Genomic DNA, 56,093 nt, shown 5'->3' with positions numbered 1-56,093 from the left:
GGGCCCACGCTGGGCGCGATCATCTCCGTGGCCGCCGGCACCGAAGGTATCACTGCCGCCCGCGGCGTGATCCTGATCGTGGCCTACTGCCTGGGCCTGGGGCTGCCATTCATCCTGGTGGCGCTGGGGTCCTCGAAGATCCTGACGGGCGTGTCCTGGCTGCGCACGCACTCCCGCACCATCCAGATGATTGGCGGCGCTCTGCTGGTGATCGTGGGACTGCTGCTGCTGACCGGCCAGTGGAACATTCTGGTGGAGTGGATCCGCCAGGTTTTCATTTCTGATGTTGTCCTGCCAATCTAGAGGGTGACGCTTTAGTTCCCGACCGCGCCGAGACGTCGGCGACCACCGACCACACTGCGAAAGGCATTTCCATGCAGCTCACGCCGAAGAGCATCCTGGGACTTCCCAAGAAGGGTTGGCAGTGGCTGACCAAAATGAAGACCGCGCTGGTTCTTTTGTTCTTGGTCGCGATCGCCGCTGTCCCCGGTGCCTTGTTGCCGCAGCGTTCGCTGAACGCCGGCAAGGTGGAGGAGTACATCCAGGCTAACGGCAAAACGGCGGAGGTGTTCGACAAGATCGGCCTGTTCGACGTGTTCAGCTCCCCGTGGTTCACCGCCGTGTACGTCCTGCTGTTCGTTTCCCTAGTGGGCTGCATCATTCCGCGTTCCTGGGATCACTACAAGGCCCTGCGCACCAACCCGCCGGCCGCGCCGAAGGTGCTTCGCCGCATGCCTCGGCATGTTGAGGGCACGGTGGCGGTCGCACCGCAGGCTCTGCAGGAGCAGCTGCGGAAGCGGTTCAAGGGCTGGAATGTCTCGGAGACTCCCGCCGAGGAGGATAAGCAGGGCAAGTGGTCCCTGTCCGCGGAGAAGGGGTATCTGCGCGAGTTCGCGAACCTTGTGTTCCACCTTTCCCTGGTGGGCGTGCTGGTGGCTGTGGCCGTGGGGCGCCTGACCTACTACGAGGGCCAGGTCATTGTTGTCGCCGGCACGGACGGGGAACAGTCCCAGTTCTGTAATGGCGCCGTGTCTAACTTTGACTCCTTCCGCCACGGCGCCCTGTTCGATGGCACGGGCTTGTCCCCGTTCTGCGTGGATGTGCGCGATTTCAAGGCGGAGTACACTCCGAATGGCCAGGCTGTGGACTTCGAGTCCGATATCCGCCACGCCAACGGCCAGCAGGTGTTCCAGGATTCGGACACCTGGGAGGCCGCGACCCTCAAGGTGAACCACCCGCTGCGCATGTATGGCGACCGCGTGTACCTGCAGGGCCACGGCTATGCGCCCACGTTCACCATCGAGTGGCCGAATGGGGAGAAGCGCACGGATACTGTCCAGTTCCGTCCGGATGATTTGGTGAACTTCCTGTCCTCCGGTGCAGTGCGGTGGGATCCGCCGGCGGGCATGTACCCGGATCTGTTTGAGCGGCGTCAGAAGCAGATTTCCATTCAGGGTCTGTTCGCCCCGACCGCGGCGTTTTCGGGGGATAACGGCAGCATCCTGTCCTCTTCCTATCCTGCGATGACGGATCCTGCGGTGGCGATTGACGTCTACCGCGGTGATACCGGCTTGGACGCGGGCGTGGCCCAGAGCATTTTCAGCTTGGATCCGCGCAGCATGCACAACGGTTCCCTGTCGAAGCTAGATCGCGTGAACCTGTCCCAGGGCGAGTCCGTGACCTTGGACGATGGCACGAAAATCACCTTCGATGGTGCGAAGGAGTTCGTGAACCTGCAGATTTCGCATGATCCGACCACCACCTGGGTGCTGTTTTTCTCCATCCTGATGGTGCTGAGTCTGGTGGGATCGTTGATGGTGAAACGACGCCGAATCTGGGTGCGCATCGCCCCCGCCGACGAACGTGCGGAATCCTCCCATGTGGAGATCGCCGGCCTGGCCCGCACCGATTCTGCGGGTTGGGGTGCGGAGTTTAATCGCCGCGCAGAGGAGATCCTGGGCTTGGATGAGGAAGACTTGGATGAGGCCGATGGCTCGGCGGTGACCGATTGGGAGACCCGCTACGACGATGGCTTGGATGATCGCCTGTCCGACCGGCTGTAGCCGGCTGCGGCTGGCGCCGGCGCACGCCACCGCCCGCTGCCGCCACCGATGGCCGCCCCGAGCCGTCGCCGTACACCCGCCGTGGTTGTGTTCCCGCGATCGGCGGACTAGGTTCAAATACGACTCATTTCACCACCGTATATAGGGGTTCTGCTGCTCATGATGGTTAACCAAAACTTGGCTGATTTCTCGGACTTGGCCTTCAAGACCACTATCGGCGTGTACCTTCTGGCGCTCGTCTTTTCTTTGGTTTATTACGGACTGTTCAATATTGTGGCGGAGCTGCGTCGGGATCGTGCGGCGGCGTTGAGGGGAGAAGCGGCGTCGAACTCCCAGGTGAAGCAGAAGGTTGCGGTGGGCGCGTCCGGAACGGCCGAGGCAGCAGGCGCGGGCGACGGCGCACGCGTGGGGGAGCAGGATCTCCCGGAGCGGCTGAAGGACGAGTACATCCTGCGGCGCGCACGCCGCACGGACCAGTTCGGCGGCATTGCGCAGGCGCTGGTGTGGCTGGGCGTGGCGGTGCACCTGGTGCACTCGGTGACTCGAGGCCTTGCGAACAGCCGCTTCCCGTGGGGCAACCTGTTCGAGTACATCATGACCGTCACCCTGGCTGCGATGCTGATTTCTGTGGTGATGATCAGCCGCAAGTCCATGCGCGTGATGTGGCCGTGGATCCTCACTCCGGTGGTGGGGCTGATGTTCTACGGCGGCACGAAGCTGTACGCGGAGTCCGGCCCGCTGGTGCCGGCGCTGAATAGTTACTGGTATTCCATCCACGTGTCCACGGTGTCCATTGGTGGTTCCATCGGTTTGATCTCTGGTGTGTTTTCCATCATGTACCTGGTGCGCCGTACCCAGCCGAAGGGGCAGGAGCGCGGTGTGCTGGGCAAGATCGTGGCGCCGTTGCCGGCCGCGGATAAGTTGGACGCGTTGGCGTACCGGACGTGTGTGTGGGCGCTGCCGATCTTCGGCCTGGGCGTGATTTTCGGCGCGATCTGGGCCGATGGTGCGTGGGGCCGTTTCTGGGGATGGGACCCGAAGGAGACGGTGTCCCTGATCACGTGGCTGCTGTATGCAGCGTATCTGCACGCGCGCGCCACCCCGGGCTGGCGTAACTGGTCCTCCTGGATCAACGTGGTGGCCTTTGGTGCGATGGTGTTCAACCTGTTCTTCATCAACATGGTTGTGTCCGGTCTGCACTCCTACGCGGGCCTGAGCTAACGATGCGCACATTCCGCTATCTGCTGGTCACGGGCGGCGCGGGCTTCATTGGCTCGAACTTTGTGCACCGGACGCTGGAGACGCGCCCTGACGTGTGCGTGCACGTGCTCGATGCGATGACGTATGCGGCGAATCCGGATAATCTGATTGTCCCCGACGCCCAGCGTGCCCGCCTCCAGTTCACCCGAGGGTCTGTGGTGGATGTGGAGACGGTCTCTCGCGTGCTGTCTGGGCTGGTCGCGCAGGCTGAGGCCGATGGCTATGATGCGTCCAGCGTGGCGATTGTGCATTTCGCGGCGGAGTCCCACAACGATAATTCCCTTCTGGATCCGGGGTTGTTTGCGCGGACGAATGTGGAGGGCACGGTGGTGCTGGCGGAGGCCGCGGTGCGTTGTGGGGTGCATCTGCACCACATTTCCACCGATGAGGTGTTTGGGGATTTAGCGTTGGATGATCCGGCGCGTTTTACGGTGGAGACGCCGTATGCTCCGAGTTCACCGTATTCCGCGTCTAAGGCGGCGGCGGATCATTTTGTGCGGGCGTGTGTGCGTTCCCGGGGGCTGAGTGCCACGATCAGTAATTGTTCCAATAATTATGGGCCGCGGCAGCATCCGGAGAAGTTTATTCCGCGGCAGATTACTGGGTTATTGGGTGGCGAGAAGCCGCGTTTATATGGGGCCGGGGATAATGTGCGTGACTGGATTCATGTGGACGACCACAATGATGCGGTGTGGACGATTCTGGAGCGCGGTGAGGTGGGGCAGACCTATTTGATCGGTGCCGATGGCGAGCGGTCGAATAGGGAAGTAGTGGGGGATTTGTTGGCTCTTTTTGAGAAGCCCTCGGACTGGTTCGTGCATGTGACGGACCGGCCGGGGCACGATCGCAGGTATGCGATCGACCCCTCCAGTACGGAGTCTTTGGGCTGGTCACCGCGCTACACCAGTTTTGCTGAGGGGCTGGCCGCCACGGTGGAGTGGTACCGGTCCCATCCGGAGTGGTGGGGCGCTACGCGCGCTGAGGCGGAGGAGAAGTATAGCGCCACGGAGAAAGTGCTATAGGTTGCGAAACATTTAGTATGTAGGTAGCATCTGTGGTGAACGCTCGCTGTTGTGCGTTCAATGACTGAAGCGATATGACTGAAGCCGACCTTTATGGAGGTGTTGTCGGTGACAAACTCGCAGGTGCTTCTGCCGCATACTTCGACGAAACGTTTATTTTTAACCGCGGTAGCGTTGATCATCATAGGATGTGCTAACGCGCTATTCTTTACGTGGTTGGGAGATAGCAGCCAGTTGGATTTATATAACCCTATCTCCATCGCAGCTTTTATCTCAGCACTCTTCTTGTTTGCCGTTGCGATGAAGCGGATTCGGGACAAGTAGCCACGAGCTTTCCGGCTAGCGCTTATCGCGTATAGCGCCACCAGGTACACGCCGACGGGCAGCGTGCCCCGAGGCGCTGTAACTACATAGTTTTCGTGCTAGTGCGGCCCCAGGCTTTGGGGCCCATGAGTGCTAGCGCTGACGGCAGTAGCATGGGGCGGACAATAAGCGCATCCAAAGCCACGGCCATAGCTAACCCCAATCCGAGTTCTCGCACAATACTGATTTCGGCGACCATGAAGGATAGGAATACCCCGATCATGATGATCGCTGCGGAGATCACAAGCCCTGATGTTTTTGTTACGCCCAACGCTATGGCGCGCGTATGGTCAGCGCCGTTGCTAAACTCTTCCTTCATTCGTGACGCCATGAGCACCATGTAGTCCATGGAGAGTCCGAAGACAATGGCGAAAATGACAATGGGAGTGACGGAGTTGATCGACTCTCCGGTGAACAACCTCCACAGCAGTGACAATAATCCCATGGCCGCGGAAACCACTAAACCATTAAGAACGACAGCGAGAATGGGCAGAAGCAATGATCGGAATGCCCACCCGAGCAGAACTAGTGAAATGAGTAGGACTGCTCCGATGATCCATGGAATGGATTGTTCTACAAGGCGGTCAAAATCGCTGCCTTGCGCGGTCGCTCCAGAAATATAGACTCCAGCTTGGTCTTGTGTGAGCTTGCGGATCTCTTCAATCATGGAATGAGCCTCAGCCGAGTCAGGTAGCCCGGTGGACGTGAGCATGACTCGGGCATAATTCATACCATTGCTGGATCCCGTCAACGGATACGGTGACTCCAGCTCTGTACTGGTGCCAGGAGCGAAGACGTGATCGACGGTGGCAAGCGGCTCTAGCCGTTCCGCCAACGCCATGGCGCGCTGCTGAACATCCTTGATCGATTCACTTTCTGCTCCTTCGAATGTGATACTCGTGGGAAAGAGCTCATGAGCATTGAGTTCGGTCTGGATCGTCTCAATGCCTGCCCGTGAATCCTTCCCTTCGGGAAGAATTGACGCGCTGGCAACTGGGACCTGCAAAGTGATGCTGGCCAGGGGGCTGGCGAAGAGCGCAAGAGGGATCGTGATTGAGAGAGCGACGAGTGCGGGTTTCGCTAGCGCAAGCCGGAGGGTAGGGGAGAGCTGTGCTTTCGTGGTGATCGATGCTCTGTGGAATCCGGGAAGCTTGCCGAAGAACAGTCTGTCACCCGCCAAGCTTATGAGTGCAGGCACGAGTGTGGCGAGAGCTAGCAGAGCAATAGCAGTGACAATGATTCCTGCCCAGGCGATGGACGAAAAGACCATGTTACGTGCGATAAACAGAGCACACAGCGCGGCGATGACAGACAGGCCGCCAAAGCGAATGGCATGTCCAGCGGTTCTTGTTGCTGCTGTCAACGCTTCTGCTGTGGATAGCCCCTCGAGGAGATTCTCCCGATAGCGAGCGATGAGGAATAGGCAATAATCCACGGAGACTGCGAGGCCAATGAGAGATGCGCCAGTGATATACATGTTGGACACATCCATAAAGTGTGACAGCAGTGTTCCCGCACCTTGTGTTCCCATAAGGCACACACCCGCGATGATGAGGGTAAGGATTGTTGGGCCGATGGCTCGGTAGATGACGAGTAGCACAAGGATTAACAGCGGAAAAGCGATCATTTCTGCGTGGAGTGCGTCCTGCTGTGATTGGATGTTGAGGTCGTAGTCAAGAGCTGCGGCTCCAGTGACGTGGCTTCCTACTGCTGTGTCAGCAAGCGCTTCGGATACCTTTTCTCGAAGCATTGGCACCATGTTTTGGGTGGTGGTGTTGTCCGCCTTCACTCCAACCTGAACAATGTGGGTGTGCCCAGAGTCTGAGGCCAATTGCGGAGCCTGCCGACCATCTGTCACTGCACCGATATTCGGCAAGGTTTTAACGGACTCCTCCACCTTGTCCACAACCGATGCATCGATCTGCTTATCGGACGTCAGGACAACCGATAGTTCGTTTTCGGGATCGTTGAAAGCGTGGCGATTAGCCTCCTGACCGGCAAATGATTGGCCGTTCTGGTCATTAAATCCGCCAGCTTTCACGACGTCATTGAGCTGTAAAGCGCCAAAGCCTCCTAGCGCGCAGAGCACAATCCATGCTGCGACCACTAATGTAGCGTGACGTTGAACGAAAGAAGCAATCATGGCTTATAGCTCTCCCTCATGCGCGCTTGTGAGCGCGGCGATGGCGTTCTTAATTTTCCTTTTTCGGACTGATCCCCGAGGATCTGTCTCCGCAATGCTTGATGCTGCGTGTTGATACGCTTGGAGTGCAGCCGGGGTATTCCCCGAGATGGCTAAGGATTCAGCTAAACCAACGTATGCCTGGGAGGCCACATTGCCTTCGCGTTCAGTAGCGCGCTGAAAGTGAATTCGAGCTCGTTCCGCACCTCCTCCAAACCATTGAGGGAGCATGAGAGCACTACGCCCAGCTAGATACGCTGCAAAGTCATTAGAAGAATGTAGATCGGACAATTTTGATGCTTTACGATGCACCAAAGCCGTGCGGATGAAGGCTCCCGTTGCGGTGGGAGCATTCATTGCTCGGAATCCATCAAGTCGAGCTTGCTGCACTCGAAGGTCGAGGCGCCGTTGAGACGTTTTATCGGCGATCTTCAGGAGCAGCTCAACTCGGTGGATTACCTCGGCAGATAGTGTGCCCTCGGGAGTAAGGTTCTCACTTACAATCTGCTGCGCTAGCTCCACGATTGTCTCGAGAGCATGGCCACAGTCGCTCGGAGTGGCATGGCGTGCACGATCCTTTAGTGTACCTATTGCGTCATAGGCATCATCGCGCATACTTCGGGCAATCGATCGTGTATCTCCACTGCTGGCCCTTTCCAAGGGTTTACCAATCGCTACCGAGAGAAGGTGACGACGAGGCAGACGTGCTCCTTTGGGAAGTACTTCGGCTAAGCCTGTCAGTCCAATCGGCACCACCGGGACTTTGTTTTCCAGTGCGATGCGGAAGGCGCCGGTTTTAAAGGGAAGTAAACCCTTTCCTGTATTTCTGGTTCCTTCCGGGTAGAGAACCAAAGCGTCGTCGCGGAGGAGTGCTTCATGAGCTCGTTGGAACACCTCCTTTCCGGGAGCGTTGCGGTTTACTGGGTAGCAGTCCATTGATTCGTGCCAGACCCTGGAGAGAAAGCTTTCAAAGGCTTCAGATTTGGTAGGAAAAGATACCCGTCCGGCACGGACACTCTCACTGAGCGTTTTAGTGACGAAGTGGTCCATGTAAGAAGCGTGATTAGCTACAAGGATTACAGGTCCGGTGCGGGGAATGTTTTCCAGGCCCTCGACATAGGCCAGATGGCGTAACACCAATTCATGGATGGCAGGAGTGGAAGCTTTTCGCGTGAGCTGACCAGTTTTTGTGTTGTTGTAGTTGACCACGTTTAAGCCTCCTTCGCAGACACGGGGAGGCCTGCCAATGCCGAGCCGTCTGGCCGTTGCGTGATGTCTACTCCGGCTTCCACTTGGGCCTGGCGATATGTACGCAAACGTTCAATGGTTGACAGAGATATGTTGTGTTTGCCGCACCAGTCCACCAGTTCAGGAAGGCGAAGCATTTCGCCGTCATCGCCAATAATCTCGATGATGGCAGCTACTGGTGAAAAACCGGCCATAGCGGCGAGATCACTTCCAGCTTCGGTGTGCCCGATTCGAGCTAAAACACCGCCATGGCGTGCAATGAGTGGGAAAACGTGGCCTGGGCGGTGAAAACTCGATGCGGTTCCGCCTGAAGCGAGTAGGCTAATGGTCGTTGCCCGATCGGCAGCGGAGATGCCTGTAGTGACGCCAAAGTCAGCGGTGGCATCACAAGAGACAGTAAAAGCTGTGCCGAAGTCGTCTTCGTTGCTGTGAACCATAGGGGCGAAGTTCAGCTGCGCGGCGTGTTCAGCCGTCATTGGCGCACACAGTAGTCCTTTGCCGTGAGTGATCATGAAATTAACCGACTCAGGAGTCATGGCTTCTGCAGCCATGATGAGATCGCCTTCATTTTCGCGATCTTCGTCATCAACAAGAACGACCATTTTTCCTGCGGCGATGTCCGCCACAATGTCCTCGATGGGTGAGAGTAGAGTTTCTGCATTCCGACGCGCATCGGTTTTGAGGTGCTCAGCCTGTGGGGTGTTAGCCAAGGCAGAAGGCATGAGTAATCCTTTCATTTATTTACATGACACAACATGTATGAAGTGTCATGTAAATAGATACAGTATGGACAGTGGGGCGTGAAGGGGTGTAGGGCAACCTCCCCCTAAGTGGGTGGATTGACGGTGGTAACAAGGCTGAAAACCTGCCATTAGTACCCATGCTTATCCTGGTGAAGCTATAGTAAGTGTTGTGTCATTTAAATCTGTACATACCGCAGTGCAGGCAATTGATCACGATCCAGCGTTGATCGAGCGTGTGTTGCACGATGCTGAGAACTTTCCCGAGTGGAACCCCGCCATGAGTCATGTCGAACCGCTAGATAAGGAGGGCGAATATGCCGTCACCGTGCATGGTGTCTTACGAGGGACAATGACTCAGGTGCCGACAGATGCACGTGCCATCAAGTACCGCATCGTTATCCCTGGTCTGGTCGAAGAATCCACCTTCGCCATTGATCCACAAGGTAGGGGTGCGGAGGTTACCCATACGGTTGCGCAGAAAGGGATCCTCGCAAGAGTCATTGGTGATCAGGAATCTTCTCGAGTTCCGCACAAGCGTCTCGCTCGTTTAGCGCATACCCTCGATACTGTCCTGACATGAAAGAAGGCACGCGTTATGGCCCGTAGCATTGCTGAGTATCCAGAGGAGTTTCGATACCTCATTTTGGCTCTCCAGAGGCAAGGTAATCGCCAATTGAATAACCTCTTTGGGAAGCTTGACCTGACGACGTCGCAGGCAGAGGCGATAGAAATTGTCGGGATGCATGGACCTCTGAGTACGCGTGAGGTGGGCAGCCACCTGATCTGTGAGTCCGGAAGTCCGAGCCGTCTCCTTGCCACCTTGGCCGCCAAGGGGCTCACTATAAGTTCGCAATCCACTGTGGATAAAAGAGCAACGCTTCATGCCCTGACCCCCAAAGGGCGAGATCTCCTTATTCGAATTAAGGATCTCAAAAGTGCATTCCACAATGAGTTAAGGGGCGCACTTCAGACAATGTCTGAAGCACACCCCTCAGATGTACTCTCTCAGCTTGCTCACTTGCTGACGGATCGTGAGCTTACTGCTGCGATGAAGAAGCGCTATCCCCACATCTTCACAGATTTGGAGCGTTAGAGCGTGCGCTTGTGCAGGTCGCGCGGAGTGAACCACAGGGCGATAAGTGCAATCGCGTACAGCACCACCAGGTACACGCCGATGGACAGCGTGCTGCCCGTGCGGCCCAGAAGCATCTGAGCGATCATCGGCGCGAAAGCGCCACCCAGGATCGCGCCGATGGCGTAGGAAATGGACACGCCAGAGTAGCGGATCTCACGCGGGAACAGTTCCGCGTACAGCGCGGACTGAGGGCCGTAGCTCAACGCCAGACCCGGCGTGAGGATCAGCAGGGCAGTGGCAAACAGCCAGATATTCGCCGCATCGACCAGCAGCCACGCAGGGAAAATGGCAGCGACCAGCAGGACATAGCCGATGGTGAACGTCTGCGTGCGGCCAATGCGGTCAGACAGGGAACCACTCAGGAGGGTGAAGACCGTCCATGCGATTGCGGCAACAATCACTGCGCAGAACACCTGTGCCTGATCCATTTCCAGCTTCTTCGTGGCATAGGAACCCATGAACGTCATCAGGATGTAGCCCGTTGCATTGTTTGCAGCGAAAATCAGAGCAGCCTTCAGGGTCAGTGGGAAGTGGTTCTTCAACAGCACGGCAACGGGAGCGGATGCTTCCGCGGCGCGCTCACGAACCTCCTCAAAGACGGGAGACTCTGCCACGCGAGAACGAACAATGGCGCCCACAAAGATCAGCACGATGGAGAACAGGAAAGGCACGCGCCATGCCCACTCCTTGTACGCGTCAATGCCCACTACTAGCGTCATGAACAGCAGGACGGCGGTAGCCAAGGACAGGCCCAGGGGAACGCCGATCTGCGGGTAGGTTCCAAAGCGTCCGCGCTTGTTCGCGGGAGCGTGCTCCACAGCCAGAAGGGCCGCGCCGCCCCATTCGCCACCGGCGGAAAAGCCCTGGATAACACGCAAAACCACCAGCAGGATCGGTGCTGCCACGCCGATGGATTCATAGGTCGGGAGCAGACCGATGAGGAACGTTGCCGCACCCATCAGAATGAGCGTGGTGGCCAGCATGACCTTGCGGCCCAGGCGGTCGCCCAAGTGGCCGGCAATGACCGCGCCCAGAGGGCGGAAGAGGAAGCTGATGCCCAAGGAGGCCCAGGACAGGATCTGGGCTAGGGTGGCGTTGTCGCTGCCGGCAGGGGTGAAGAACTGGCTTGCGAATACCAGACCTGCAGCTTGAGCGTAAATGAAAAAGTCATACCACTCGATGGTGGTTCCAACCAGGGTGGCGCCAAGAACGCGGCGTTCTTCCTGTCGATTCACGTGTGTATCTGTGGACATGCTGAACAAAGATAGCAGCAAAAATAAGAGAATTATATTTTTTCTTAGACTCCGTAGCAGCTCTTAATCCCCCAGGAAAACACCCCCGCCATATTTCGACACAGTCATGTTGCTATAAGTGTTAAGTAACATAGGCAAGCCTATGCAGCTTTGGGTAAGTGTGCCCTTAGCCTGAGTGATTATCGACTTGACAATCACTCAGACTATCGACTCAAAGGAGAACCACACCATGACCAACCTACGAACCCGCACCCGAGTAAAGCTCGTCGCCACCCTGGCAATGGCCGGCCTCACCCTCGCCGCCTGCGGAAGCAACGACAGCGGAAACAACACCTCGCAGTCCGCATCTGACAACGACAAAGCAACCACCATCACCGTCCAGGACAACTCTGGCGACGTGACCGTCCCACACCCACCCAAGGCAGTAGCCTCCACCGACAACCGCACCTTCGAGGTCCTGGAGAAGTGGGGCGTGGATCTGGTAGCCGCTCCTAAGCGCCTTGTTCCAAACACCATCCCTGGCTACAAGAACAACGACAAGATCACCGACCTCGGAACTCACCGCGAGCCGGACCTCGAGGCACTTGTTGCATCTCAGCCGGACCTGATCATCGCCGGACAGCGCTTCACCCAGCACGAGGATGAAATCAAGAAGCTCAACCCGGACACCCCTGTGATCGACTTCGAGCCACGTGAAGGCGAGAACATGGCTGACGAGCTCAAGCGCCAGGTCACCGAGCTGGGCAAGATCTTCGACAAGGAAGAGGACGCCCAGAAGCTCGTCGATGACTTCGACGCCGCCCTCAAGCGCGCCAAGGATGCCTACGACGGCAAGAGCACCGTCGAGGCAGTCAACGTCTCCGGTGGCGAGATCGGCTACATCGCCCCAACCGTGGGTCGTTTCTACGGACCGGTCTTCGACTGGGTAGGCCTGAAGCCAGCCCTGAAGATCGAGGGTGCTACCAACAACCACGAGGGTGATGACGTCTCCGTGGAGACCCTGGCACAGGCTAACCCTGACTTCATCATCGTCATGGACCGCGATGGCGCTATCAAGTCCAAGGAAGACGGCTACAAGCCAGCCGAGGAGATCCTGAAGGGCAACGAGGCTCTGAAGAACGTGAAGGCTATGAAGGAGGGACACGTGTACGTTGCTCCTCAGGACACCTACACCAACGAGTCCATCATCACCTACACCGAGGTGCTGAACGCTCTGGCCGACCAGTTCGAGGCTGCTAAGAAGTAGCCGGTTTGCCCCGACGCCGATCCGATCCGACGCCGGCTCGCCCTGGTGCCGACGCTGACTCGCTCCAGTGCTGACCCACGCCGACGTCGATGTGATCCGACGCCGGCGTTGTGTCCTACCGGCGCCGGCCAGACAGCCAGCGTCGGCCAGACAACCTGCGCCGGCCAGACAGCCGGCGCCGACTCCAACCGGTTCTTGCACGGCGCCCCACGTCGCCTGACAACATAAGAAAACATAAGAAAGTGACAGAGATGTCCACCTCACTGGACCGCTCCGCCCGCCCGCGGCTTTTCACCTGGAAGTTCGCCATCGCAGCGCTGATCGTAGCAGCGCTGCTGGTCGCGAGCCTTTTCACCGGCCAATACGACATCTTCAATCAAGAAGACGGGGCCGAAATGTTCGCCATCACGCGCGTGCCTCGCACGCTGGCACTGATCCTTGCCGGCGCCGCCATGGCCATGTGCGGATTGGTGATGCAAATGCTGACCCAAAACCGCTTCGTGTCACCCAGCACCACCGGAGTCACCGAGTGGGCTGGGCTTGGCCTGCTGGTTGTGATGATTATCGCACCCGCAGCTCCCATCCTCACGAAGATGGTGTCCGCCTGCATCTTCTCCTTCATTGGAGCGATGGTGTTCTTCCTCTTCATGCGGCGCGTATCCCTACGCTCGTCGCTGGTGGTGCCCATCATCGGCATCATGCTCGGCGCCGTGGTCGGTGCTGTCTCCACCTTCCTGGCCCTGCAGTTTGATCTGCTGCAGTCCCTGGGAATCTGGTTCGCCGGAAGCTTCACCTCTGTGTACAAGGGTCAGTACGAGGTGCTGTGGATCGTCCTGATCGTCGGCATCATCGTGTTTCTTTTCGCCGACCGTCTCACTGTCGTGGGGCTCGGCGAAGACATCGCCACCTCCGTGGGGCTGAACTACCAGCGCATGCTGCTCATCGGAACGGCTCTCGTGGCACTCGCCACCGGAGTGGTGACCGTGGTGGTGGGCAACCTCCCCTTCCTGGGACTGATCGTCCCGAACCTCGTCTCCATGATCCGTGGCGATGACCTGCGTAGTAACCTCCCCTGGGTCTGCCTCGTGGGAATCGCCGTGGTCGCGGTGTGCGACCTGCTGGCCCGCACGCTGATCGCGCCCTTCGAGATCCCTGTCTCCCTGATTCTCGGCATGGTCGGCGCGACCGTGTTCGTGGTCATGATCGCAAGGAATAGGGGATAGCCATGACCGAAGCCAACACACCACGCACTTCCCACGACGCGCCACAAGACACGTCTCAGTCCAAGCCCCACGGCGCGACTCAGGACAAGCCTCAAACCAAGAAGACACCAACCCGGAAGCACAGCGCCGGCGCGTTCGCCACCCCGCACGACTCCCGCAAATACTGGCTCGTCCTCACCATTCTTATCGCGGTCGGCGCACTGTGCGCCTTCGGCCTGCTGGCCTACAAAAACCCCATGCCCGTCGGCACGCCACAATTCTGGCTGCTGGCGGAACGCCGCATGCATGCGGTGATCGCCATGGCCGTGGTGGCCATCTGCCAGGGCATGGCCACCGTCGCTTTCCAAACCGTGACCAACAACCGGATCATCACCCCATCCATCATGGGTTTTGAATCGCTCTACGCGGCCATCCACACCACCACCGTCTTCCTCGGCGGAGTGGCGGGACTCGCCGCTGCCCGCAGCCTGCCCATGTTCCTCCTCCAGATCATCCTGATGGTCGGCATGGCCGTGCTGCTCTACGGCTGGCTCCTTACCGGCCGGAAGGCGGACATGCACGCCACTCTGCTGGTTGGCGTGGTCATCGGCGCCGGGCTCGGCTCCGTCTCCAGCTTCATGCAACGCCTCCTCACCCCGTCCGAATTCGACGTGCTCACCGCACGCCTCTTCGGCTCCGTCAACAACTCCAAACCCGAGTACTACCCCGTCGCCATCCCGATGCTCATCGGCGCGGCAGTGCTGCTGTACCTCGCGTCCCGCAAGCTCAACGTCATGAGCCTCGGCCGCGACGTCACCACCAACCTCGGCCTCAACCACAAGGCCCTCAACATCTACATCCTGGTGCTGGTCACCATCCTCATGGCTGTGTCCACCGCACTGGTTGGCCCCATGACCTTCCTCGGTTTCCTGGTCGCCACCCTCACCTACCAATTCGCCAACACCTACGACCACCGCTTCCTCTTCCCCATGGCAGCCCTCATGGCCTTCGCCGTGCTCACCTGCGCCTACTTCGTGATGAACCACATCTTCTACGCTCAAGGAGCCGTGTCCATCATCATCGAACTGGTCGGTGGCCTTGTATTCCTCACCGTTCTACTACGAAAGGGACGCCTGTGATTACCCTCAACAACGTCAAAAAGGACTACAACGACGAAGTACGCATCGGTCCGGCCAACCTCGAGATCCCAGCCGGCGGCATCACCGCCCTCGTGGGGCCCAACGGCGCCGGAAAATCCACGCTGCTGACCATGGTCGGCCGACTGCTGGACATTGACGAAGGCACCATCGAAGTTGCCGGATACGACGTCTCCAGCACCAAGTCCAAAGACCTCGCAAAAATCCTGTCCATCCTGCGCCAGGAAAATCACTTCATCACCAAACTCACGGTCCGCCAGCTCGTTGGCTTCGGCCGCTTCCCCTACTCCCACGGGCGACTGACGAAAAAAGATGAAGAGATCATCTCCACCTACATCGACTTCTTCGGGCTCCGTGAGCTCGAAAACCGATTCCTCGACCAGCTCTCCGGAGGCCAGCGCCAACGCGCTTACGTGGCCATGGTGTTGTGCCAAGAAACGGACTACGTGCTGCTGGACGAGCCGCTGAACAACCTGGACATCGCGCACTCCGTGCAGATGATGCAGCACCTTCAGCGCGCCGCCGCTGAGTTCGGCCGCACCATCATCGTGGTGCTGCACGACATCAACTTCGCCTCCAAGTACGCAGACAACATCTGTGCCGTCAAAGACGGACAGATCTGCGCCTTCGGCCCCGCGGAGGAGATCATGCACGCCGAGACCCTGTCCGAGATTTTCAACACCCCCGTGCAGATCGTGGACGGCCCCGACGGTCCGTTGGCGTGCTACTTCTAACTGAGCTACTCCCAGCAGCGCTCTTTCTCACAGCGGTATTTCTCACAACCCGGCACCCCGCGCCGCTAAAGTGGTGGGCATGACTCACGCCGACGGACAGCCCACCACCAGCACCAGCACCAGCGCCAGCGCCAGCAACACCGCCACCCGCACCGGCAGCGCCACCACCACCAACACCACCAACACTTCGCTGGACGTGAGCGCCCTCCTCGACCGCATAAACACCGACAACACCCTCCCCGGCACCATCGTCGACCTCCCCATCCCCGGCGCTTGGGTGTACGTCCCCCGCACCTTCAGCGACGACCGCGGCAGCTTCCACGAATGGTTCCGCGGCGACCAATTCATGGAACGCCTCGGCTACCCATTCACCATCGCCCAAGCAAACCTCTCCCGCTCCACCCGCAACGTGATCCGCGGCATCCACCTCGCCGACGTCCCCCCAGGCCAAGCGAAACTCGTCACGTGCGTCGCCGGCTCCATCACCGACGTTCTCGTGGACCTGCGCACCGGGTCGCCCACCTTCGGCAAGCACGTCTCCCTGCCTATATCCGACGCCCAGCCTCTCATCGTCCACATCCCACTCGGAGTAGGCCACGCATTCCACGCCGTCTCCGAGACCGCCGTGGTCAACTACCTCGTCACAGAAACCTATAATCCGGACGCCGAATGGGAGATACACCCTTTCGACGGCGCGCTGGGCGTCGAATGGGACATCGACGAAGACACAGCCATCCTGTCCCCGAAAGACCAGGCCGCGCCGCACCTCGCGGACGTCACAGACCGTCTGCCGAACTACCGCGAAGTCCGCGGGTGGGAGCAAGAACTCCAACGCGGATGGGAACTCGCCATGGACGAATCAGACGCATGGGCCGGGGAGTAGCGCAATGAAAGGCATCATCCTCGCCGGGGGAACCGGCTCGCGGCTGTGGCCGATCACGCACGCTGTGTCCAAGCAGCTCGTGCCGGTGTACGACAAGCCCATGATCTACTACCCGCTCACCACACTCATGCTGGCGGGCATCCGGGAGATCCTCATCATCACCACGGAGGCTGACGCGCCGCAGTTCCGCGCGCTGCTGGGAGACGGCTCGCAATTCGGAGTGAAGCTCAGCTACGCGGTCCAGGATGCGCCGAACGGGCTGGCCGAGGCGTTCATCGTGGGAGAACGCTTCATCGGGCAGGACTCCGTGGCGCTGGTTCTGGGAGACAACATCTTCTACGGCTCCGGTCTGGGCACCCAACTGCAGCACTTCAACGAGCCCGACGGCGGCGCGATCTTCGCCTACTGGGTGGCCGAGCCGCAGGCCTACGGCGTGGTGGAGTTCGATGAGGACGGCACGGCGCTGTCCCTGGAGGAGAAGCCGGAGAAGCCGAAGTCTCACTTCGCGGTGCCGGGGCTGTACTTTTATGAAAACTCCGTGGTGGACATCGCGAAAAGCCTGCAGCCCAGCGCGCGCGGAGAGCTGGAAATCACCGACGTGAACCGCACGTATCTTCAGCAAGGGCGGCTGCACGTGGAAGTGCTGCCGCGCGGCACCGCGTGGCTGGACACCGGGACAGTGGACGACCTCGCCGCCGCTGGGGATTTCGTGCGCGCCATCGAGAAGCGCCAAGGCCTGAAAGTCAGCTGCCCGGAGGAAGTGGCGTGGAGGAAAGGCTTCATCACGGACACACAGCTAGAAGCCGCGGGGCAGAAGCTGTCCAAGAGCGCGTACGGGCAGTACTTGCTGCAGCTGCTGCAGCGCGGCCAGCGCGCCTGACCCGCCCAGCGCGCCCGCATACCGGCGCGGCGCGCCGCCTCGCCGTGCTGCACCGTGATCCTGGCTCACCCAGCGCCGCAACACCACGCCGACATCGGAAGGTGAGGTGGAAAAGCGATAGGCTGGGCGTCGACGATAAAAAAGAAAAGGAATGCCGCACATGGTCGCACTACGCACAGTCCCGGACATGGTCCGTAACACGTGGAGAGATCTCACGTGGGAATCCGAAGAAATCCCCGAACAAGGAATGGACCACGCCGTGGTCATCCTGCGCGGCCTCCGCTCCGCCGAAGGGGAACTGCAGGACATGGTGCCGGACTCCGTGGTGGTCCGCGTCCCGCACCAGGCGGAATACCGCGCGCAAGCCGCGCTGGAGTCCTCCATCATCGCGCAGCTGTTCCGCAACTCCACCGCCCGCGTGCCGGAAACCGTGCGCCAGGCCTACGCCCGCGGAACGTTCGGCACGCCCAACCCGGTGATGCTGAGCTTGCAGACGGAAGTCGCCGGCGAACCGCTCACAGCCGACGTCTGGGCGCGCATGACGGACTCGCAACGCGAACGCGTCATCGAACAGCTCGGCACCATGTTCGCCCGCATGCACACCATGGACCCGGACCTGCTGCCGCTGGTGAACGTGGAACCTTGGTGGACCGACGGGGAGGCGACCTCCACGCTGAACATGAACCCGCGGGCCTTGCCCGGGAAGTTCGAGCTCATGAAAACGCGCGTGCCGGAGTTCCTGACCGGCAACATTTCCGAGCAGGAGCTGGCTGCGGTGGAGCGGAACTTCGCGCAGATTGAGGAGCTGCTGGCTCGGCCGAGCCAGCAGCGGTGCCTCACGCACGGCGACCTCCACGACCAGCATGTGCTGTGGACCGCCGAGGGCGGGGTGGGTGTGATCGATTTTTCCGACATGACCGTGGGCGATCCTGCTGTGGATTACATGCATCTTGATTTAATCGACGCCGAGCTCCCGTCCCTCGTACTGTCCGCCGCGGAGAAGGCTCATGCTCGACGGCTTCAGGAGCTTCCCGATCAGCTGCAGCACCGGACGGGCGCGCTGCGGGAAAAGCTGTACGAGCTGGACAACATTTTGGAGCGCGCGGCGATCTACAAGCAGTGGGACAACATTTTCCTGCTGATCGACCATTTCCGGACGGGTCGTTCCGAACGGGTCAGCCTCGATCCCGGAGCGGATCACGGTGTCTGATGATGGCCAGCGTCATCTGCCCCCGGCATTGATCATCAGATTGTGCGCGGATGGAGGTGCTGATGACCGCGCGGATGGAGGTGCTGATGACCGCGCGGCTGCCGGTGCTGATGCCGGCGCAGCGTCACCTGGAGCCGGCGCGGCTGACCGCGCTGATGCCGGCGTGTGATCGCGGCGCGGTTGCTGGTGCTGATGGCCGCGCGGCTTCCTCATTTCCCGGATCGAGGGCACTCTGCTGTTAAAACGCCCAAATCACAGCAATGTGTCCTCAAAACAGGACGCGTTCCACGCACAGCCGGTGTACGGCAGCCTCAGACGGAGTACGGTAGCCCAGGTTTTGGTGCACCTGGGACACTCCTTTCGGAACCAGCGTGGTCGGGTGCGACACGGGCCCTCCTGCGAGAGCGACACCGTGCGCGCGAGCGCCCATTCCACAGCAACTTCGGTTGGGGTGGTGGGGGAGAAGGGGGCGCGGCGGCGTCGGGTTTAGTGGGTTTGATAGTTTCCGCCTAATATTTAGAAAGAACCCAAGGAGAAGCAGCATGAGCATCGTAGAGACAATTAAAGACGCCGCACTCGGCGCACTCGGGCGCGTAGCCGGAGCGCAACGCGGTAAGCATAGCCTGGAGGACGCGTACGAGCCGGACCTCAGTGGTATTCGCGGCCAGGTTGTGCTGATCACGGGCGCCGCGGGGGAGCTCGCCGGGCACGTGGCCGAGCGGCTGGCCGCGGCGGGCGCGACGCTCGTGCTCGCGGACTCCGACAACCAGGCGCTCTCCATGCGCGCCGCGATGATGCTCGGAGCGTTCCCTGGATCGACGCCCGTGACCACCGCAGACAAACTCCGCGCCGTGATCCTGGACGTGACCGTACCCGAAGGATGCGCCGACGCCGCCGACTACGCCGTCCGCGAATTCGGACGCCTGGACGTGGTGTGGGCACATGCCGGGATGACGACGCACGGCGCCGTATCCCGGCAGGACCCCGACGAATGGCGGCGCGCGATCGACACGAACCTGGTCGGTGTGTACAACACCGTGCACGGGGCGCTGCCGCATGTGCAGGCGTCCCAGGGGTATGTGGCGATGACGTCCGCGTGGGCAGCAGTGGCGCACGCGCCGGGGCAATCCGCGCAGGCGGCTTCTAAGGCGGGAGTGGAAGCGTTGGCGGATGCTTTGCGTTCGGAGAACGAATCCGTCGGTGTGGGAGTGTTTTACCCGGGCGGGGAGCAGGCGTCCGCGGAGGAGGTGGCGCCGTTCGTGGCGGAGGCGTTGGCGCAGAGGAAGGCTCGGCTGGTGTACCCGAAGGCCGGGTGGCCGTTGTATGCGGTGCGCTCTTTGCTGCCGACGCGGATGCTCGCGTTGAACCAGGTGAAGGCTGTCTTGGGTGTGCGCTGACCTGGCAGGCCTGCGAACTGAATAAGATCGCCGCGTTCGGTGAAGGCCGTGCTGGGCGTGCGCTGACCCGGCAGGTTTCTGGAATGCGTGTGCCCAACTCTGCGCGTATTCTCGGCGCGAGTATCCCTCTCGCCTCCACGGATCCCGCGTGCCGCCCTGCCTTCACACCGTGCATCGCGGAGCGCCCAGCACCGCGCGCCGAGCAACACCGCACAGCGGCGCGCGCGGATCAGCACCGCGCAGCGGCGCGGAAGTCGCGTGCCTCGCGTCGATCAGCGCCGTGCTCCGACACGGATCGCCTGTACCGCGTAGCGTGGCCCGCCGGAGACGGTGAGGCGCACGCCCACGTCGACACGACATCGGAGAATTACCTTGAAAATCAGTTGAGGTTATGCGACAAAATGTGTGTCCGAAAACGGCGATTTATGGCGGTTTACCTGGGCTAATGGTCAAAATATATGCTCAGTGAGGATGTATCGGGCTGCTCCACTAGAAATCCTCGGTGTTGCGCCCACCATGTGGTAGACGACGGACTGCCTCCTGTTTTCCATGTCTTTTCTCCATGCCTTATCCTTCACGCCTTATCCTTCACGCCAGTGCATCAACCATGCTGGAACCTATCTTTGCCCCCGGCGGCAGATGCCTCATCATCACCGGCACTGTATATCCTCACTGGCATTGGACACACAGTGTGCCGCATGACCCCAGTTGTCGCATAGCCTCCCCCCCGGCACTGGGCTGCCCGTAATCCGCTTGTGCAGCGGCCGAGACAATCCCCACTGCACTGGCTGGGACATTGTCAGCTCTGCCGACGGTAAGCGTGCTGGCACAACCATAGGAGTTTGTTGCGGTTCTTGAGCATTTGCCCAGGACGAAATCTCGAAAAAGCGAAATAATCCTATGGTTGTGCCGCGGCAACTCCCAACACGACCGCGACATGCCGACAGCAGACATGCATTTTGTCGCTTAGCCCAAGTTGGTGCGGGCCTGGAGACAGAGCTTGGTGGAAGCGACGCGAGGTCGTCGTGGAAGCGGCAGGATGCTGGGCACAGTGCAAACTTTTCAAGATAAGCCCACCTGCGCCGCCCGCGCAAGCGCACTTTTACCAACCTGTGGATAACTGCCTGCCGCGCAGGCAGTTATCCACAGATTCCGTCAGCCCCTTTCCACGCCGCCCAACAGAGAACTAGCGTGTGCCTCATGAACATCCTCGAGAACTACATCGCAGCCGTCCGGCAGGGCATCGACCTTGTCGAAGCGGCCGTCGGTGCGTCCGAAGAGGACCTGTGTGCACGAGGGCTGAGCCACACGTCAGCACGAGAGCTCGTCCAGCTTGCTGACGTCTACTTCGGCTCCACCCCCTTCACCAGACGCCAACGCGACGCCATCGCCTCAGCCCGGCTGCTCGAACACGACCTAGCAACCATCCTCACGATCGAAAAGTTCGCCCGCCGCGCGAAGAAAACAGCCCACGCCTGGGCACTCCGGGAAGAACTGTGCCACACGGACCCTCGCAACATTCCCCGGATCGCGCGCAAACGCCTGCGTGAACTGCAGCCCCGAAAGCCGCTGCAGCAGTCGGTCCGCGTGACGCGGAGGGCGTCCGGGCCGTGGAGCCTCACGCTCACGGGCCCGTCGAGCATCATCGCTGACCTGCAGGGCGTCATCGATCCAGAAGCTCCGATGCGTTCGGTCGAAGCGCTTCTCCACCGTGGGGCGGGCGCCGCGACGTCGTCGTTGCGCCCGGCCCTCACGCCGCACGTGATCATCACGCTGAATCAGCTAGACCAGCTGCTCCGGCCCGCCGATAGCTCCAACAGGACGCACGCCGAGGACACGCAGGCCGGCGTCGATAATGAAGAAATTCTGCTACGCCTCACCAACGGGGCAACGATGACGGGCGCGGAGTTCGTGCGTCGGAAGCTCACGGATTACGGGTTCGTCACCGTCGTGCACCCGGAGCTCGGGCCGGTGAACTTGTACCGGCTGTCGCGGACGGCCAGTTGGAAGCAGCGGACTATGCTGGGCGCGGAGAATCAGACGTGCGTGTGGCCGGGCTGCAATCGCCCGGTCGATGAGTGCGAGATGCACCACATCAAGGCTTGGAAAAATGGGGGCTTGACGAATGTGGATAATCTCGCGCCGTTGTGCCCGTATCATAATGGGGTCAACGATGATGATCCTTGTAATCCGACGCCCACCTCTCGACCCCGAGGCCGCGTCGACCGAATAAACGGCACCGTGGTGTGGCGGCCTCCGGGGGAGTATTAACCCGAAGCGCGCACCCGGAGCACTTACCCGGTAGTGCAGCCCACAAAACACCAACCCGGAACAGTGTCCCGGGAGCGCTAACCCGGTAGTGCCAACCACAAAACACCGACCGAGGAGGAGAAACTCAGAAAACCCCGCCCGGGAGGACTAATCCAGAGCACCTCGGCCGGTGAAGCGCGAACCCGAAAGCGCGGACTTCGATTCGGAGTGCGCTCCCCAGAGCACTCTCCCTAGCTTTCCGCGGTGTGGTTCCCGCACGCCTCTATTCGCGCGCGCGCTGTGCGATTCGCGCGCGAGTCCTGTCGCCCGTGGTGAGCCGTTCGTGGGAGTATCGCGCGCTGCCGTTTTCGTGCGAGGTTTGCGATTCGCGCGCGCAGTTGGGCTTGCACTGCTGTACATCCATCTCCCGTCGCTACTTTCGCGTGTCTTGTCCGGCTTGTCGTCTTCGCAGCTTAAACGACAAAATGTGTGTCCGAAAACAGCGATTTCCGGAGTCTGATCTGGTCTAACGCTCAGAATATATGCTCAAGCTGAGCATATATCGGGCTACTCCACCAGAAATCCCCGGTGTTGCACCGACCACTGGTAGGCGACGAGACTGCTCCCTTTCCCCATGCCCTAACCTCCAAGCCAACGAACCAACCACGCTGGAGTCTGCCTCTGTCCCGGCGGCAGTACGAGTGCTGGCACAACCATAGGACTTTGTTGCGGTTCTTGAGCATTTCCCCAGGACACGATCCAGAAAAAGCGAAATAATCCTATGGTTGTGCCAGGGAGCCTCCCAACACGACCGCGGCACGCCGACAGCGGACGCACATTGTGTCGCGTAACCAGGCTTCACTGGGAGTGGCTTCGTCATGTTCGGGGTAGCTTGTCGCGTGGTTCGAGTGTGCCGTTCAAGTGGAGCGTTTGCGCCAATCGGGAAGGAGCGGATCCGATCCAACGGTCGCTACTCGCTGGGAGGGGTTTACTTTTCTGGTTCGTTGTTTTCGCTCGTGCCGTCGGTCTTGCGTGGTTCGGCCTGGTCACGGTTGTGTGGTTCGTTGGCGGTGGTGGGGCGGTCGTGTGGATTGTTCGTGCTGTCCGTTTCGCGCGGGGTGGATTCGTCGCGCGAGGTGTTCGGCTTGTTGGTGGCGGCGGTGTCGTCGCGCGGGGCGTTCTGCTCGAGGTTCTGTGGTTCGTTGGCGGTGTTGGGCTGTCCTTGTGGGCCGCGCGGGGCGTTCTTCTCGCGGTTGTGTGGTTCGTTGGCGGTGGTGGGGCAGTCGTGTGGGTTGTTGGTGCTGCCCGTTTCGCGCGGGGTGGTTTCGTCGCGCGAGGTGTTCGGCTCGTCGTTTGTGGCGGTCTCCTCGCGGTTTTGAGGTTTGGTGGGCTTGCGCTTCTGCTCATCCAACTCCCGACGCCGCTGCTCCTTAAACCGCTCCTTCTTCAGATTCCAGAGAAAGTCGGGGTCGTCGTCCGGGCCCTTCGGCGCTGCCGGCCTCGCATCCTGCCGTCCAAACCCCCGGCCTCCGAAACCTTGGCGCCCAAAACCCTGGCCTCCGACGCCTTGCTGTCCAAAACCCCGGCCTCCAGAACCCCGCCGGCCAAACCGCAGCTGCTCCGGCGCGAAAGCTTGCCACAACAACACAACAGTCACAATCACAAGAACCACAAGAATCAGTCGACCCATGCACCCCATCCTAGCGACGAGCCGCCCCCAAGTTGTAGTGTTATCCACGTGGATAAAGAAAACAAGGCCAAACTATCCGGCGCAGCGTGGCGCGACATTCTCCTCTACGCTTTCCTGCGATTCCTCCTCTTCCTCGCGCTGACGTTCATCATTCACTCCATCGTGATCCTGCTCGGCATGGCCAACACTTTCCCACTGCTCATCAGCGCGCTGCTCGCCCTCATCCTGGCGCTTCCCCTGTCGATGGTGATGTTTAAAAAGCTGCGCCTTCGGGTGACGGAGGCTGTGGCGGAACGAGATGCTGGGCGTCGGGCTCATAAGGAGCAAATGCGGCGCCAGCTGGAGCAGCGCCTAAGCTAAAAAGCTCACGGCGAACATGATCAACGCCCACGTCAGCATCCCCCGCCCCGTCAGCGCCAGCACGGGGATCAACCCCCGCCCCTGCACGCCCGCGGTCACCGGCCGCGACGCCCCGTACAGGAACACCGACGCCAGCAGCGCCAGCAGCGCCGGCCAATGGGACACCACCCCGATCACCACGGTCAGCACCATCGCGGTGGCGTTCAGCAGGATCCATAGGCGCCGGGTGTTCGTATCGCCGAGTCGGACGGCCAGGGTGATCTTCCCGGCGTCTGCGTCCGTGGGGATGTCGCGGAGGTTGTTGACCAAATTAACCGACGCCGACATGGCCCCCACCGCAACAGCCATCGTCGCGCCCTGCCAGGAGATTGAGCCGGCTTGGGTGAATTCCGTTCCCATGACGGCGACGAGTCCGAAAAAGATGAATACCGCTACTTCGCCGAGGCCTCGGTAGCCGTAGGGGTTGTTGCCTCCGGTGTAGAACCATGCGGCGAGGATGCACAGCGCGCCGAAGAGGATGAGCCACCAGGCGCTGAGGAGGCTGAGGGCGATGCCGGCGGCGGCTGCGATGCCGAAGGCGGCGAAGGCGGCGTGTTTTACTTTGCGGGGGTGGACGAGGCGTGAGCCGGTGAGTCGGAGGGGACCGGAGCGGTCTTCGTCGGTGCCGCGGATGCCGTCGGAGTAGTCGTTGGCGTAGTTCACGCCGATGATGAGTGCGAGTGCGACGATGCCTGCGAGGACGGCTCGGAGGGCGTCGCCGGAGCCGTGGATGATGGCGGCTCCGGTGCCGGCGAGGACGGGGGCGATGGCGTTGGCCCAGGTTTGGGGGCGTGCGCCGGTGAACCATTGCCGCGCTGTCGCGCCGGGATACGTGTTGTTGCTTGGCATGCGTAGAAGTTTACGCGGTGGTGTGTGGGCGCGGCGGCGTGGTGTGTTGTGTGCTGGCGGGCGCCGCGGTGGTGGTATTGGCCGCGCGGCGCGACTGTGGGTGGGCTTGGCGGTGTGTCGCGGTGGTCGTGTGCGGTGTGTTGTGTCGGGCTGCGCGGCGCGGTGGTTCTGCACCGCTTGACTGTGGGTGGGTGCGGCGAGGTGTGGTGTGTTGTGTGCTGGTGATGCGCGGCGGGGTGTTGCGCAGTGGTGGTGCTGTGGTGTGGCAGCGTCGCGCGGTGGTTCGGCGGCGTAACGGTGTGGCGGCCTGGTGACGCTACCACTGCGTGATGGTGTTCATCGTCTGCTTCACAGTCATGCGGTCCACCTTGCCCGGCCCAATGGTGGGCATGTTCTCCAGAGCGATGGCGCGGCTGGGGATGAGGTGCCGGTCCACGCTCCCGCGGAGCGTGGACCGCACCATCTTAGTGATGTCCACGAACGCGCGCCCGCGGGGCGTGTGGAAGACATGCCCGGGGTCGGAGCCCGCGACAGCATCCGGCAGTTCCAGTGCCACGCCGATGGACTCTCCGAACTCATCACTCTCGAGCCTGACGGCGCAGGCAAGGTGCGCGTCCGGGAAGGCTGTCCACAGAATCTTTTCCACTTCTTCCGGCAGGACTTTGTAGCCGCCGGTGTTGATGGCGCCGTCGGCGCGGCCGAGGAGGGTGAGCTCTCCGGTGCTATCGAGTTGTCCCAGGTCAGAGGTGACGAAGGTGTGTTCCGCGGGGAAGGTTCGGCCGAAGGCGGCGTTCCGGTAACCAGGGGAAACCATGGGGCCGTTGATGACGACGAGTCCGACTCCGCGGGAGTCGGGCGAGTCGATGCTGAGGGTCACGCCCGGCAGGGGCCGGTGGTTGTAGACGGCGCCCCCGGCGGTTTCGGCGGAGCCGTAGGTGGTGACGATGGGGGCGCCGGCGCGGCGGGCGTCGTCGATGGAGGTTCCGCGTGCCGCCGCGCCGCCGACGAGCACCATAGCGAACGTCGTCAGGCTTTCCAATCCGCCCTCAACAGCCAGGATGCGTTCCAGTTGGGTGGGCACCAGGCTCACGTACAGGTCCTCGTCAGGGTACAGTTCGCGCAGCCGCGCGGCGTCCTGAATGAAGGTCTCACCACTGAAGGAGGTTCCGCTCAACAGATGACGGGACACCACAGGCTCGTGGCCCGCGTGCAGGGAGCGCAGGATCACTTGCAATCCGGCGATGTGGTGCGCGGGCAGCGCAAGCAGCCACGGCCCTGGCTCCGCGCCGAACTCGCTACGGGCGTAGTTTTCGGTCGCGGTGATGGAGGCCAGGATGTTCTCGTGGGTGAGCATTGCCCCCTTGGGGGTGCCAGTAGAGCCGGAAGTGGAGGCAATGAGCATGCCGGCGTCGACTAATTCACCAGCACGCATCAGCGCGGGGATATTGGGTGAGGGGTGCGGGCGGTCGAGGGGGATGAGGGATCGCGTGCCGTCGAGCAGGTCCTTCATGAGCGGCAGGGCCGTCGGCAGGTCGGCGGCGTTGATGACGTGCGCTTCGAGGGGCACCTGCTGGGGTGCGTGTTCCTGGGTCATGCCTCTAAGAGTGCTGCGTTTCGGCGGTCAATCCAAATTGACGCACGCGGTCGATGGTGGTTTCCAGTTCGAATTCGCTGGGCAGGTGGTCGTAGAGGGCCAGGTATGCTTCGCGAATGTCGGTGGTGGTGGCTGGGGTGGCGCTGGTGTCGATGAGGTAGGCGATGATGTCCCTGTAGCTGGGGCTGCGGGTGTCCATAGCGTTGAGGCTTGGGGTGGCGAGGTCAGCGGTGTCCCGGTAGTACTCTGCGAGCAGCGCCATGGTGGCGGGGATACGGGTTCCGTCTGCGAGCTGGATGGTGGCGTTGTTCAGTGTGTTGTTCAGCGCTTTGCATTCGCCGCGTCCGGCGTTCGAGTGATCGTGGTGAGTGCCGCGGCTGATGATGCCTAAGCGTTCGGATGGTGTGACCTGGGTGGTGCAGATGGTACGGATGATGGTTGTGAAGTTGTTGAACACGGCTGACTCTCCTTTCGATTCTCGTTGAGTAGCCGGTTGGGCTGGAGTGTGCGGGGATTCCCCCCGCGTGGTCTGCATGCGAGTGTAGAACACAATGATGGGAAACGTCAAGCATTTTTTATTTCAACGGTTGGAAAATGCCGCGTGAGGTGCGCTTGTATGGTTCGGCTGGGTAGCCCGAGCGTGCAATTAGTGGGTGATTGCGCATATTTTTCGCGCTGCGCCGGGGGTAGCGAAAAAGCCCCGCGAACGGGGCTTTTGTGGTGTAGATCATACTCGCCAGGGGTGGTGTGGTGCGCTGGCGCCGTGCGCGACGAGCGAGTCGCGCGCCGTTACTTCGCGTCCGGCGTGTCGCCGGCGGCTGGGAACACGGTGGTGGCGTCGTTATCCTCTCCGACGCCGCCCTTCACCGCATCGCTCCCCCCATCCGCGGAACGTGCGGTGGTGCCTGCTGGGAATGCCGTGGTGGCTGCGTCCGCGTTGTCAGCGGGGTAGTATGCCGTGGTTGCTGCGTCCGCGTTGTCGGCGGGGTACGCGGCGCCTGCTGCTCCAGCCGTGCTTGCCGTGCTTGCGGTTCCTGCCGTGGCGGTGTCACCTGCAGGGTATGCAGCGCCTGCGGTGGTCGTCGCGCCGGCCGTGCCTGTTGGAGCTTCGGCGGCAGCCTCCGCGTTCTTCTCCGCTTCCTTCTTCTCCTTGCGCTTACGGAACGGCGCGGTCAGGAGATGGTCCAGGGAGATGCGTCCGGCGCCCGCCGCGGACAGAGCCAGGCCAGCAGCGGCAATGACGCCCACCAGCTCCCAGCCGCCATCGGACGCGAAGATGCCGGAGCCGCGGTGCATGAACCAGAACGCGCCAGCCATCTGGATGGCCAGGATTGGGCCGATGAAGCGCACGAGCAGTCCGAGGATCAGCAGAGCGCCGCCGACCATCTCGAAGTAGGTGGCGAACTGAGCGGAGAGCTCAGGGTAGGGGACGCCGGCATTTCCGAAGGACTGGCCTGTTCCGGCGATGGTCCAATCGTTGTATTTTTGCCAGCCGTGTGCGAACAGCACCACGCCGAGGATAACGCGGGCGAGCACAAGCGAAATATCTCTCAATGTTGTCATGTCAACAACTGTACATGAATTGCGCCTGCGCAGGCTGGCGCACGTTCACGCTGCCCCAGCGCTTGCTCATACTCACGCCGCGCCCGCGCTGCGAGTCACGCCGGGCGCACACCCCGAACCGCGCCAGCGCGCCGGCGCTCGCGCGCTAGTAGTAATAAGGAAACTCATCCCACCGCGGCGCGCGCTTCTCCAAGAAACTATCCCGCCCTTCCACGGCCTCGTCGGTCATGTACGCCAGGCGCGTCGCCTCACCAGCGAACACTTGCTGGCCCATCAACCCATCGTCGGTCAGGTTGAACGCGAACTTCAGCATCCGCTGCGCAGTCGGCGACTTCGTGTTGATGGCCCGGCCATACTCGATGGCTAGGTCCTCCAGCTCCGCGTGATCGGCGACTTCGTTTACGGCGCCCATGCGGTGCATCGTTTCGGCGTCGTAGCTACGGCCCAGGAAGAAAATCTCACGAGCAAACTTCTGGCCCACCTGTTTGGCGAGGTAGGCGGATCCGTAGCCGGCGTCGAAGGAGCCAACGTCCGCGTCGGTTTGCTTGAAGCGTGCGTGTTCGCGGCTGGCCAGCGTCATGTCGCACACGACGTGCAGCGAGTGACCACCGCCGGCGGCCCAGCCGTTGACCACAGCGATGACCACCTTCGGCATCGTGCGGATCAGTCGCTGCACCTCCAGGATGTGCAGGCGCCCGCCCTCCACCTTCGCGCGAGCCTCATCCACGGACGACGCATCCGCGGCAGCCACGTCCGAGTTGTGATCCTGGGCGTACTGGTAGCCCGAACGGCCGCGGATGCGCTGGTCGCCGCCGGAGCAGAACGCCCAGCCGCCGTCCTTCGGGGACGGCCCGTTGCCGGTGAGCAGCACCGTGCCCACGTCCGGGCTGCGGCGCGCGTGGTCGAGCACGCGGTACAGCTCGTCAACGGTGTGCGGGCGGAAGGCGTTGCGCACCTCCGGCCGGTCGAAGGCGATGCGGACGATGCCGTATTCGCGGCCGTCGCCGACGTGGCGGTGGTAAGTGATGTCGGTGAGGTTGTCGAAGCCGTCGACGGGTTTCCAAAGTTCGGGCTTGAATGGGTTTGTCATGGGTTAAGGGTAGCGTGAGGGGCATGACTGGGATGACACTGGTGGATCTGGATGAGTTGAAGCGCCGCGCGCATGTGGTGGCGTTGCCGTTGCGGGTGCCGTTTCGCGGCGTGACGGTCCGCGAGGCGATGCTGTTTGAGGGGCCGGATGTGTGGACGGAGTGGGCGCCGTTTGTGGAATACGGGCCGCAGGAGGCGTCCCGGTGGTTGCGTTCCTCCTTATTTATCGACGCCCACGGTTTCTCATCCCCCGGAGTCCCCGTCGAAGTCAACGCTACAATCCCCGCGGTGGATGTGGCGCGCGACCCGGGGGCGGTGAGGCGCCTGATGGAACAGTATCCGGGGTGCACCACGGTGAAGGTGAAGGTGGCGGAGAAGGGCCAGGGGGTGGAGGATGATCTGGCGCGTGTGCGGGCGGTGCGCGCGTGGTTCGCGGAGAACTATGGTGGCGCGGCTGCGACGGATACTCCGAAGATTCGGATGGATGCGAATGGGGGGTGGTCTGTGGAGGATGCTCTGCGGGTGATTGAGGTGGTGGCGCAGGAGGGGGCGTGCGATTATGCGGAGCAGCCGTGCGCGACTGTGGAGGAGTTGGCCGCGGTGCGGATGGGGTTGATGCGCCGGGGCATTTTTGTGCGCGTGGCGGCGGATGAGTCGATCCGGAAGTCTGCGGACCCGTTGGCCGCGGTGCGCGAGGTGGTGGATGCGAACGCGTGTGACGTGGCGGTGGTGAAGGTGCCTCCGCTGGGTGGGGTGGATCGGTTGTTGGAGATCGCGGATGATGTGGCGCGGCGTGGGGTGGCGTTGACGGTGAGCTCGGCGTTGGACACCGCGGTGGGTGTGGGCGCCGGGTTGGAGGCCGCGGCGTGCTTGCGCCGGGAGATCGAGTGCGGTGACGACGAGGGCGTGGTGGTGCCCGCGCAGGCTGCGGGCTTGGCGACGGGGTCCTTGTTTGAGGTGGATGTGGCGCGCCGTCCGATTGTGGACGGGTGCATTGTGAGCGGTCCGGTGGTGCCGGATCGTGAGGTGTTGGAGCGGTGGGCGGCGCCGGCGGAGCGGCGCGAGTGGTGGCTGCGGCGCCTCGAGGCGGCGTACCAGCACTTGCTCTGACGCCCGGCCCGCGTCGTCCTGCCCGGCCCCCTGGGTAAACTAGGGAGGAAAATTATTGGCGAGTGAATAATGTGGTGAGCTTCTGGTGGAGATTCTCATTGGTTTAATCATCATCGTTTTTGTGAGCATCATGATGGTGGCGTTCGGGGAGCGGCTGGGGTTGCCGTGGCCCACGTTGCTGACAGTGGTGATTGCCGGGGCGATTTTCCTTCCGGGCTTGCCCTCGATGACGATTCCGCCGGATCTGATGCTCCCCATTTTCTTGCCTCCGTTGCTGTGGGCGCTGGCGCGTAAAACCAGTTGGGCTGTGATTAAAACGCAGCTGACCACGGTGATTAGCCTCTCTGTGCTGCTGGTGATCGCTACGATCGCCGCGGTGACGGGCACGGTGCTGCTCATGTATCCCACGCTGGGGGTGGCCGCTGCGGTGGTGATTGGCGCGGCGTTGGCGCCGCCGGATCCGGTGGCCGTGGATGCTGTGGCGGAGACTACGGCGGTTCCGCGCCGGTTGACGTCGACATTGCAGATGGAGGGATTGTTTAACGACGCCGCCTCCATCGTCTCATTCCACGTCGCCCTGGCTGCGTTGTTGGCGGGGGAGGACCTTCACGTGGCGGAAGGGGTGCGCGATTTTGTGTTGTCTGTGGTCTTAGCTGTGGTGATTGGTTTGATTGCAGGCTGGGGTGCGGCGAAGCTGTCGAACTGGATGGAGTCCACGACCGCCCGGACGGCGTTCACATGGATCGTTCCTTTTGCTGTGTACATTGCGGCGGAGGAGGCCCATGCGTCGGGCGTTATTGCGATTGTGATTGCGGCGGTGCAGATGAACTCCAAGTTGGACATTGGGGCGCAGGATCGTCTGTCGGGTTCGGCGTTTTGGGAGACGGTGGAGATGGTCTTCACCGGCTTGGCGTTCGGTCTGATCGGCTTGAGCGTGCGTGACGCGATCGACCAGGTGGGCACGGATCTGATCCATGCGGCGCTGGTGGGTCTGGTGATTTCCGTGGTGCTGTTTGCGGTGCGTTTCGTGTGGATGTTTGGGTTCTATTGGCTGAACCGGAACCGTTCCCGTCGTGATATTGCGCCGTTGCGTTTGCAGGAGGTGTTGATGCTGACGTGGGCGGGGATGCGCGGTTTGGTGAGCTTGGCGTTGGTGTTGTCCATTCCGTACGCGGCGTTGCCGAATGCGCATGAGCTGTCGATGATTGCGTTGGTGGTGTTGCTGTGCACGATGGTGATCCCGGGCATGACGCTGCCGTGGTTGCTGTCGAAGCTGGATTTGGCGTCCGGCCCGGATGCTGCTGGCGATGAGGCCCGTGAGGCGCTGATCTTGCGTGGGCATCGTGCGGCGTTGCGGGAGCTGTACCGCCATACCGATGATTTGCCGCCGCAATTGTTGGCGAATGTGGAGAACTGGCTGACCGAATCGACCGACGCCAGGGTGGACGCCCCAACAGCCATCGAAGCATATAAGCGTGCTCGTGCGAAGAAGGCCTTGATCGCGGAGGGGAAGATCGTGGTGGATAGCGATGGTGTGCCGGTGGATGCGCGCTCGCAGCAGATGGTGGCAGATAAGGCCGGGACAGATGATGTGTCCGTGGAGGAGCATGTGGAGGTTCCGGTGGCGGATCTGATTGCGGAGCGGATGGCGTATGCGTCGCAGATGCGGGAGCAGGCTAATGCGGTGCGGGTGAAGGCGCTGAGGGCTGCGCAGCAGACGTTGTGGGAGGCGCGGCAGGAACCGGGTAACGACCCGGCGATTGTGGACGAGGTGCTGCGCGACGTGGATCGGATGTTGCTGGCCGCGAAGCGGGGGAGTTAGTGAAGTAGATTAGTGGGTGTGACTGAGAAGCCAGATGTAGATGCCCCAGATGTCGATACTCCAGATGTTGAGGCCCTGGATGTTGAGGCCCAGGGCTCCGTTGTTGTTGGTGTGACTGTTGTTGATCAGCTGATTCGCGCCGGGGTGCGGGAGGCTGTGGTGTGTCCGGGCTCGCGGTCGGCGCCGTTGGCGTTGGCGTTCGCGGAGGCGGATCGGACTGGGCGTGTGCGGGTGCATGTGCGGACGGATGAGCGCACGGCGGCGTTTCTGGCGTTGGGTTTGGCGAAGGCGTCGGGGCGTGTGGTGCCGGTGGTGATGACGTCCGGTACGGCTGTGGCGAATTGTCTGCCTGCGATGGTGGAGGCGTCCATGGCGGGGGTGCCGTTGATGGTGCTGTCGGCTAATCGACCGTTGGCGCTGGTGGGTACTGGCGCGAATCAGACGATTGAGCAGGCAGAGATTTTTGGTGTTCATGCTCGCGCGACGCTGACCACCGACGGCGGGAGCGTGCGCGATCTCGTGGCGGCCGGCGGCGGGTCTGGTGCAGCCGATGCTGATGCGAGCGAGCTGGGTGTGACCGGCGCGAGCGTGCGTCGCGTGATCGATGAAGCAGTCGCGGCCGCGCTGAACCCGCTGAACCCCGGTGGCGTGCACGTGGACGTGCCGTTGGAGGAGCCACTCGTGCCGGAGAGCACGGATGTGGTGAGCCTCCTGGCACGCGAGGCGGCCAGCGAGGCAGAGCCGGCAGGCGAAGTTGCCGGGCGTGAGGCCGGGAACGGAGCAGCACACGAGGCTGCAGCGGGCGCGGCCGGGCTTGTGAGCGGAGCAGACATAGCGAGTGGAGCGGCGCGGGACGCGAGGGAGAATCCGCGCAGGAACAGGGCGCTTCCATATGGTGAGGTTGGCGTCGATCTGGCGAAGCGCACCCTGGTCATCGCCGGCTCCAGCGCCGACGAAGCCTGGGCCCGCGCCATCAGCGACGAGCTCGCGGACGTCCCCACCATCGCTGAACCCACCGCCGCCGCGCCGGACTTCCCCGTGCACTCGGCAGCCATCGGCATGTTCACCGCCGGCGTGGTGGCCCACGGCGAGTACTCCGCGATGACGCGCCCCGAGCACATCATCCTCGTGGGCCGCCCCACCCTCCACCGCGCCGTCACCGCCTTGCTCAAGGACCCGGACATTCCGGTCACCGTCCTCACGGATGTGGAGAACTACCCGACGTTCGCCACGAACATTGTGCAGGTCGGCAGCCGTATCCGCCTGGAGAACGACTCTCCACAGGCCTGGCTGGACGTGTGCCGCGGCGTGTCCGACATGGGAGCGGAAGCCGTCCGCCAGGCGCTCCGCCTCCCGCGCGCCGCAGGTAGCACTGCGGGCGGCGCAGAAAACAGCGCGGCGGGCGGCGCGCCGTTCTCTGCCGCGCACGCCGTGGCGGTCGTCGCAGACAGCCTCTCCGTCGGAGACCTCCTCGTCCTCGGCGCCTCCACCGCCGTCCGGGACGCCTCCCGCGCCGGCCTCCCCTTCGACGGCGTCCGTACCCTCGCCAACCGCGGCGCCGCCGGCATCGACGGCACCATCTCCACCGCCATCGGCGCCGCCCTCGCTCACGCCGCCGCCGACCCCACGGCCATCCGCGCCCCACGCACCGTCGCGGTCATGGGCGATCTCACTTTCCTTCACGACGCCACCGCCCTCAACATCGGCCCCCACGAACCACGCCCCTCCAACATGCTGATCGTTGTCACCAACGACAACGGCGGCGGCATCTTCGAAACCCTCGAACCCGGCCGGGACGCCCTCCGAACCTTCGGCGACGGCACCCCCGCCTTCGAACGCGTCTTCGGCACCCCCACCGGCGCGAACATCGAAGACATCTGCCACGCCTTCTCTGCGGACTACCACCAGGCCACCTCCGTGGAAGACCTGGCACGGATCGTGGAAGAACACGAAGAGCTGGGCAACGAAGGCATCACGGTGGTGGAGGCTGTGGTGGATCGCGCTTGGCGTCGGACAATAGAACAACACATCGTAACCACAGTTAATCCGCAACGATGACACCACGACAAGAGATCGTCCTCCGGCGCATCAACCAGGTAGCGCTCGCCCTGAGCATCTTCGTGGTGCTGGTGTGCGGCGGGATGGTCGCGACCTCCGCCATGGACGACGCCCGCATCTCCTCCCAACGCGGCACCAGCATTGCCACGGTGCTGAACGTCGGCACGCTGCGCACCACCGTCCGCTTCCCAGACGCCGAAGGGAACTACCACCAGCCGGAAGTGGGGCTGAAATACCCCGTGGGGCTGGTGGAAGGGCAGCGCGTGCGCGTGGACTACCAGATCGGTGACCCGGAGAACGTGAAAGTGCAGGGCCGGTCCTGGACGTTGGCGTTCCTGCCGGCGGGGACGTCCATGGCGGCGCTGCTGGCGATCGTGCTGGGGCTGCGCTGGGCTGTCACCTGGAGTTTGCGAAAGTTTGCGTGGGGGTTAACCGGGAGGACGTCTGCCCGTGATGTGAAGGAGCCACACTAGAGGCCATGCGCGTGGCGATTGTTGCGGAGAGTTTCCTGCCCGAGGTCAATGGCGTGGTCAATTCCGTTCTGCGTGTGCTGGAGTATTGCCGCGCCCGGGGACACGACGCCACAGTGATCGCCCCCGCGGCCCGCGACGGGAAGCCGGAGGTGACGCATTATCAGGGTTTCCGAGTGGTGCGTGTGCCGGCGGTGAAGCTGCCGCTGATTAACTCTTTGCCCGTGGGGGTTCCGACGCCGACCCTTGTGCGCACCCTGCGCCGGTATAAGCCGGATGTGGTGCACTTGGCGTCTCCGTTCGTGGTGGGCGGGGCTGCTGCGCTGGTGGCGCGGACTTTGGGGATTCCCGCGGTGGCGGTGTATCAGACGGATGTGGCGGGCTATACCAGCCGCTATCACTTGAGTGTGCTGGAGAAGGCGTCCTGGCGGTGGATGCGTGTATTTCATAATCGGTGTGCGATGACGCTGGCGCCGTCGTCGGCGTCCATTGCGGAGTTGTCGGCGCACGGCGTGGAGCGCGTGCGGCAGTGGGGGCGCGGTGTGGATACGCAGCGGTTTCATCCCGCGAAGCGCGGGCCGGCCGGTGAGACTGCACCTGGGGCGGACGGGGCGGTTGCTGTGCCGCAGCACGGAGCGGCGTGCGTGACCGGACGCACGATCCGCGTGGGGTTTATCGGCCGGCTGGCGGCGGAAAAGTCGGTGGAGCGTCTGGCGGTGCTGGCCGGGCGCGCTGTGTTATTCGACCGCGCCGTGCCTGCCACACACAGCGCGTCGGCGGGTCACGTCGAGTCGGCTGACTGCGGTGAGTTGGTAGGGCGCGTTGAGTCGGCGGGTCACGGCGAATCGGTTGATCACGGTGAGTCGGCAGCGCGTGCGGCGTCGGAGGGGTACGAGATCGAGCTCGTGATCGTAGGCGACGGCCCCGAGCGCGCCCGTCTTGAACAGCTCATGCCGGGCGCCGAGTTCACCGGCGCCCTCTACGGCGAGGAGCTGGCGCGGGCGTACGCGTCGTTGGATGTGTTCGTGCACACCGGCGAGTTGGAAACGTTTTGTCAGGCGATCCAGGAGGCTCATGCGTCCGGGGTGCCGACGATCGCTCCGGCCGCCGGCGGCCCGATCGACCTCATCGAGGACGGTCACAACGGATACCTGCTGGACGTGGACGGTTTTGAGCGCGCGCTGCCCGGCGCTGTGGAGGCTATCGCCGCGGATCTGGACGGTTTCAAGGCCCGTGCGTACCAGTCCGTTCAGGGCAAGACCTGGGAGAAAATCTGTGACCAGCTCCTGGGTTATTACGCCGAGGCGATGGTTATTATGCCGAGGCGATAAGATGGCACTCATGTCACGGGCAAGCCTAGAAAAGAAGCCCCACGAGGTGGCGTCCATGTTCGACGCCGTGGGAAAGAACTACGACCTCACCAACACCGTTTTGAGCTTCGGCCAGGACCGACTGTGGCGTAAACGAACCCGGCGACGCCTGGACTTGCACAAAGGCGACCTCGTGCTGGATCTCGCCGCGGGCACGGGCGTGTCCACGGAGGAGTTTTCTGAATCGGGCGCCTACTGCATTGCGTGCGATTTTTCTTTGGGGATGTTGCAGGCGGGTGCGCACCGTAATTTGCCGATGATCTGCGCCGATGGCACGAATTTGCCGTTTGAGGATAATACCTTCGACGCCGTTACCATCAACTACGGCCTGCGCAACATCGTGGACTTCCGTGCCGGGCTGCGGGAGATGGCGCGTGTGACGAAGCCGGGAGGCAAGTTGGCGGTGGCGGAGTTTTCGACTCCTGTGGTGCCGGTGTTTAAGACCATCTACAAGGAGTACTTGATGCGGGCTTTGCCTGAGGTCGCGAAGGTGGTGTCTTCTAACCCGGAGGCTTACATTTATCTGGCGGAGTCGATTCGCGCGTGGCCGGACCAGGAGGAGTTGGCTGCGGAGATTTCTGCGAACGGTTGGGAGAACGTGGGGTGGCAGAACCTCACGGGCGGTATCGTGGCGCTCCACAGCGCCACGAAACCGCTGGCCTAGCGCCTTCGCCGCGTAACCTCTCGTCGCGACCCCGCGCAGCATCCTGCCCGCGTCGAGCCCGCGCCCGCGTTCCGCGCGCTTGGCTGCTGGGCCGTCACACTCCAGCGCGCGTCGCGCGCTAGGCGAGCGCGGCGAGCGGGACCACCCAGATCCCATCGCGCCGCTGGTAGAAGTGCTGTCCAGCGTGGACGATGATCCCTCCAGTGAACCTGTCCCCGAGAGTTTTGTGGAGCCAGTGAAGATGCTTGGCGTGTTCGTCTTTAATCACGGGAGAGATCTTCACCTCGATGCCGAGGACTCTCTTGTCAGGGCCTTCAACGATGATGTCGACTTCGTGGTCGCCTTTGTGCGTTCGGAGATGTGACACTCGAGCACCGAAAGTTTCGGCGGCCACTCGGGCCGTGAGCACAGCCAAGGATTCGAAGAGTTGGGAGAACAACTGAATCTGTTGCGGATCGCCGCTGATCAGTGAGTGTGGACGTGCGCCTAGCAGGCGCGCGGACAGAGCCGGATCGCACAAGTGATGCTTGGGAGCCTTGGCGGTTTTCGGGAAACCGGCGATGAGCGGGGTCCACGCTGGAAGCGGTTCCAGGATCATGAGCTGTTCAAGCAGGTTGCGGTACGCATCGGCGGTAGATCTCGAGGGTTTGGTCGCTTCACCTGGGGTGGCGTAGTCCAGAATTTCGGTGTAGCTCGTGGTCTGTGATGTGGCTGCGGCGTAAGCGGTGAGCCATCGAAGGACGGCTTGTGGGTTTCGTACCCTTAAGCCCTGCTCGGGAAACTCGTGGGTTGCTAGGCGTTCCATGTAGGAATCGAGCCTCGTGACACGCAAGTTTTCAGGGAGGTCCATGATGCCTGGGAGACCCGAGCGGCATATTTCTGTGGCGTACCACTCTGGGGTCAGGTCCAGCTCCTCAATAGTGTTTGTGGGATGACTAGCGGTTGCTTCGTCGGCGGAGGGGTTAAAGAAGGATTCGATGCGCAGTGCTGGGGATGAATCGAGACGTTCCTGCAGTGTAAAAGGCCGCATGCGGACAGCATCAATCCGTGCAGCACCAGAGTGGATGGCGCTGCCCACCGGTGGAAAAGCGCTTCCGGTCAGTAAGTAGGAACCGGGGCGGGCACCGTCGTCGACAGCGCGGCGAACCAGATCCCACGACGGAGTGTATCGCTGCCATTCGTCGATGAGCAGTGTGCCTTCGGCGTCGGTGATGTGGCCGGGATTAGCTTCCAGAAGTTGGGCCATGCCCGGTGTATCTAAGCGAAGCTCGGCGGTGGAGCGCTGCCGTGCTGTCTCTGTTTTCCCCACGCCTTTGGGGCCTTCGATGGCGATGGCTGGCAGGTGTGGGAGGTAGTTGTCCAGCAGGCTGTCTATCGCTCTCCGGCGGTAGCTTCGATTCATACAATGAAGCTTAGTTGAGAAGCTCACATAATGCCAGCTAAAAGTGCATTTTAGGAAGATGTACCCTTCTAAACTACGAAGATTTACCCTAGCGAACTAGGAAAATTTACCCTAGTGTACTAGGAAGATTTTCCCGGTTGAATCGGGAAAATCGTACCGGCGCGGGTTACGTGCGGCCGAACAGCGGCCGCGCGTCCGCCGCCAGCACGCGGTCCACCCCGCGCGATAGCCGCCCCGCTCCCAGCCACAGGCGGCCGGCCACATCGCGATCCTCCGGCGTCACCAGGTTCCCCATCAACCGCGCGGCCGTGCCCATCACCGACTGCGCCCACGGCCCACGCATCCCCACCGGTCCGATCGCTGCCAGCAACCCCGGCATCGTCAGCACCATCGCCAACCGGCGCGCCAAAGAAAACGCATCCCCGTATTCCTTCCTCAACAGCGCCGGCCATTGGTAGAGAAGTCCGTGGGGATTGCGCTGGGCGTCGGATAAAAGGGGGACCACGAGCCGCGCCGACTCCAACGCGTAATCAATCCCCTCGCCATTGAGCGGGTTCACGAGCGCGGCGGCGTCGCCGATGCACGCCCAGTTGCGGCCGGACACGCGCGTCACCGCACCGCCCATCGGCAGCAGCGCCGACTTCACGTTCTGCGGCTGCCCCTCAATCGACCACAGGTCCCGCACGGATTCCGCGTACTCCAGCAGCAACTTTTTCGTGTTCACTCCTGCCGGGCGGGTGCTGGTCGCCAACGCGCCGCACCCCAAATTTGCCCTACCGACGCCGCCGCTCGCCCCACCCGGCTCACCCGCGCCGAGCGGGAACATCCACCCGTAGCCGGGTTGCGCCACCCCGTTGGCGCTGCGCAGCTCCAGGTGTGAGTGAATCCACTCGTCGGCGCCCGCGGGTGTGCGCACGTATGACCGCGCCGCCACGCCATGCACTAGTCCGCGCAGCCACTCCACGCCCAGCTGCCGGGCTACGCCGCTGCGCACGCCCTCCGCCAGCAGCAGCTGTCGGCAACGGATCCTGACTGGCTGGCCGTCGCGCACGCCGATTACCGCGTGAACGATCTCCGACCCCGCACTTCCGCCGGTATCCGCACCCGTGGCCTTAATGCCGCCCTCGAACCGCGCCCCCGCGTCCACCGCAGCGCGCAGCAACGCCGCATCCAACTCCACTCGGGCCACGGCGCTCCCGCGGGTTGGGAACGCCCCGCGCTCCGGCCACGGGGCCGTCACAGAACCCCCAAAACCATGCAGCTTCAAGCCGCGAATATGCGGACGGCCATTCAGCAATGCCCGCCCCGCCGGCCCGAACGCCTCCAACGCCGCCACCGCACGCGGCGTGAGCCCATCACCACAGGTCTTATCCCGTGGAGACGCCAACATATCCGCCATATCCACCACCAGCACATCCATCCCAGTCCGCGCCGCATGGAACGCCGCCGCGGACCCCGCCGGGCCCGCGCCGATAATCACAAGATCAGCAGAAAGCTCCTCACCCCGCGCCGGCTTAAGGGGGGAGGCTGCGGCGGGGGTGCGCTTCGGCGTCGGGGGAATAAAAGGGGCAGGATCGCGCAAGTCAGACATCATCCTCATTGTTCCACAAACGCCTAATGCCCAAGCAACGCGACGTCTAAGGTAATCTGGGACAAGTATTTCTGCCCGAATATGAAGGATGAGACAAGCTACCACCATGGCATCCCACTCGGCAAACACCGCTGCACCTGCCACGACGGCCGCCCCAGGCGCCGCTACGTCGGCCATGACGGCCACGTCCGCGCAGACCACCGCCATCCCCACGGCGCCTGCCGCCCCGGATTTGGGGTCCCCGGAGCTGAACGCGGCGATGACCGCCGGGCTGCAGAACGCCGAAACGGTACTGCACCGCCAGCTGGCCCAGGGCGAGGACTTCCTGGTGGACAAGATCAGCCACCTGGCCGTGGCGGGCGGCAAGCGCTTCCGCGTGATGTTTGCGCTGCTGGCTGGCATGTATGGCCCGCGGTCGATGTCTGATGATGTGGTCAATGCGTCTGTTGTGGTGGAACTGACGCACCTGGCGACCCTCTACCACGATGACGTGATGGACGAAGCCGACCGACGCCGAGGCGCGGAATCCGCAAACGCTCGCTGGAATAACTCAGTGGCGATTTTGGCAGGCGATTACTTGTTTGCTGTGGCGTCCGACATGATGGCCGAGCTGGGGACCGGGACGGTGAAGCACTTCGCCGCCACGTTCCGGGAGCTGGTGACCGGACAGATGCGCGAGACGGTGGGCTGCGAGCCCGGTGGCGACGAGATCGAGCACTACATGAAGGTGATCCAGGAAAAGACGGGTGTGCTGATCGCGTCCGCTGGGTACCTGGGGTCCATGCACGCGGGTGCGCCGGATGAGGTGCGCGATGCGCTGTTCCGCTTCGGCCGGCACATGGGTCAGGTGTTCCAGATTGTGGACGACATTATTGACATTTGGTCGGATCCGAAGGATTCGGGCAAGGTCCCGGGAACGGACCTCCGCGAGGGCGTGTGGACCCTGCCGGTGCTGTACGCGCTGCGGGAGGACGGTGCTGCGGGCGACCGGCTGCGGGAGATCCTGACGGGGCCTGTGGCCGAGGATGCTCTCGTGGACGAAGCGCTGTCCCTCATCCGCGCTTCGGAGGGGCGTGAGAAGGCTGAGGCGGACGTGGAGCGATACCGCCAGTTGGCGGAAGAGGAGCTGGATGCGTTGCCGGCTGGCGAGGTGACGGATGCGCTGCGCGCGCTGCTGACGTTGTCGTTGAAGCGCTTGGGTTAGCGCGGCGCGCGCTGCGGGTGCAGCGCCGGCCGCCGCGCGTGAGCGCCTGCGCGTCCGTGTGTGCTTCAGCCCTTGCATGGAGCGAGCTGCCAACTGCGTGCTTGAGCGTGGCGTCAAAAAGCGCGCTCTGAGCTGCTGATTTGCGTGAGTGTGGGGGTTTCGTAGTAGAGTACCTAACGCACGTTAAAGTGCGCGCCAGATTGCCCGAGCGGCCAAAGGGAGCGGATTGTAAATCCGTCGGCATTGCCTACGTTGGTTCGAATCCATCATCTGGCACAGTGTGAAACCCGCGGGACTCGTTGAGTCCCGCGGGTTTCTGCTTTCATTTCTCGCCTTCCGGCCGTGTTGGAAGGCGCCGCGGCACAACCATAGGATTATTTCGCTCTTTCGAGATTTTATCCTGGGGAAATGCTCAAGAACTGCGTCAAACACCTATGGTTGTGCCAGCGTGCCTACCGCCGACAGGGCTGGCAATGTCCCAGCCAGTGCTGTCGGGATTGTCTGGGTCGCACCAATTGTCCGCTCCAGAGAGCCCAGGTGGTTCGGCTGCTTTGACGGCACGGCTGCAAGCAGCGCGAAAGTAGCGCGTTTTTGTGGATCTACCTGCTGATTTGTGTATCTTTTCGCTATTGGTTAAGCTAATCGAGTCTTACGGAGCAAGACAGCGCAACGAAAGAAGGCGCGGGATTGCATAGTAAAGATATGCCCCCTTAGCTCAGTCGGCAGAGCGTTTCCATGGTAAGGAAAAGGTCGACGGTTCGATTCCGTCAGGGGGCTCTGTCAATGCCTGTGCTCTACGCTTCAGGTTTTGACCGACTAACGTGGCGGTGTAGCTCAGCTGGTTAGAGCGCACGACTCATAATCGTGAGGTCGGGGGATCGAGTCCCCCCACCGCTACCACTTAGAAATCCCGGCAGGATCCTGCCGGGATTTCGTTTTGCTTGCGTCGCTCTTGAGTTCAGAGAGTCGTTGCAGGCTCGCTCTCGATCAACCATCTGCCTGCTACGAATCAGCTGTCCGAGGCGCGCACACTATCATTTGATCTGCGCTCTTCCGCCTCTTTCTGTTTGCGGAGGCGCCGCCACGTGATGCCAGTTGCGGTCAAAGCCAATACACCTATCGTTAGGGAAGTAACGTCGGCTTTGCCGATGAAGAATAGGACAACGTTGAGCAGTCCAAGTAGCAAAAATATCCACGATAGGATCAGATTCTCTTGACGATCCATGGTTTTCCTCCTCATCGTCAGGCCCTGGGAGCTCGAGACCTTCGTCGTCTCAGTCCATGGCCCTGTTCATGACCCTATTGATTCTTAGTGTGTTGGTTTTTGATGTGTTGGCCTTTGAAGATCAATGCGAGAGCGCATGCGAACATCCCGATCAGACCGGCCGTTGAGTCGACAACATCCACGATAAAAAGGACGGTCAGGACTAGCCCGACTGTTATCAATACCCAGGATATGGCGGGTGTGTTCTTGCCCATGATGATGTGCCTTCCTGTTGATCGTCGTTTGTGCGGGTGTGCAAACCTGTGATCCGACGCCGAGGCCTCGTTGCAAACAACGCATGTTCTTCATTATCGTTCGTTGAGCAGAAAATATCTAGACCAGCGCTGCAACTCTGTACTTAAGTACAGAGTTGCTTGCCGTGCCGCTAAGACTGGTGGTATTTGGCGATCAGCTCCGTGCGCGATGCTGTGCCGGTGGCTTTCAGAATTGCCGAGGTCTTCTGTTTGATCGAGGAGACGGAGTAGTTCAATTCTTCGGCGATGCGCTTATTGGGGAAGCCTTGGAGCAGCAGGTCTAGCACGAGCAGTTCGGATTCGCTGAGAATGTCAGCGGCGTTGTTCATCAAGCCGTCAGCCGCACTTCCGCCACACGCCGCGCTCATCTCAACAAGCCTGCGCACACTCGCGATCGATAACGCCGCCCCGCCATGAGCCGCATTCCGGACGGCGGCGAGGATCGCGTCCGGCGTCTGACTTTTTAGCACGTACCCCACCGCGCCCATGCGCAAGCACTCCAGCATCGCCTCCTCGGAATGCTCAGACGCCAACACGATAAACGGCACCGGATAGTCCCGCTGCAAATGCTCAATCAGTTCCCACTGATCAATATCGGGCAGTTCCATGCCGGTCAGAATGAGGTCGCACGTGTTTTCGTCCAGCCATTCCAGCGCCGGCATCCCAGACGCCATCACGTCAATTATCGTCATATCGCGAGCGCTAGAAAAATGCGCAGGCAGGGTATCCAGAATGGTGGGGTCGTTGTCGATAATCAGGATCCGTGTGCTCATAATGTTCGGGGTTGAGAGTCTCGCGTGCCGATCATCATGGTAGCGCAGCGCCGCAATTCATTAGGCTGGGCTTATGCGTTTTTCTCTATTGGATCGGGCAATCACGACTGTCGATTTTTCTTCCGACGCCGCCGTTCTCCACGCAGTCACCACTCACGCGAAATCGGCCGAATCCATGGGGTTTCATCGCTTTTTTGTGGCTGAGCATCATGCGGTGCCAGGAATCGCGGGTTCGCAACCCGCGATCCTGGCGAACCATATCTTGAACCACACCTCCACGATCCGTGTGGGCACGGGCGGGATTATGGTGCCGACGTATCCGCCGCTGGTGGTGGCAGAGCAGGCCGCTACTCTGCAGGCGTTGCATCGGGGGCGTGTGGATGTGGGGCTGGGGTCGTCGGTGGGGTTTACGCAGCCGGTGCGGGAGGCGTTGCGTCAGGAAGATGCGGTGGCGGTGAAGAAGAGGTTTGGGGAGGATCTCGCGGAGGTGGTGCGGTATCTGAGGGGGGAGGCACCGATTACACAGCGCCCGCGGCTCGCCGCGGAGGCGGCGAGCGCGCCGCCGGTGTTCGTGCTCGCGGGCTACCGCTCCGCGCTCGAAGCCGCACACCTTGGCCTGGGCGTGATCCTCGGCGGGCCCATCGACACCCAAGTCGCCGCAGCCGAAGCATACGTAGACAACTTCCGCGAAGGAGCCCTGGGCTCTCCACACATCATCCCGTCTCTGCACGTGGCGGTGGGGGAGGAGGAGGCTTGGGCGTCGGATTTATTATTGCCAGAAGCCTACTCCCAGGCAGTATCACAGACCACAGGGCGATTCGAGCCGCTGCAGCCCGCCCGCAACCTGGACCTGGACGCGCTGAGCGAGCAACAGCGGCAACGCGTTCGGCAGATGCAGGCGCAGCACCTGACCGGCACGCCCGAGCGCGTGCACGAGGCGCTGCACGGCATCGCTGACCGGATCGGCGGCAGCGACTACACCATCGACGAGTTCCTCATCACCGGGGACATCCCCGACCGCGAGGGGCGGGAGGAAAGCGAACGGCTGCTCATGGAGATCGCTCGCGGGTGGTAGCGCACACCGCCGCGCGCCGGCTCAGATAATCGTGATCTCCGCGCCGGCCTGCTCCGCCGCATCCAGCTGCGAGATCCACCGCGGCTTCCCGGGGTGCACGTTGAAGATGGGGCGGTTGGTGGCGTCGCCTTTGGAGCGGCCCGCGCGCGCCTCGAACCGGCCGCGCGCGGCGAACCCGTCCTCGGTCAGGCCCCGCACGGTGCCGCCGCTGGCCAGGTCCTCGCGGGCCTGGCGGATCAGCTCCACGGCCTCGTCCAGTGCCTCCACCAGGCCTTCTCGGTTGTTTTCGCACATTGCACGCACCAGGTGCGGTTCCGTTCCGGCCACGCGGGTGGCGTCGCGGAAGGAGGAGGCAGCCAGGCTCAGCGCCAACGGCCCACCCAGGTCGCCGCCGATCGCGACGGTCTCGGCCACGATGTGCGGCAGGTGGGAGATCCGCGCCACCGCACGGTCGTGGTTCTTCGCGTGCGCCGGCACCACCACCGCCCCGGCGGCGTGGGCCATGTCCACCACGGCGTGCCACGTTTTCGTCCACGGGTTCGCCCGCGACGGCGCCTGTCCGGCCGAGCCGATCGGCGCGTTATCGTGCGCGACTACCCACACGGCGCCGTCGAACAGGCCGTGCATGGTGGCTTTCCAGCCGGAGTCGGCGGTTCCCGCCATCGGGTGGCCGCCTACGAACCGCGCCTCCAGCCCATGCGCGCGCACCCGTTCCAGCACGGGCGCTTTCACGGACGTCACGTCCGTCAGGCCGCACTCCGGCGCGTGCTCGGCAATCGCCCCCAGCAGGGAATCCAGGGCCGGCATCGGCACCCCCAGCACCAGTAGCGCGTTGTCCTCCCGCGCCCGGACCAGCACGTCCTCCAGGTTCCCCGTCACGTCGTAGCCATCCGCCGTGGCGGCGCGCACCGTGGACTCCGAACGGTTCCAGCCGTAGGCGTTGAAGCCCGCGGCGGTAAGATCGCGCAGCAGCGAACCGCCGATCAGGCCGAGGCCCAGGATGCAGACGGAGGGGGCGTCGGGGGAATTTTTTACGTTCACACTACCCAGTGAACCACACAACCGACTACCGTTGTGCATATGACTAACAGCAATGATGCAGACGAGATCACCTTCGCCGTTGCCGCCGTGGGCCGCGAGGGCAGCTGGGACGTGAAGGAGCTGCAGAGTGACTCTCTGAAAAGCCTGGACGAACTGGTGAAAGAGCTGCGAGGGCTGCGCGCCGAGGGTGCGCTGGTGTGCTTCGTGTGCATGGACGACGACTGGTCTGCCATTGTTCGCCCTGTGCCGGGGGGTGCGCGCCTATTATTATCCGACGCCACCGCGGCGTTAGATTACTATCTCGCCAATGACATTCTGGATGAGTTGGGGGTAGATTCTCCGTCCGAGGAAGAGGTCGAGGAGTGTGACGAGCCGTGGCCTGAAGGGGATTTTGAGCTGCTGGAGGACCTGGGGGCGTCGGAGCAGGTGTTGACCGTGATCTTCGACGACGAGGAGCTGTATGCATCCGAGCAGGTGATGCGTGTGGCTGAGGAGTTGGGTTTCGCGGAGCAGTTGGCTGACGAGGTGGGCTTGGAGCTGGACTACTAGCGTGGGCGCGGGCAGGCTGATCGGGGCGGGACTGCCGCAGCCGGAGATGGACGCCGCCGATGAGCGGTGGATGCGCCGTGCGTTTGAGGTGGCGTCGTCCGCGCCGGCGGGGGACGTGCCGGTGGGGGCAGTGATCGTGTCCCCACAAGGGCAGGAACTGGGGTGCGGGACGAACCGGCGCGAAGCGGACGGAGACCCGCTGGGACATGCGGAGATCGCCGCGATGCGCGAGGCCGTGAGCGCTGCGCGCGTGCCGAGCGCGCGCGGGGGCGCGGGCACGGGCGCGCACGCCGAGGGCGGCGCCGGTGACGTGAGTGCTTCCGGTGACGTGAGCACTGGCGGTGACGTGAGCACTGGCGGTGACGGGAGCGCTGGGGCCGGCGGCATCGACGGGTGGCGGCTCACCGGCTGCACGGCGTACGTGACCCTGGAACCGTGCGCGATGTGCGCCGGCGCGCTGGTGGGAGCCCGCGTGCACAGGATCGTGTTCGCATCCTATGAACCAAACACCGGGGCGTGCGGGAGCGTGTGGGACATCCCGCGGGAGCATCCCCTCCACAAAACCCAAGTGCGCGGAGGCGTGCTGGAAGAACAGGGCACAGCGCTGCTCTCGGAGTTTTTCGCGAGACTTCGGGGATGAGAGGCGGCGTCGGTAAAGGGGACAACGGGGAGCCCCTGCACGCGGCAACATTTTTCCGTACGGTGGTAGATGGACAGAAACGAGAAGATTAATTTCAAGGAGTGACACATGGGACTCGGAGATCTTGGAAACAAGGCAAAGGACCTGGCGTCCGACAACCGCGACAAGATTGAAGACAAGGCTGGACAGATCGCTGACGACAAGCTCGGCGACAACGCCGACAAGGGCAAGGACGCCCTGAGCAAGGGCCTGGACAAGGTTCTGGGCGAGGACGAGAAGTAGATTCTCGTTGCGGGCCGGCTGGCTTGGGGCCGGCCGGTTTGAGGCTGGTCGGCCTGAGCTGACTGGCTGTAGGCCGGTTGGCTTGGGGCTAGCGGCCTTCGTATCGAACAGGCGCACTCCGGTTTTCGGAGCGCGCCTGTTTTTCTGGCTGGTTGCCAGCTGTGTTAATCTGTATCGTGCTGTGTTGCAGGGAAGCCGTCGACGGTTTCCAGGCTACAAAACAGCAGATGGTAGTGTGTCCGAGCGGCCGAAGGTGCTCGCCTCGAAAGCGAGTGTTGGGTAACCCCCAACCGCGGGTTCAAATCCCGCCACTACCGCCAATCACTTTCCCCAGTTCAGCGATGAGCTGGGGTTTAGTTGTATCTGTGCAGGTGGGGGCGCTGTTGCAGTCTATTCCACGCGAGTCCATTTTGGACACCCCCGGTGGTCAAAGTTTGGTCAAAATAATCAGGGTTATGCGACAAAATTCGTGTCTGCTGTCGGGGTGTCGCGGTCGTGTTGGGAGGCGCCGTGGCACAACCATAGGATTATTTCGCTCTTTCGAGATTTTGTCCTGGGGAAATGCTCAACAACTGCGACAAAGTCCTATGGTTGTGCCGGGGAGATTACGCGGCACGCTGTGTGTCCGGTGCCGGTATGCGGCATTTTGAATTGTCCAAGGTTTTGTTTCGTTTGAGTCGGAGGGGAAGCCTGGGGCGCTTCACATTTACGGCGGAGTAGTACGTAACCGTCAAAATTCCCAGACTCGTACATATGCCGAGCGGCATGGTGTTCCGGGGTGCGTCTTTGGCGTCGCGTGGTGGGGCTGATTTGCCTCGGGTTAACCGGGATCTTCAGCGGTTGTGGGATGAGTCTGGGGCGCGTGATGTGCGTGAGTTTGGGGAGTTTCTTGAACAGCGTCGCCTCATTGGTGGAGAGCCTTGGTCGGCTTTGACGCGTGTGCAGGTGCCGGCCTATCGGGGTGACGGCACCTCTAGGGTGTTTCCGGGTGAGTCGTTGCCCGCGGATTTGAATCGGGTTGTGGCTCATGTGTTGCATGGTTGGCGTGATCGGCCGCGTAGGGGTGAGGAGGTGGTGAAGCATTCTGAGGATTCTCGTATGGGGCATACGTGGGATTCTCAGCGTGTGCGTGCGTCGAAGTTTCCGAAGTCGTGGAGTGATCAGAAGATTGCTAATGCTGTCGTGGAGACGTTGGAAAACCCGAAGTACTATGAACCGGCGGCGGGGACGAGTAGACGGCGTGTTTACAGAAAGTTCAATGACACCATTGTTATGGCACAATACGCTGTGACAAATGGTATCGTGAGAGAAACGTCTGTTCGTGCATACCCGGTTAAGAGAGTAGGTAGAAAGGCGGTGCGTCATGACTGATGTTTATCAGGAATATGAATGGCTCGACGCGACGCTTCCTCCTAGTGTGTATAGGGATCTAGCTGAACAAGATTATGCTGCAGGTGAGCCAGAGTCAGCGATTGCTAACTTGCTTGAAGATGCGTTGGAAGAAGGCGCTGTCACTCCAGAAATTGTTCAGCGACTGAAGAAGGAGTATTCTTCCGATCCGTTCATCGGTCCCGTAATTGAGATCTGTGAACGTAAGCTAGCGGCTGGTGAGCTGTCTTAGCGCAGGCTTCACGGCGGTGTCTTAGGTCTTGGATCGAGGCACTGTTAGCAAAATCGGTAGGGATAAGCCTGCCTATCTGATAAAAATCAGGCTTTTTAACAAATACAGCGCCGTCCAGCCGGTGGAACACACCGTTTGTGTGTCTGGGTTCGATTCCCAGCGTCCGCACCACACCCCACACCACACATACCGGCCGAAAAGGCCGCGTGGTGGTGGGGTTTTCTCATGCCCACCCTATGTGGGCGGCAAACCCCTGAAAAAGGAGAACACGTTTACATGCACAGCAACACCTGGCTCCGATTCATCGAAGGTGCACACGGCGGCCAACACACCACCAACACCACCACCGCTGATGAAGCGGACACCACCACAGAGGCCAGTGACGACACCGACACTGACGACACGGCACTGCCGAGGAGATGGAAGCTCAGGCGTCGGCGCTAGCACAACGCGGGACAACGCCACGTAAGGCTGAGGACCGTAGCCAAGGACGTGCCACCCACACCGGAACAAAAGCAGCCGCATGTACGTGAAAAGTGGGGTGCCGAAAACCAAAAGCGGCTCGGCTGCGTGAATGCCCCGGAGGAGGTAGTGGCTGCGGTTGTGTGCGGGTCTGGGATTCTGGAAGTGCACGTATAGAGGCCGGCTGAGGCGGGGTCGGCAGCGATGATGAACAGGGTTGTGGAGTCTGGGGCAGGAGATGGGGTGGGGATTCACGACTGTTTCGAGTGCTTGGCTGGCCTTGGTTGGATTTGACTGGGCTTGACCTCCTGGGAGGTGCAAATTGTTCGCTCAAAACGCCAAATTTGGGCCGAAATTTGGCGTTTTAGTCGAACAATTTGCAGGGGATCTCGGAGAGAGTGCGCTGGAGTTTCAGGTGTAACTCCTGGGCTTTCGCGTATGTGGCGTGAGCCTGCGCGCTGTGGGGGATGATGTGCTGATCGCACGGAGCGGGGTGCGGTTGGTGCTCGGGGTGTGATCGGCGCTCGCTGTGCTGATCCGACAGCTTGGAGTGTGGTGGGTGCTTAGGCTGTGATTCTTGCTCGGGGCTACCCTGCTGGACGCGCTGTTCACAGAGCACCTCCGACGCAGCCAACGCCGCCCCCACCAGCGACGCATGCGCGTCAGGCGCAGCCGCCACAGGCCGCCCCACAACATCCGCGAAGATCTCCAGCCATGGGCGGGACGCGGCCCCACCACCCGTGATGGGAAGCACCCCATGCTGTTCTCCAGCCGGGATAGCAGGAGCCAGGCTCAGTGCCACGCCTTCCAGAACTGCCTTATAGAGGTCGGCCGCAGTGTGCTTTCCGGTGAGGCCGACTAGGGCTGCCGTGGCGGAGTCGTCCCGGATCGGGAAGCGTTCGCCGTGGAGGCTGGGCAGGCTGGTGATCCCGGTCCAGCCGCGGTGGGTGTTCACGCTCTGCTGTGCGCTCGCCTCGCGCTGGTTTTCCGCTTCCTGCTGTGCGCTCGCCTCGCGCTGGTCCTCCGCTCCGCGCTGCAAGAGCAGCGCATCAGCTTCCTCGGGAGTCGCCCCACCCAGGATCCGCTCTCGTGCCCACTGCGCCGTCCCTCCCGCCGACAGGACCGCCGCGATAGCCAGCGCCCGCCCACCAGGAAGCGCGAGCGTGTGAAAAGCGCCAGGCCAGTCGGGCCGCTGGCCGTCCTCAAGAATCTCGGCATACCACCCGGACGTTCCCAGATACACGTATCCCGATCCAACTGAACCCGAACCACCCGGTCCCGCCGAACCCACGCCATCCGGCACCTTTGATCCTGTCGCGCGCTCGGCGGCGCTCGGCGCCGAGCCCACTCCACCCAGCACCCCGAGGCTCGTGGCCCCGGCATCCCCAGGTCATTGACGCCCACCGAACCGATCACCCCATCGCTGATCTCCGGCAGCACCTCCATCGGCATCCCCGCGGCGCGTGCCACGCGCGTGGACCAGCTCCGCGTCGTGAAGTCCATAAGCCCGGTGGTGGATGCCGTGGTGCAGTCCACGTGGAATCCGAGCCCCAGCCGCGCCGCGATGTACCCAGCCGGCCCGAACAGGACGCGCTGCGTGCCCGCCGGCACACCCTTCATCCACATGGCCGCCGGCGAGTTCGCGCCCTGCTCGTTGCCGGTGATGCGCTCCCAGTCTGGGAGGCGTTCGTGGAGCACGCGGGCTTCGCGCGTCGCGCTGGTGTCTGTGTAGAGCGTGGCCGGAGCGACGGCCCGCCCGGCGGCGTCTGTGCACACGAGATCCTGCATCTGGCCGGTGAGGCTGATGATGGAGGGCTTGGCGTCGGGGGAAATTGATGACATTATCCGACGCCAACCGGCCCACCAATCCTCAGCGCACTGGGTGGTGCCGGAGGTTGGGTAGGCGGCTTCGAGGGTGCGCAGTGGTGCGGTGGGGTTGCTGGGGTGGAAGAGTGCGGCTTTGAGGCTGGTTGTTCCGAAGTCGCAGGCGAGGATGAGTGGGGCCATGGGTTCAGGGTACGGGCCTTGGATCAGGAAGGCCTACAAATTGTTCGCTCAAAACGCCAAATTTGGCCCCAAATTTGGCGTTTTAGTCGAACAATTTGTACAACCTGCAGGCTTTGCGAGCGCGCTGGACAAAAAGAAAGGCCGACCCGAAGGTCGGCCAGCTGGTACTACAGCCTACTGCCTACTACTTAACAGCAGCCTCGTAGCGAGCGGATACCTCATCCCAGTTGAAGACGTTCCACACAGCCTCAACGTAGTCAGCCTTCACGTTCTTGTACTGCAGGTAGAACGCGTGCTCCCACATGTCCAGCAGCAGAAGTGGCTCGAGGTCGATGGACAGGTTGCCCTGCTGGTCGGTCATCTGCTCGATAACCAGGCGCTCGCCGATCTTGTCGTAGCCCAGCACTGCCCAACCAGAGCCCTGCAGGCCCAGAGCGGCAGCCTTGAAGTGAGCCTTAAATGCGTCGAAGGAGCCGAAGTCGCGCTCGATGGCTTCTGCCAGTGCGCCTTCTGGCTGTCCGCCACCGTTAGGGGACAGGTTCTTCCAGAACAGGGAGTGGTTGGTGTGGCCACCGAGGTTGAATGCCAGGTCCTTGGACAGTGCGGTGACGGCGGTGCCGATGTAATCGTTCTTGCGTGCGTCCTCGAGCTTCTCGAGGGCGGCGTTTGCACCGTTAACGTAATTCTGGTGGTGCTTGGTGTGGTGGATTTCCATGATCTCGCCGGAGATGTGTGGCTCCAGTGCGTCGTATGCGTAATCCAGCTCTGGGAGTTCGTACTTTGCCATTGTGTTTTCCCTTACCTTTCCTTGTGTGGGTTTTTCACGTGTAGTATCCAGTGTCCAGATTTTTTGTGGTTTGTGCAACGTTTTTTCGCTGCGGGCGTACAACATAGGCCTACCTCAAACCCAGGAACTCCCGAATCGCGGGCATCTCCCGCCGCGCCTGCGCCAGCCCTGCCCGATACGCGCCCTCCAGCAGCTTCGGGTTTCGCGTGCCGTTGTTCACCCGCATCTCTTCCGGCGCGAAGATGTACGCCTTGCCCTGGCGTTCCAGTTCGAAGATGTGCTCTTTCGCCTGGTTGTAGCGGGTGTGCCTGGTGATCATGGATTCGGCCAGCAGGGGGTAGTCCTTGTAGTACCGGCGGATGACGGAGGAGAAGCGGGAGGGGCTTTTCACATAGTCGCGTGTGCGCGTCAGCACGAAGAGGTAGCGGTCGAATCCGTCGTGGATGGCTGCGTCGATGGGGATGCCTCCGGTGGGTCCGAAGGCTCCGTCGAACCAGGGCTGGGCGTCGAGTATTACGGGCGGCATGAGGATCGGCAACGTGGAGCTCGCGCGGGCGTGGCGGAAGAAGTCGGCGGTGCTGGTAATGTCTTCGGGCCCCCAGTGGCGGGTTTCGCCGGTGGCGGGGTTGAATCCAGACATGCGGAAGCGCACGTTGGAGTTCACCACTTTGTCCCAGTCCAGTTGGAGGGGGTGGCCGGGTGAGCCGGCTTGGCCGAAGATGAACTCTGAGTTGAAGAAGCCGTTGCCGCGTAGCCAGGTGCGCACGCCGCCGAAGCGGGGGTCGGCGGGGAAGGTGGTGTACATGTCCCGGATGCGTTGGGGTTCGCGGGCGATGTAGTAGGCAACGTGGCTGGTGGAGGCCGAGTTGCCGCCGACCCAGCTGAAGCGCACGTCGGATTCAATGAGGGCTTCTACGACGGCTGCGGAGTAGACCGCGCGCATGGCCCCGCCTTCGAATACCAGGGCGGTATCGGTGACGTTGAAGTCCAGGTTCGTGCTCACAGATCTTAAGGCTAGTACTTCCGGTGGCGAGGTGCGTTCAGGGGGACTAGTAATAGTGTTTATGAAGGTCGTGGCGCACAGAGGTGCTAGCGGAGAGTTGCCGGAACACACCATGGGGGCGTATGAGTTGGCGCTGCGTCAGGGGGCTGATGGCTATGAGTGTGATGTGCGGTTGACGGCGGATCATCAGTTGGTGTGTTTTCATGATCGTTCGGTGGCGCGGACGTGTGTGGATGCGGGGCGTCCGCGGGGGTTGATCTCGCAGATGACGTTGGCGGAGTTGCGGGGGTTGAATTTCGGGACCGTGGAGCGTCCTGCGGGGATTGTGACGTTGCGGGAATTGCTTGATTTTTTCTACGACGCCGGGGGTCGCGATGGTCAGGAGCTCTTTATTGAAACGAAACACCCGAATCGTTTTGGGGCTGCTGTGGAGTGGGAATTGTTTAAGGAGTTGGAGGCCAGGGGAGCTGCTGGTGGTGGGGGTGGGGGAGGGTCTGCGGAGATGATGCGGCGCGTGCATGTGTTGAGTTTTAATCCGAGTAGTTTGTGGCGTTTTCGGGGGTTGAGTCCGCGGACGCACAGGATTTTGTTGCGTAGGGAGTTTCAGAAGGTGATGAATCCGGCGTTGGAGCGGGCGGGGGTGGTGCATTCGCATGGGGTGTCTTTGGCACGGGGGAAGGTGCGGCCGGACATTATTGGGCGTTTTGGGCGGGGGACGTATATGTGGACTGTGGATCAGGAGCGGGATGTGATGTGGGCGAAGGCTCGGGGTGTGGATTGGTTGGCGACGAATTTCCCGGGGATGGCGGTGCAGTGGCGGGATGTGTGAGTGGGTGTGAGTGGTGAGTGTTTGCTAGACCCGCTAAACTGTTGCGCGTGTCTAAGAAAAATAAGAATAAGGAACAGCTTCCCGAGGGCATGAGCCGCCGTCAGGCGAAGCTTGCGGCTCGCGCTGCTGAGCGTGCGAAGTTGCAGAAGGACCCTCGCCCTTATGGTGGTTTTGCGATGGAGTCGGACTTGATTGCGTTGCAGGAGTTCGTTCCTTCTGCCCATTTCCAGGCCACTGTGGCGGGTGCCGAGTACCCGATTCACATTGCGACGGTGCTGCCGGGTGCGGTGGCGGCGTTGCGCCGTTCCGAGAGCGATGGTGGCGAGGCTTTTGTTGCGTTGCAGACGCAGCGCAGGGGTGATAACCCTAACCGCGATTTGGCGTACTGCTTGAACTGGGCGTTGAACGCGCAGCCTGGTGCGTCCCTGGATGTTGGTATCGCGGACGGTACTGAGCCTCCGTTGGCGGATCTGTTGGATAAGGAGCAGGTTGCTGACATTCAGGTGTCTCAGGACTTTAGCTGGTGGCTGACGGAAGAGGCGTTGAAGAACCCTCAGATTGCGGCAACGCTGCAGCGTGCGAATGATTCCGTGCTGCCGTCTGACCGGGTGGATGCGTCCGTTCCTGGTGCTGCGTGGTGGATTAATCCGGGCGAGAAGGCTCACATCCGTTGGGTTCGCCCGGAGGAGGAAGCGGAGTTGCTGAACGCGTTGGCTCGTCTGCTGGCTGCCGGTGATCTGCACCTGGGTGAGGGCTCCAAGTTCGCTGGTGTGTTCCGTACCCATGATGTGTTGGTTCCTGTGTGGGACTTGGATAACTCCAAGGGTCACAACGAGTGGGCTGATGGTTTGGAGACGTTGGATGCCAAGATCTCTGAGGCGTTGGCGGCGACGGAGCCGTTGACGGCTGATGAGCAGAAGGCGAAGCAGACGATCGTGTCTCGCGAGGTCACGATCCGCTAGCTGCTACTGGTGCGTGGGGTTGGGCCCACGGCTTTCTTCACGCATCGCCTTGGTCATTTCTACTGTTTTCTTCCATGCGTCCCGCACTTCTTCGCGGGACATTCCTTTTTCCCAGTTTTTTAAAGCGCAGGCGCAGGTGAGTTCAGCTGCGCCTGCGCTTGCCGCGACGAGGGAGGCGTAGCGAGCGGAGGAGGATACTGCGTACGACAGTGCGAAGTGTGCCGCTGTACAGCTGGCCAGACGACAGTAGATGGGAGCCCATCCGCCGGGTGCGTCGTGTTGGTGTTTGATCGCATAGCGCTGGTCGAAGACGGCAGATAGGGATTCTGTGATTAACCAACCCCAGGTGACGGTGCCCTGGAGGTCAGTGTCCAGGGGTTTGTACGGAAGCAGGCGTGTGCCTCCTGCAGCGAGGGCGAACGTCAATGCAGATGGGACAACACCGGTGATCAGATGTCCAATCCATCGGTACTTCAGGGGGACTGGTTCCCATGTGGTGGTCATGGTGTCTCTTTTCTATGAGAAGCAGGCGTCGCTTCAGTTTGGGTCGGATTGTTAAACACCCAGAAGTTCTGAAGTAAAAAGTTCAGAACCGTGGCGACTGCTTGAGAGAATACCCAGGACCATAAAAGAACGTGCGGCACTTCGGGAAACTGTTTTCTGATTGCGAGGTCAACCAGGACTGCTGCTGTGAAGCATAGGCAGTACACGGCAGCCGCGCGGGCTTTTTCTGTCCTGGACCGGTTTCCATTAAAAGTAAAATAGCTGTTCAGGTAGTAAGCGACGGTGCTTCCCACGATGTAGCTGCATCCTCGAGCTAAGAAGCCAAGAACGCCTACGTGGAGCAGTAGGGTTCTAGTCCCATAGTCGAAGAAGGCTCCTACTATGCCCACGAGGGTAAAGGTAAGAATCTTCTTCATGGGCTTTCCTTGGAAAATGAGATATCAATACGGTGACAGGCCTGGGGGCCACGGGGTGAGGAGCCGGCGGTCCGCCAGCGGATAGGGGATCGTAAAGATCTCGTCACGCCATTCTGCAAAACCGTAACACAGCCAGCTTCACTGAGGCGGCTTTCAAGGCAGTTGAGCTGAGTTGCTTGGTCGAACCACCAAGAAATGGACTATTCTGAAGATTCACAAGGAGGAGAAGACTCATGACGCTCAAGAGCCGGATGCACGACGACAGTCTTAAGCTCGATTCGGCGCGCCCAAAGAAGGGGCTCGACATCCCCAGCATCATCCTCCTGGTCATCGGCATCGTCTCAGGGATTGCCGCCTACCAGCTAACTCTCACGACTGAGCTCAACGCGCTAGTGATTGTTCCCTCGGTCGTAGCCGCGACCACTGGAGCATTGAATCTCGTCACCACCAAGGGGCCTCGCTAAGCGCCTCTAGCTCGTTGGTTGCAGAGCTCCTGATTGTCACTCCGTCGCCTGTGGTGG

52 protein-coding genes, 4 tRNA genes and 1 pseudogene (1 of these 57 only partly in view) are annotated in these 56,093 nt (G+C 61.7%); 37 read left to right on the top strand and 20 right to left on the bottom strand.

Annotated elements, in window-relative coordinates; translation table 11 throughout:
• The 4 genes from IAU67_RS08785 to rfbB all read left to right on the top strand — a co-directional run.
• Window positions 1-303 carry the 3' portion of a cytochrome c biogenesis CcdA family protein gene (locus IAU67_RS08785; protein ID WP_151842273.1) on the top strand. The gene continues 501 nt to the left of window position 1, outside the view, so only the last 303 of its 804 coding nucleotides appear in the window; the start codon falls outside the window, past its left edge; the stop codon is at window positions 301-303.
• 71 nt (window positions 304-374) lie between these two features.
• Entirely contained in the window at window positions 375-2,063 is a 1,689-nt protein-coding gene (gene resB, locus IAU67_RS08780; protein ID WP_187767901.1) for a cytochrome c biogenesis protein ResB, read from the top strand.
• Between the two features lie 159 nt (window positions 2,064-2,222).
• Window positions 2,223-3,284: a c-type cytochrome biogenesis protein CcsB gene (gene ccsB, locus IAU67_RS08775; protein ID WP_151842272.1), complete on the top strand. Its 1,062-nt coding sequence runs from the start codon at window positions 2,223-2,225 to the stop codon at window positions 3,282-3,284.
• Window positions 3,285-3,286: 2 nt separating this feature from the next.
• Entirely contained in the window at window positions 3,287-4,345 is a 1,059-nt protein-coding gene (rfbB, locus tag IAU67_RS08770; RefSeq protein ID WP_151842271.1) for a dTDP-glucose 4,6-dehydratase, read from the top strand.
• A 406-nt stretch (window positions 4,346-4,751) separates the two neighbouring features.
• Here the strand turns inward: rfbB and IAU67_RS08765 are convergent, their stop codons facing one another.
• Genes IAU67_RS08765 through ribB form a run of 3 tightly spaced genes read right to left on the bottom strand, consistent with a single transcriptional unit; the run spans window position 4,752 to window position 8,860 of the window.
• Entirely contained in the window at window positions 4,752-6,851 is a 2,100-nt protein-coding gene (locus tag IAU67_RS08765; RefSeq protein WP_151842270.1) for an MMPL family transporter, read from the bottom strand.
• A 3-nt stretch (window positions 6,852-6,854) separates the two neighbouring features.
• Complete coding sequence (locus IAU67_RS08760; RefSeq protein WP_151842269.1) at window positions 6,855-8,099, bottom strand: 1-acyl-sn-glycerol-3-phosphate acyltransferase; 1,245 nt, start codon at window positions 8,097-8,099, stop codon at window positions 6,855-6,857.
• 2 nt (window positions 8,100-8,101) lie between these two features.
• Window positions 8,102-8,860 carry a 3,4-dihydroxy-2-butanone-4-phosphate synthase gene (gene ribB, locus IAU67_RS08755; protein ID WP_151842268.1) on the bottom strand — a complete coding sequence of 253 codons (759 nt, stop codon included), beginning with the start codon at window positions 8,858-8,860 and terminating at the stop codon, window positions 8,102-8,104.
• A gap of 190 nt (window positions 8,861-9,050) precedes the next feature.
• On the opposite strand from ribB, the gene IAU67_RS08750 reads away from it, so the two are divergent.
• Both IAU67_RS08750 and IAU67_RS08745 read left to right on the top strand, forming a co-directional pair.
• Window positions 9,051-9,461, top strand: coding sequence for an SRPBCC family protein (locus IAU67_RS08750; RefSeq protein ID WP_187767900.1), 411 nt, complete (start codon window positions 9,051-9,053; stop codon window positions 9,459-9,461).
• Between the two features lie 15 nt (window positions 9,462-9,476).
• Entirely contained in the window at window positions 9,477-9,974 is a 498-nt protein-coding gene (locus IAU67_RS08745; RefSeq protein WP_151842266.1) for a MarR family winged helix-turn-helix transcriptional regulator, read from the top strand.
• On the opposite strand, the gene IAU67_RS08740 is transcribed toward IAU67_RS08745, so the two are convergent.
• Window positions 9,971-11,269, bottom strand: coding sequence for an MFS transporter (locus IAU67_RS08740; RefSeq protein WP_151842265.1), 1,299 nt, complete (start codon window positions 11,267-11,269; stop codon window positions 9,971-9,973). The two genes, IAU67_RS08745 and IAU67_RS08740, sit on opposite strands and share 4 nt — an antisense overlap.
• A 229-nt stretch (window positions 11,270-11,498) precedes the next feature.
• Between IAU67_RS08740 and IAU67_RS08735 the strand changes: the two genes are divergently transcribed.
• From IAU67_RS08735 to IAU67_RS08690, 10 genes are all read left to right on the top strand, one after another.
• On the top strand, window positions 11,499-12,515 hold the full coding sequence (locus tag IAU67_RS08735) for a siderophore ABC transporter substrate-binding protein (RefSeq protein ID WP_151842264.1): 1,017 nt from the start codon (window positions 11,499-11,501) through the stop codon (window positions 12,513-12,515).
• Between the two features lie 251 nt (window positions 12,516-12,766).
• Window positions 12,767-13,738 (top strand): ABC transporter permease, encoded by a 972-nt coding sequence (locus IAU67_RS08730; protein ID WP_151842263.1) that lies wholly within the window; start codon window positions 12,767-12,769, stop codon window positions 13,736-13,738.
• Window positions 13,739-13,740: 2 nt separating this feature from the next.
• A complete protein-coding gene (locus IAU67_RS08725) occupies window positions 13,741-14,856 on the top strand; it encodes an iron chelate uptake ABC transporter family permease subunit (RefSeq protein ID WP_151842262.1) in 1,116 nt (371 codons plus the stop codon).
• The gene (locus IAU67_RS08720; RefSeq protein ID WP_151842261.1) at window positions 14,853-15,608 is read left to right on the top strand and encodes an iron ABC transporter ATP-binding protein; all 756 of its coding nucleotides are present in this window, start codon (window positions 14,853-14,855) and stop codon (window positions 15,606-15,608) included. The genes IAU67_RS08725 and IAU67_RS08720 overlap by 4 nt, the downstream gene beginning before the upstream one ends.
• A gap of 79 nt (window positions 15,609-15,687) precedes the next feature.
• A complete protein-coding gene (locus tag IAU67_RS08715; protein WP_151842260.1) occupies window positions 15,688-16,491 on the top strand; it encodes a dTDP-4-dehydrorhamnose 3,5-epimerase family protein in 804 nt (267 codons plus the stop codon).
• Between the two features lie 4 nt (window positions 16,492-16,495).
• The gene (rfbA, locus tag IAU67_RS08710; protein WP_151842259.1) at window positions 16,496-17,371 is read left to right on the top strand and encodes a glucose-1-phosphate thymidylyltransferase RfbA; all 876 of its coding nucleotides are present in this window, start codon (window positions 16,496-16,498) and stop codon (window positions 17,369-17,371) included.
• A gap of 160 nt (window positions 17,372-17,531) precedes the next feature.
• Window positions 17,532-18,581 carry a phosphotransferase family protein gene (locus IAU67_RS08705; protein ID WP_151842258.1) on the top strand — a complete coding sequence of 350 codons (1,050 nt, stop codon included), beginning with the start codon at window positions 17,532-17,534 and terminating at the stop codon, window positions 18,579-18,581.
• Window positions 18,582-18,643: 62 nt separating this feature from the next.
• Window positions 18,644-18,823, top strand: coding sequence for a hypothetical protein (locus IAU67_RS08700; RefSeq protein WP_187767899.1), 180 nt, complete (start codon window positions 18,644-18,646; stop codon window positions 18,821-18,823).
• Window positions 18,824-19,123: 300 nt separating this feature from the next.
• Window positions 19,124-19,978 (top strand): SDR family NAD(P)-dependent oxidoreductase, encoded by an 855-nt coding sequence (locus tag IAU67_RS08695; protein ID WP_151842257.1) that lies wholly within the window; start codon window positions 19,124-19,126, stop codon window positions 19,976-19,978.
• Window positions 19,979-21,178: 1,200 nt separating this feature from the next.
• A complete protein-coding gene (locus IAU67_RS08690; RefSeq protein WP_151842256.1) occupies window positions 21,179-22,249 on the top strand; it encodes an HNH endonuclease signature motif containing protein in 1,071 nt (356 codons plus the stop codon).
• 967 nt (window positions 22,250-23,216) lie between these two features.
• Here the strand turns inward: IAU67_RS08690 and IAU67_RS08685 are convergent.
• Complete coding sequence (locus tag IAU67_RS08685; protein ID WP_187768004.1) at window positions 23,217-23,918, bottom strand: hypothetical protein; 702 nt, start codon at window positions 23,916-23,918, stop codon at window positions 23,217-23,219.
• A 48-nt stretch (window positions 23,919-23,966) separates the two neighbouring features.
• Here IAU67_RS08685 and IAU67_RS08680 point away from each other — a divergent pair, with 48 nt between their 5' ends.
• Window positions 23,967-24,278 carry a DUF4229 domain-containing protein gene (locus tag IAU67_RS08680; RefSeq protein ID WP_308240240.1) on the top strand — a complete coding sequence of 104 codons (312 nt, stop codon included), beginning with the start codon at window positions 23,967-23,969 and terminating at the stop codon, window positions 24,276-24,278.
• Here the strand turns inward: IAU67_RS08680 and IAU67_RS08675 are convergent.
• The 5 genes from IAU67_RS08675 to IAU67_RS08655 all read right to left on the bottom strand — a co-directional run bounded on the left by IAU67_RS08675 (window position 24,270) and on the right by IAU67_RS08655 (window position 29,413).
• The gene (locus tag IAU67_RS08675) at window positions 24,270-25,166 is read right to left on the bottom strand and encodes a 1,4-dihydroxy-2-naphthoate polyprenyltransferase (protein WP_151842255.1); all 897 of its coding nucleotides are present in this window, start codon (window positions 25,164-25,166) and stop codon (window positions 24,270-24,272) included. The genes IAU67_RS08680 and IAU67_RS08675 overlap by 9 nt on opposite strands.
• A gap of 316 nt (window positions 25,167-25,482) precedes the next feature.
• Window positions 25,483-26,760, bottom strand: coding sequence for an AMP-binding protein (locus IAU67_RS08670; protein ID WP_151842254.1), 1,278 nt, complete (start codon window positions 26,758-26,760; stop codon window positions 25,483-25,485).
• Between the two features lie 4 nt (window positions 26,761-26,764).
• The gene (locus IAU67_RS08665; protein WP_151842253.1) at window positions 26,765-27,217 is read right to left on the bottom strand and encodes a hypothetical protein; all 453 of its coding nucleotides are present in this window, start codon (window positions 27,215-27,217) and stop codon (window positions 26,765-26,767) included.
• Window positions 27,218-27,549: 332 nt separating this feature from the next.
• Window positions 27,550-28,323 carry a DoxX family protein gene (locus IAU67_RS08660; RefSeq protein ID WP_151842252.1) on the bottom strand — a complete coding sequence of 258 codons (774 nt, stop codon included), beginning with the start codon at window positions 28,321-28,323 and terminating at the stop codon, window positions 27,550-27,552.
• A gap of 145 nt (window positions 28,324-28,468) precedes the next feature.
• The gene (locus IAU67_RS08655; RefSeq protein ID WP_151842251.1) at window positions 28,469-29,413 is read right to left on the bottom strand and encodes a 1,4-dihydroxy-2-naphthoyl-CoA synthase; all 945 of its coding nucleotides are present in this window, start codon (window positions 29,411-29,413) and stop codon (window positions 28,469-28,471) included.
• A gap of 32 nt (window positions 29,414-29,445) precedes the next feature.
• Here IAU67_RS08655 and IAU67_RS08650 point away from each other — a divergent pair, with 32 nt between their 5' ends.
• The 6 genes from IAU67_RS08650 to IAU67_RS08625 all read left to right on the top strand — a co-directional run bounded on the left by IAU67_RS08650 (window position 29,446) and on the right by IAU67_RS08625 (window position 36,906).
• Window positions 29,446-30,522 carry an o-succinylbenzoate synthase gene (locus IAU67_RS08650; protein WP_187768000.1) on the top strand — a complete coding sequence of 359 codons (1,077 nt, stop codon included), beginning with the start codon at window positions 29,446-29,448 and terminating at the stop codon, window positions 30,520-30,522.
• A gap of 130 nt (window positions 30,523-30,652) precedes the next feature.
• The gene (locus IAU67_RS08645; protein WP_425321392.1) at window positions 30,653-32,344 is read left to right on the top strand and encodes a cation:proton antiporter; all 1,692 of its coding nucleotides are present in this window, start codon (window positions 30,653-30,655) and stop codon (window positions 32,342-32,344) included.
• 75 nt (window positions 32,345-32,419) lie between these two features.
• Window positions 32,420-34,402, top strand: a complete 1,983-nt coding sequence (locus IAU67_RS08640) for a thiamine pyrophosphate-binding protein (RefSeq protein WP_483400393.1) — start codon at window positions 32,420-32,422, stop codon at window positions 34,400-34,402.
• Window positions 34,399-34,875: a DUF3592 domain-containing protein gene (locus IAU67_RS08635; RefSeq protein WP_187767898.1), complete on the top strand. Its 477-nt coding sequence runs from the start codon at window positions 34,399-34,401 to the stop codon at window positions 34,873-34,875. Before IAU67_RS08640 ends, IAU67_RS08635 begins: the two co-directional genes overlap by 4 nt.
• A 5-nt stretch (window positions 34,876-34,880) precedes the next feature.
• Window positions 34,881-36,203: a glycosyltransferase family 4 protein gene (locus IAU67_RS09990; RefSeq protein ID WP_225723492.1), complete on the top strand. Its 1,323-nt coding sequence runs from the start codon at window positions 34,881-34,883 to the stop codon at window positions 36,201-36,203.
• Window positions 36,204-36,213: 10 nt separating this feature from the next.
• Entirely contained in the window at window positions 36,214-36,906 is a 693-nt protein-coding gene (locus IAU67_RS08625; protein WP_151842456.1) for a demethylmenaquinone methyltransferase, read from the top strand.
• A gap of 118 nt (window positions 36,907-37,024) precedes the next feature.
• On the opposite strand, the gene IAU67_RS08620 is transcribed toward IAU67_RS08625, so the two are convergent.
• Entirely contained in the window at window positions 37,025-38,308 is a 1,284-nt protein-coding gene (locus IAU67_RS08620) for an ATP-binding protein (protein WP_151842248.1), read from the bottom strand.
• Window positions 38,309-38,474: 166 nt separating this feature from the next.
• On the bottom strand, window positions 38,475-39,902 hold the full coding sequence (locus tag IAU67_RS08615; protein ID WP_370451958.1) for a geranylgeranyl reductase family protein: 1,428 nt from the start codon (window positions 39,900-39,902) through the stop codon (window positions 38,475-38,477).
• Between the two features lie 172 nt (window positions 39,903-40,074).
• Between IAU67_RS08615 and IAU67_RS08610 the strand changes: the two genes are divergently transcribed.
• The 4 genes from IAU67_RS08610 (at window position 40,075) to IAU67_RS08595 (ending at window position 42,003) form a co-directional block, all read left to right on the top strand.
• On the top strand, window positions 40,075-41,103 hold the full coding sequence (locus IAU67_RS08610) for a polyprenyl synthetase family protein (RefSeq protein WP_151842455.1): 1,029 nt from the start codon (window positions 40,075-40,077) through the stop codon (window positions 41,101-41,103).
• 194 nt (window positions 41,104-41,297) lie between these two features.
• A tRNA-Tyr gene (locus tag IAU67_RS08605) sits at window positions 41,298-41,379 on the top strand.
• A 428-nt stretch (window positions 41,380-41,807) separates the two neighbouring features.
• A tRNA-Thr gene (locus IAU67_RS08600) sits at window positions 41,808-41,880 on the top strand.
• Window positions 41,881-41,926: 46 nt separating this feature from the next.
• Window positions 41,927-42,003, top strand: a tRNA-Met gene (locus tag IAU67_RS08595).
• A 749-nt stretch (window positions 42,004-42,752) separates the two neighbouring features.
• On the opposite strand, the gene IAU67_RS08590 is transcribed toward IAU67_RS08595, so the two are convergent.
• The gene (locus IAU67_RS08590; RefSeq protein ID WP_151842246.1) at window positions 42,753-43,394 is read right to left on the bottom strand and encodes a response regulator transcription factor; all 642 of its coding nucleotides are present in this window, start codon (window positions 43,392-43,394) and stop codon (window positions 42,753-42,755) included.
• 73 nt (window positions 43,395-43,467) lie between these two features.
• On the opposite strand from IAU67_RS08590, the gene IAU67_RS08585 reads away from it, so the two are divergent.
• Window positions 43,468-44,469: an MsnO8 family LLM class oxidoreductase gene (locus IAU67_RS08585; RefSeq protein ID WP_151842245.1), complete on the top strand. Its 1,002-nt coding sequence runs from the start codon at window positions 43,468-43,470 to the stop codon at window positions 44,467-44,469.
• A gap of 21 nt (window positions 44,470-44,490) precedes the next feature.
• Here IAU67_RS08585 and IAU67_RS08580 read toward each other — a convergent pair whose 3' ends face one another.
• On the bottom strand, window positions 44,491-45,510 hold the full coding sequence (locus IAU67_RS08580; protein ID WP_225723491.1) for a prephenate dehydrogenase: 1,020 nt from the start codon (window positions 45,508-45,510) through the stop codon (window positions 44,491-44,493).
• 39 nt (window positions 45,511-45,549) lie between these two features.
• Here IAU67_RS08580 and IAU67_RS08575 point away from each other — a divergent pair, with 39 nt between their 5' ends.
• From IAU67_RS08575 to IAU67_RS08550, 6 genes are all read left to right on the top strand, one after another.
• Window positions 45,550-46,059 (top strand): tRNA adenosine deaminase-associated protein, encoded by a 510-nt coding sequence (locus IAU67_RS08575; protein WP_151842243.1) that lies wholly within the window; start codon window positions 45,550-45,552, stop codon window positions 46,057-46,059.
• Window position 46,060: 1 nt separating this feature from the next.
• Complete coding sequence (locus IAU67_RS08570; RefSeq protein WP_225723490.1) at window positions 46,061-46,699, top strand: nucleoside deaminase; 639 nt, start codon at window positions 46,061-46,063, stop codon at window positions 46,697-46,699.
• Window positions 46,700-46,807: 108 nt separating this feature from the next.
• Window positions 46,808-46,981 carry a hypothetical protein gene (locus tag IAU67_RS08565; protein ID WP_187767897.1) on the top strand — a complete coding sequence of 58 codons (174 nt, stop codon included), beginning with the start codon at window positions 46,808-46,810 and terminating at the stop codon, window positions 46,979-46,981.
• 229 nt (window positions 46,982-47,210) lie between these two features.
• Window positions 47,211-47,301: transfer RNA gene (locus tag IAU67_RS08560), tRNA-Ser, on the top strand.
• Window positions 47,302-48,344: 1,043 nt separating this feature from the next.
• Window positions 48,345-48,602, top strand: coding sequence for a hypothetical protein (locus IAU67_RS08555; protein WP_151842242.1), 258 nt, complete (start codon window positions 48,345-48,347; stop codon window positions 48,600-48,602).
• A gap of 276 nt (window positions 48,603-48,878) precedes the next feature.
• Window positions 48,879-49,046 (top strand): hypothetical protein, encoded by a 168-nt coding sequence (locus IAU67_RS08550; RefSeq protein WP_187767896.1) that lies wholly within the window; start codon window positions 48,879-48,881, stop codon window positions 49,044-49,046.
• A 382-nt stretch (window positions 49,047-49,428) separates the two neighbouring features.
• Here the strand turns inward: IAU67_RS08550 and IAU67_RS08545 are convergent, their stop codons facing one another.
• The 4 genes and pseudogenes from IAU67_RS08545 to IAU67_RS08530 form a co-directional block, all read right to left on the bottom strand.
• Complete coding sequence (locus tag IAU67_RS08545; RefSeq protein ID WP_151842241.1) at window positions 49,429-50,424, bottom strand: FGGY-family carbohydrate kinase; 996 nt, start codon at window positions 50,422-50,424, stop codon at window positions 49,429-49,431.
• Between the two features lie 122 nt (window positions 50,425-50,546).
• Window positions 50,547-51,071 (bottom strand): annotated as a pseudogene (locus tag IAU67_RS10120) (FGGY family carbohydrate kinase); the annotation flags it as partial.
• A gap of 184 nt (window positions 51,072-51,255) precedes the next feature.
• A complete protein-coding gene (locus IAU67_RS08535; RefSeq protein WP_151842240.1) occupies window positions 51,256-51,858 on the bottom strand; it encodes a superoxide dismutase in 603 nt (200 codons plus the stop codon).
• A gap of 109 nt (window positions 51,859-51,967) precedes the next feature.
• Window positions 51,968-52,861, bottom strand: a complete 894-nt coding sequence (locus tag IAU67_RS08530; RefSeq protein WP_225723489.1) for a patatin-like phospholipase family protein — start codon at window positions 52,859-52,861, stop codon at window positions 51,968-51,970.
• Window positions 52,862-52,922: 61 nt separating this feature from the next.
• Between IAU67_RS08530 and IAU67_RS08525 the strand changes: the two genes are divergently transcribed.
• Both IAU67_RS08525 and IAU67_RS08520 read left to right on the top strand, forming a co-directional pair.
• Window positions 52,923-53,690: a glycerophosphodiester phosphodiesterase family protein gene (locus tag IAU67_RS08525; protein WP_151842238.1), complete on the top strand. Its 768-nt coding sequence runs from the start codon at window positions 52,923-52,925 to the stop codon at window positions 53,688-53,690.
• Between the two features lie 47 nt (window positions 53,691-53,737).
• Window positions 53,738-54,652, top strand: a complete 915-nt coding sequence (locus tag IAU67_RS08520) for a DUF5926 family protein (protein WP_151842237.1) — start codon at window positions 53,738-53,740, stop codon at window positions 54,650-54,652.
• Between the two features lie 3 nt (window positions 54,653-54,655).
• Here the strand turns inward: IAU67_RS08520 and IAU67_RS08515 are convergent, their stop codons facing one another.
• Together IAU67_RS08515 and IAU67_RS08510 are read right to left on the bottom strand one after the other, a co-directional pair.
• Window positions 54,656-55,156 (bottom strand): hypothetical protein, encoded by a 501-nt coding sequence (locus tag IAU67_RS08515; protein WP_151842236.1) that lies wholly within the window; start codon window positions 55,154-55,156, stop codon window positions 54,656-54,658.
• Window positions 55,153-55,572, bottom strand: coding sequence for a GtrA family protein (locus tag IAU67_RS08510; protein ID WP_151842235.1), 420 nt, complete (start codon window positions 55,570-55,572; stop codon window positions 55,153-55,155). Before IAU67_RS08510 ends, IAU67_RS08515 begins: the two co-directional genes overlap by 4 nt.
• A 233-nt stretch (window positions 55,573-55,805) precedes the next feature.
• Between IAU67_RS08510 and IAU67_RS08505 the strand changes: the two genes are divergently transcribed.
• On the top strand, window positions 55,806-56,036 hold the full coding sequence (locus IAU67_RS08505; RefSeq protein WP_225723488.1) for a hypothetical protein: 231 nt from the start codon (window positions 55,806-55,808) through the stop codon (window positions 56,034-56,036).
• The last annotated feature ends 57 nt before the right edge of the window (window positions 56,037-56,093 follow it).

This window comes from Corynebacterium zhongnanshanii, assembly GCF_014490575.1.
Classification (GTDB): Bacteria; Actinomycetota; Actinomycetes; order Mycobacteriales; family Mycobacteriaceae; genus Corynebacterium; species Corynebacterium zhongnanshanii.
Note: the sequence above shows the minus strand (reverse complement) of the source record. Positions and strands in the feature narration are given on the sequence as shown.

Excerpts from the sequence above, each read along its gene's own strand:
- IAU67_RS08555 (WP_151842242.1), top strand. The coding sequence starts at position 48,345 with ATGACTGATGTTTATCAGGAATATGAATGGCTCGACGCGACGCTTCCT.
- rfbB (WP_151842271.1), top strand. The coding sequence starts at position 3,287 with ATGCGCACATTCCGCTATCTGCTGGTCACGGGCGGCGCGGGCTTCATT.
- IAU67_RS08535 (WP_151842240.1), bottom strand. The coding sequence starts at position 51,858 with ATGGCAAAGTACGAACTCCCAGAGCTGGATTACGCATACGACGCACTG.
- IAU67_RS08705 (WP_151842258.1), top strand. The coding sequence starts at position 17,532 with ATGGTCGCACTACGCACAGTCCCGGACATGGTCCGTAACACGTGGAGA.
- IAU67_RS08670 (WP_151842254.1), bottom strand. The coding sequence starts at position 26,760 with ATGACCCAGGAACACGCACCCCAGCAGGTGCCCCTCGAAGCGCACGTC.
- ribB (WP_151842268.1), bottom strand. The coding sequence starts at position 8,860 with ATGCCTTCTGCCTTGGCTAACACCCCACAGGCTGAGCACCTCAAAACC.
- IAU67_RS08615 (WP_370451958.1), bottom strand. The coding sequence starts at position 39,902 with ATGATGTCTGACTTGCGCGATCCTGCCCCTTTTATTCCCCCGACGCCG.
- rfbA (WP_151842259.1), top strand. The coding sequence starts at position 16,496 with ATGAAAGGCATCATCCTCGCCGGGGGAACCGGCTCGCGGCTGTGGCCG.
- IAU67_RS08510 (WP_151842235.1), bottom strand. The coding sequence starts at position 55,572 with ATGAAGAAGATTCTTACCTTTACCCTCGTGGGCATAGTAGGAGCCTTC.
- IAU67_RS08765 (WP_151842270.1), bottom strand. The coding sequence starts at position 6,851 with ATGATTGCTTCTTTCGTTCAACGTCACGCTACATTAGTGGTCGCAGCA.
- IAU67_RS08635 (WP_187767898.1), top strand. The coding sequence starts at position 34,399 with ATGACACCACGACAAGAGATCGTCCTCCGGCGCATCAACCAGGTAGCG.
- IAU67_RS08515 (WP_151842236.1), bottom strand. The coding sequence starts at position 55,156 with ATGACCACCACATGGGAACCAGTCCCCCTGAAGTACCGATGGATTGGA.
- IAU67_RS08730 (WP_151842263.1), top strand. The coding sequence starts at position 12,767 with ATGTCCACCTCACTGGACCGCTCCGCCCGCCCGCGGCTTTTCACCTGG.
- IAU67_RS08585 (WP_151842245.1), top strand. The coding sequence starts at position 43,468 with ATGCGTTTTTCTCTATTGGATCGGGCAATCACGACTGTCGATTTTTCT.
- IAU67_RS08675 (WP_151842255.1), bottom strand. The coding sequence starts at position 25,166 with ATGCCAAGCAACAACACGTATCCCGGCGCGACAGCGCGGCAATGGTTC.
- IAU67_RS08610 (WP_151842455.1), top strand. The coding sequence starts at position 40,075 with ATGACGGCCACGTCCGCGCAGACCACCGCCATCCCCACGGCGCCTGCC.
- IAU67_RS08620 (WP_151842248.1), bottom strand. The coding sequence starts at position 38,308 with ATGAATCGAAGCTACCGCCGGAGAGCGATAGACAGCCTGCTGGACAAC.
- IAU67_RS08525 (WP_151842238.1), top strand. The coding sequence starts at position 52,923 with ATGAAGGTCGTGGCGCACAGAGGTGCTAGCGGAGAGTTGCCGGAACAC.
- IAU67_RS08715 (WP_151842260.1), top strand. The coding sequence starts at position 15,688 with ATGACTCACGCCGACGGACAGCCCACCACCAGCACCAGCACCAGCGCC.
- IAU67_RS08660 (WP_151842252.1), bottom strand. The coding sequence starts at position 28,323 with ATGACAACATTGAGAGATATTTCGCTTGTGCTCGCCCGCGTTATCCTC.
- IAU67_RS08695 (WP_151842257.1), top strand. The coding sequence starts at position 19,124 with ATGAGCATCGTAGAGACAATTAAAGACGCCGCACTCGGCGCACTCGGG.
- IAU67_RS08685 (WP_187768004.1), bottom strand. The coding sequence starts at position 23,918 with ATGGGTCGACTGATTCTTGTGGTTCTTGTGATTGTGACTGTTGTGTTG.
- IAU67_RS08505 (WP_225723488.1), top strand. The coding sequence starts at position 55,806 with ATGACGCTCAAGAGCCGGATGCACGACGACAGTCTTAAGCTCGATTCG.
- IAU67_RS08645 (WP_425321392.1), top strand. The coding sequence starts at position 30,653 with ATGATGGTGGCGTTCGGGGAGCGGCTGGGGTTGCCGTGGCCCACGTTG.
- IAU67_RS08565 (WP_187767897.1), top strand. The coding sequence starts at position 46,808 with ATGGGACTCGGAGATCTTGGAAACAAGGCAAAGGACCTGGCGTCCGAC.
- ccsB (WP_151842272.1), top strand. The coding sequence starts at position 2,223 with ATGATGGTTAACCAAAACTTGGCTGATTTCTCGGACTTGGCCTTCAAG.
- IAU67_RS08655 (WP_151842251.1), bottom strand. The coding sequence starts at position 29,413 with ATGACAAACCCATTCAAGCCCGAACTTTGGAAACCCGTCGACGGCTTC.
- IAU67_RS08690 (WP_151842256.1), top strand. The coding sequence starts at position 21,179 with ATGAACATCCTCGAGAACTACATCGCAGCCGTCCGGCAGGGCATCGAC.
- IAU67_RS08550 (WP_187767896.1), top strand. The coding sequence starts at position 48,879 with ATGCACAGCAACACCTGGCTCCGATTCATCGAAGGTGCACACGGCGGC.
- IAU67_RS08745 (WP_151842266.1), top strand. The coding sequence starts at position 9,477 with ATGGCCCGTAGCATTGCTGAGTATCCAGAGGAGTTTCGATACCTCATT.
- IAU67_RS08575 (WP_151842243.1), top strand. The coding sequence starts at position 45,550 with ATGACTAACAGCAATGATGCAGACGAGATCACCTTCGCCGTTGCCGCC.
- resB (WP_187767901.1), top strand. The coding sequence starts at position 375 with ATGCAGCTCACGCCGAAGAGCATCCTGGGACTTCCCAAGAAGGGTTGG.
- IAU67_RS08700 (WP_187767899.1), top strand. The coding sequence starts at position 18,644 with ATGACCGCGCGGATGGAGGTGCTGATGACCGCGCGGCTGCCGGTGCTG.
- IAU67_RS08625 (WP_151842456.1), top strand. The coding sequence starts at position 36,214 with ATGTCACGGGCAAGCCTAGAAAAGAAGCCCCACGAGGTGGCGTCCATG.
- IAU67_RS08650 (WP_187768000.1), top strand. The coding sequence starts at position 29,446 with ATGACACTGGTGGATCTGGATGAGTTGAAGCGCCGCGCGCATGTGGTG.
- IAU67_RS08740 (WP_151842265.1), bottom strand. The coding sequence starts at position 11,269 with ATGTCCACAGATACACACGTGAATCGACAGGAAGAACGCCGCGTTCTT.
- IAU67_RS08590 (WP_151842246.1), bottom strand. The coding sequence starts at position 43,394 with ATGAGCACACGGATCCTGATTATCGACAACGACCCCACCATTCTGGAT.
- IAU67_RS09990 (WP_225723492.1), top strand. The coding sequence starts at position 34,881 with ATGCGCGTGGCGATTGTTGCGGAGAGTTTCCTGCCCGAGGTCAATGGC.
- IAU67_RS08735 (WP_151842264.1), top strand. The coding sequence starts at position 11,499 with ATGACCAACCTACGAACCCGCACCCGAGTAAAGCTCGTCGCCACCCTG.
- IAU67_RS08725 (WP_151842262.1), top strand. The coding sequence starts at position 13,741 with ATGACCGAAGCCAACACACCACGCACTTCCCACGACGCGCCACAAGAC.